At 40.2% G+C, this 48,571-nt stretch carries 49 protein-coding genes, 10 tRNA genes and 11 pseudogenes; 55 read left to right on the top strand and 15 right to left on the bottom strand.

What is annotated here, in order from left to right; translation table 11 throughout:
• Positions 1-66: 66 nt before the first annotated feature.
• Positions 67-932, bottom strand: a pseudogene (locus JCM19043_RS11740) (NAD(P)-dependent oxidoreductase).
• Between the two features lie 90 nt (positions 933-1,022).
• Here JCM19043_RS11740 and JCM19043_RS11735 point away from each other — a divergent pair.
• Both JCM19043_RS11735 and JCM19043_RS11730 read left to right on the top strand, forming a co-directional pair.
• A complete protein-coding gene (locus tag JCM19043_RS11735) occupies positions 1,023-1,487 on the top strand; it encodes a GNAT family N-acetyltransferase (protein WP_062322720.1) in 465 nt (154 codons plus the stop codon).
• On the top strand, positions 1,465-1,863 hold the full coding sequence (locus JCM19043_RS11730) for a GNAT family N-acetyltransferase (protein WP_369813854.1): 399 nt from the start codon (positions 1,465-1,467) through the stop codon (positions 1,861-1,863). Before JCM19043_RS11735 ends, JCM19043_RS11730 begins: the two co-directional genes overlap by 23 nt.
• A gap of 213 nt (positions 1,864-2,076) precedes the next feature.
• Here JCM19043_RS11730 and JCM19043_RS11725 read toward each other — a convergent pair whose 3' ends face one another.
• Entirely contained in the window at positions 2,077-3,375 is a 1,299-nt protein-coding gene (locus JCM19043_RS11725) for a S1C family serine protease (RefSeq protein ID WP_062322718.1), read from the bottom strand.
• 270 nt (positions 3,376-3,645) lie between these two features.
• Between JCM19043_RS11725 and JCM19043_RS11720 the strand changes: the two are divergent.
• From JCM19043_RS11720 to JCM19043_RS11690, 8 genes and pseudogenes are all read left to right on the top strand, one after another.
• Positions 3,646-4,330, top strand: a pseudogene (locus tag JCM19043_RS11720) (response regulator transcription factor).
• Positions 4,327-5,646, top strand: a complete 1,320-nt coding sequence (locus JCM19043_RS11715) for a cell wall metabolism sensor histidine kinase WalK (protein ID WP_062322716.1) — start codon at positions 4,327-4,329, stop codon at positions 5,644-5,646. Before JCM19043_RS11720 ends, JCM19043_RS11715 begins: the two are co-directional and overlap by 4 nt.
• 180 nt (positions 5,647-5,826) lie before the next feature.
• A pseudogene (gene typA, locus JCM19043_RS11710) lies at positions 5,827-7,645 on the top strand (translational GTPase TypA).
• Positions 7,646-7,918: 273 nt separating this feature from the next.
• A complete protein-coding gene (gene glgP / locus JCM19043_RS18245; RefSeq protein WP_255349965.1) occupies positions 7,919-8,806 on the top strand; it encodes an alpha-glucan family phosphorylase in 888 nt (295 codons plus the stop codon).
• Positions 8,722-9,531, top strand: coding sequence for an alpha-glucan family phosphorylase (gene glgP / locus JCM19043_RS18240; RefSeq protein ID WP_255349964.1), 810 nt, complete (start codon positions 8,722-8,724; stop codon positions 9,529-9,531). The genes glgP (JCM19043_RS18245) and glgP (JCM19043_RS18240) overlap by 85 nt, the downstream gene beginning before the upstream one ends.
• A gap of 122 nt (positions 9,532-9,653) precedes the next feature.
• Positions 9,654-10,043: a GntR family transcriptional regulator gene (locus JCM19043_RS11700; RefSeq protein ID WP_062322726.1), complete on the top strand. Its 390-nt coding sequence runs from the start codon at positions 9,654-9,656 to the stop codon at positions 10,041-10,043.
• Complete coding sequence (locus tag JCM19043_RS11695) at positions 10,043-10,912, top strand: ABC transporter ATP-binding protein (RefSeq protein WP_062322714.1); 870 nt, start codon at positions 10,043-10,045, stop codon at positions 10,910-10,912. The genes JCM19043_RS11700 and JCM19043_RS11695 overlap by 1 nt, the downstream gene beginning before the upstream one ends.
• A complete protein-coding gene (locus JCM19043_RS11690; RefSeq protein ID WP_062322712.1) occupies positions 10,909-11,532 on the top strand; it encodes an ABC-2 transporter permease in 624 nt (207 codons plus the stop codon). Before JCM19043_RS11695 ends, JCM19043_RS11690 begins: the two co-directional genes overlap by 4 nt.
• 41 nt (positions 11,533-11,573) lie before the next feature.
• Here the strand turns inward: JCM19043_RS11690 and JCM19043_RS11685 are convergent, their stop codons facing one another.
• The 10 genes and pseudogenes from JCM19043_RS11685 to JCM19043_RS11640 form a co-directional block, all read right to left on the bottom strand.
• Positions 11,574-12,020 (bottom strand): DUF4825 domain-containing protein, encoded by a 447-nt coding sequence (locus JCM19043_RS11685; RefSeq protein WP_062322710.1) that lies wholly within the window; start codon positions 12,018-12,020, stop codon positions 11,574-11,576.
• Positions 12,021-12,074: 54 nt separating this feature from the next.
• Positions 12,075-13,406: an FtsX-like permease family protein gene (locus JCM19043_RS11680; protein ID WP_062322708.1), complete on the bottom strand. Its 1,332-nt coding sequence runs from the start codon at positions 13,404-13,406 to the stop codon at positions 12,075-12,077.
• Positions 13,406-14,092, bottom strand: a pseudogene (locus JCM19043_RS11675) (ABC transporter ATP-binding protein). The gene JCM19043_RS11680 and the pseudogene JCM19043_RS11675 overlap by 1 nt, the downstream one beginning before the upstream one ends.
• A gap of 175 nt (positions 14,093-14,267) precedes the next feature.
• A pseudogene (gene ehuA / locus JCM19043_RS11670) lies at positions 14,268-15,037 on the bottom strand (ectoine/hydroxyectoine ABC transporter ATP-binding protein EhuA).
• 27 nt (positions 15,038-15,064) lie between these two features.
• Positions 15,065-15,763: an ectoine/hydroxyectoine ABC transporter permease subunit EhuD gene (ehuD, locus tag JCM19043_RS11665; protein ID WP_062322706.1), complete on the bottom strand. Its 699-nt coding sequence runs from the start codon at positions 15,761-15,763 to the stop codon at positions 15,065-15,067.
• A pseudogene (ehuC, locus tag JCM19043_RS11660) lies at positions 15,763-16,421 on the bottom strand (ectoine/hydroxyectoine ABC transporter permease subunit EhuC). The gene ehuD and the pseudogene ehuC overlap by 1 nt, the downstream one beginning before the upstream one ends.
• An 83-nt stretch (positions 16,422-16,504) precedes the next feature.
• Positions 16,505-17,377 (bottom strand): ectoine/hydroxyectoine ABC transporter substrate-binding protein EhuB, encoded by an 873-nt coding sequence (gene ehuB / locus JCM19043_RS11655; RefSeq protein ID WP_062322705.1) that lies wholly within the window; start codon positions 17,375-17,377, stop codon positions 16,505-16,507.
• Positions 17,378-17,748: 371 nt separating this feature from the next.
• Positions 17,749-17,973, bottom strand: a complete 225-nt coding sequence (locus JCM19043_RS11650) for a hypothetical protein (RefSeq protein ID WP_062322702.1) — start codon at positions 17,971-17,973, stop codon at positions 17,749-17,751.
• Between the two features lie 92 nt (positions 17,974-18,065).
• Positions 18,066-18,326, bottom strand: a complete 261-nt coding sequence (locus JCM19043_RS11645) for a hypothetical protein (RefSeq protein ID WP_062322700.1) — start codon at positions 18,324-18,326, stop codon at positions 18,066-18,068.
• A 59-nt stretch (positions 18,327-18,385) separates the two neighbouring features.
• The gene (locus tag JCM19043_RS11640; RefSeq protein ID WP_231631531.1) at positions 18,386-18,946 is read right to left on the bottom strand and encodes an HD domain-containing protein; all 561 of its coding nucleotides are present in this window, start codon (positions 18,944-18,946) and stop codon (positions 18,386-18,388) included.
• Positions 18,947-19,363: 417 nt separating this feature from the next.
• On the opposite strand from JCM19043_RS11640, the gene JCM19043_RS18935 reads away from it, so the two are divergent.
• From JCM19043_RS18935 to JCM19043_RS11580, 13 genes are all read left to right on the top strand, one after another.
• Positions 19,364-19,630 carry a CapA family protein gene (locus tag JCM19043_RS18935; protein WP_197274802.1) on the top strand — a complete coding sequence of 89 codons (267 nt, stop codon included), beginning with the start codon at positions 19,364-19,366 and terminating at the stop codon, positions 19,628-19,630.
• Positions 19,627-20,328 carry a CapA family protein gene (locus JCM19043_RS11630; protein ID WP_062322696.1) on the top strand — a complete coding sequence of 234 codons (702 nt, stop codon included), beginning with the start codon at positions 19,627-19,629 and terminating at the stop codon, positions 20,326-20,328. The genes JCM19043_RS18935 and JCM19043_RS11630 overlap by 4 nt, the downstream gene beginning before the upstream one ends.
• 391 nt (positions 20,329-20,719) lie before the next feature.
• Positions 20,720-21,361 carry a hypothetical protein gene (locus JCM19043_RS11625; protein WP_062322694.1) on the top strand — a complete coding sequence of 214 codons (642 nt, stop codon included), beginning with the start codon at positions 20,720-20,722 and terminating at the stop codon, positions 21,359-21,361.
• 231 nt (positions 21,362-21,592) lie between these two features.
• Positions 21,593-21,715 carry a hypothetical protein gene (locus JCM19043_RS18235; protein ID WP_255349963.1) on the top strand — a complete coding sequence of 41 codons (123 nt, stop codon included), beginning with the start codon at positions 21,593-21,595 and terminating at the stop codon, positions 21,713-21,715.
• Positions 21,716-21,913: 198 nt separating this feature from the next.
• Entirely contained in the window at positions 21,914-22,744 is an 831-nt protein-coding gene (locus JCM19043_RS11615) for a DUF368 domain-containing protein (protein WP_062322690.1), read from the top strand.
• A gap of 170 nt (positions 22,745-22,914) precedes the next feature.
• Positions 22,915-24,093: a dicarboxylate/amino acid:cation symporter gene (locus JCM19043_RS11610; RefSeq protein WP_231631530.1), complete on the top strand. Its 1,179-nt coding sequence runs from the start codon at positions 22,915-22,917 to the stop codon at positions 24,091-24,093.
• A gap of 81 nt (positions 24,094-24,174) precedes the next feature.
• Positions 24,175-24,585: a hypothetical protein gene (locus tag JCM19043_RS11605; RefSeq protein ID WP_062322689.1), complete on the top strand. Its 411-nt coding sequence runs from the start codon at positions 24,175-24,177 to the stop codon at positions 24,583-24,585.
• Positions 24,507-24,668 (top strand): hypothetical protein, encoded by a 162-nt coding sequence (locus JCM19043_RS18930; RefSeq protein ID WP_369813853.1) that lies wholly within the window; start codon positions 24,507-24,509, stop codon positions 24,666-24,668. The genes JCM19043_RS11605 and JCM19043_RS18930 overlap by 79 nt, the downstream gene beginning before the upstream one ends.
• An 85-nt stretch (positions 24,669-24,753) precedes the next feature.
• On the top strand, positions 24,754-25,383 hold the full coding sequence (locus tag JCM19043_RS11600; protein ID WP_062322687.1) for an ABC transporter ATP-binding protein: 630 nt from the start codon (positions 24,754-24,756) through the stop codon (positions 25,381-25,383).
• A 52-nt stretch (positions 25,384-25,435) separates the two neighbouring features.
• Complete coding sequence (locus tag JCM19043_RS11595) at positions 25,436-26,869, top strand: hypothetical protein (protein ID WP_062322685.1); 1,434 nt, start codon at positions 25,436-25,438, stop codon at positions 26,867-26,869.
• Complete coding sequence (locus JCM19043_RS11590) at positions 26,856-27,335, top strand: MarR family winged helix-turn-helix transcriptional regulator (protein WP_062322683.1); 480 nt, start codon at positions 26,856-26,858, stop codon at positions 27,333-27,335. The genes JCM19043_RS11595 and JCM19043_RS11590 overlap by 14 nt, the downstream gene beginning before the upstream one ends.
• Positions 27,336-27,512: 177 nt before the next feature.
• The gene (locus JCM19043_RS11585; RefSeq protein WP_062322681.1) at positions 27,513-27,752 is read left to right on the top strand and encodes a glutaredoxin family protein; all 240 of its coding nucleotides are present in this window, start codon (positions 27,513-27,515) and stop codon (positions 27,750-27,752) included.
• A 76-nt stretch (positions 27,753-27,828) separates the two neighbouring features.
• Positions 27,829-28,551: a carboxylesterase gene (locus JCM19043_RS11580; protein WP_062322679.1), complete on the top strand. Its 723-nt coding sequence runs from the start codon at positions 27,829-27,831 to the stop codon at positions 28,549-28,551.
• A 90-nt stretch (positions 28,552-28,641) separates the two neighbouring features.
• On the opposite strand, the gene JCM19043_RS11575 is transcribed toward JCM19043_RS11580, so the two are convergent.
• A complete protein-coding gene (locus tag JCM19043_RS11575; RefSeq protein WP_255349962.1) occupies positions 28,642-29,223 on the bottom strand; it encodes a DegV family protein in 582 nt (193 codons plus the stop codon).
• Positions 29,198-29,512, bottom strand: a complete 315-nt coding sequence (locus JCM19043_RS18230; protein ID WP_062322675.1) for a DegV family protein — start codon at positions 29,510-29,512, stop codon at positions 29,198-29,200. Before JCM19043_RS18230 ends, JCM19043_RS11575 begins: the two co-directional genes overlap by 26 nt.
• 475 nt (positions 29,513-29,987) lie before the next feature.
• Between JCM19043_RS18230 and JCM19043_RS11565 the strand changes: the two are divergent.
• The 4 genes and pseudogenes from JCM19043_RS11565 to JCM19043_RS18925 all read left to right on the top strand — a co-directional run bounded on the left by JCM19043_RS11565 (position 29,988) and on the right by JCM19043_RS18925 (position 33,172).
• Positions 29,988-31,458: pseudogene (locus JCM19043_RS11565) on the top strand (DEAD/DEAH box helicase).
• Between the two features lie 402 nt (positions 31,459-31,860).
• Positions 31,861-32,283, top strand: coding sequence for a cytidine deaminase (locus JCM19043_RS11560; protein WP_369676416.1), 423 nt, complete (start codon positions 31,861-31,863; stop codon positions 32,281-32,283).
• A 346-nt stretch (positions 32,284-32,629) separates the two neighbouring features.
• Positions 32,630-32,812 (top strand): annotated as a pseudogene (locus tag JCM19043_RS18225) (Rpn family recombination-promoting nuclease/putative transposase); the annotation flags it as partial.
• Entirely contained in the window at positions 32,795-33,172 is a 378-nt protein-coding gene (locus JCM19043_RS18925) for a DUF4351 domain-containing protein (protein ID WP_307725277.1), read from the top strand. The pseudogene JCM19043_RS18225 and the gene JCM19043_RS18925, both read left to right, overlap by 18 nt.
• A gap of 214 nt (positions 33,173-33,386) precedes the next feature.
• Here the strand turns inward: JCM19043_RS18925 and JCM19043_RS11550 are convergent, their stop codons facing one another.
• Positions 33,387-34,172, bottom strand: a complete 786-nt coding sequence (locus JCM19043_RS11550) for a rhomboid family intramembrane serine protease (RefSeq protein ID WP_062322669.1) — start codon at positions 34,170-34,172, stop codon at positions 33,387-33,389.
• A gap of 134 nt (positions 34,173-34,306) precedes the next feature.
• Between JCM19043_RS11550 and acpS the strand changes: the two genes are divergently transcribed.
• The 28 genes and pseudogenes from acpS to JCM19043_RS11415 all read left to right on the top strand — a co-directional run bounded on the left by acpS (position 34,307) and on the right by JCM19043_RS11415 (position 48,479).
• A complete protein-coding gene (gene acpS, locus JCM19043_RS11545; RefSeq protein ID WP_062322667.1) occupies positions 34,307-34,663 on the top strand; it encodes a holo-ACP synthase in 357 nt (118 codons plus the stop codon).
• 46 nt (positions 34,664-34,709) lie between these two features.
• Positions 34,710-36,200, top strand: coding sequence for a bifunctional ADP-dependent NAD(P)H-hydrate dehydratase/NAD(P)H-hydrate epimerase (locus JCM19043_RS11540; protein WP_062322665.1), 1,491 nt, complete (start codon positions 34,710-34,712; stop codon positions 36,198-36,200).
• 20 nt (positions 36,201-36,220) lie between these two features.
• Positions 36,221-36,676: a hypothetical protein gene (locus JCM19043_RS11535; RefSeq protein ID WP_156321405.1), complete on the top strand. Its 456-nt coding sequence runs from the start codon at positions 36,221-36,223 to the stop codon at positions 36,674-36,676.
• The gene (locus JCM19043_RS11530; RefSeq protein ID WP_062322662.1) at positions 36,652-37,221 is read left to right on the top strand and encodes a hypothetical protein; all 570 of its coding nucleotides are present in this window, start codon (positions 36,652-36,654) and stop codon (positions 37,219-37,221) included. Before JCM19043_RS11535 ends, JCM19043_RS11530 begins: the two co-directional genes overlap by 25 nt.
• Positions 37,222-37,284: 63 nt before the next feature.
• Complete coding sequence (gene alr / locus JCM19043_RS17750; protein ID WP_231631529.1) at positions 37,285-38,001, top strand: alanine racemase; 717 nt, start codon at positions 37,285-37,287, stop codon at positions 37,999-38,001.
• Positions 37,998-38,390: an alanine racemase gene (locus JCM19043_RS17745; RefSeq protein ID WP_231631528.1), complete on the top strand. Its 393-nt coding sequence runs from the start codon at positions 37,998-38,000 to the stop codon at positions 38,388-38,390. Before alr ends, JCM19043_RS17745 begins: the two co-directional genes overlap by 4 nt.
• Before the next feature lie 178 nt (positions 38,391-38,568).
• Positions 38,569-38,826 carry a hypothetical protein gene (locus JCM19043_RS11520; protein WP_062322724.1) on the top strand — a complete coding sequence of 86 codons (258 nt, stop codon included), beginning with the start codon at positions 38,569-38,571 and terminating at the stop codon, positions 38,824-38,826.
• 11 nt (positions 38,827-38,837) lie between these two features.
• A complete protein-coding gene (locus tag JCM19043_RS11515) occupies positions 38,838-39,188 on the top strand; it encodes a type II toxin-antitoxin system PemK/MazF family toxin (RefSeq protein WP_062322722.1) in 351 nt (116 codons plus the stop codon).
• 283 nt (positions 39,189-39,471) lie between these two features.
• Complete coding sequence (locus JCM19043_RS11510; protein ID WP_062322660.1) at positions 39,472-40,344, top strand: RsbT co-antagonist protein RsbRA; 873 nt, start codon at positions 39,472-39,474, stop codon at positions 40,342-40,344.
• A 4-nt stretch (positions 40,345-40,348) separates the two neighbouring features.
• Positions 40,349-40,705 (top strand): STAS domain-containing protein, encoded by a 357-nt coding sequence (locus JCM19043_RS11505; RefSeq protein ID WP_062322658.1) that lies wholly within the window; start codon positions 40,349-40,351, stop codon positions 40,703-40,705.
• Between the two features lie 2 nt (positions 40,706-40,707).
• On the top strand, positions 40,708-41,109 hold the full coding sequence (locus JCM19043_RS11500) for an anti-sigma regulatory factor (RefSeq protein ID WP_062322656.1): 402 nt from the start codon (positions 40,708-40,710) through the stop codon (positions 41,107-41,109).
• Between the two features lie 20 nt (positions 41,110-41,129).
• On the top strand, positions 41,130-42,140 hold the full coding sequence (locus tag JCM19043_RS11495; protein WP_062322655.1) for a PP2C family protein-serine/threonine phosphatase: 1,011 nt from the start codon (positions 41,130-41,132) through the stop codon (positions 42,138-42,140).
• A 48-nt stretch (positions 42,141-42,188) separates the two neighbouring features.
• Positions 42,189-42,544 (top strand): annotated as a pseudogene (locus JCM19043_RS11490) (STAS domain-containing protein).
• A gap of 1 nt (position 42,545) precedes the next feature.
• A complete protein-coding gene (gene rsbW, locus JCM19043_RS11485; RefSeq protein ID WP_062322653.1) occupies positions 42,546-43,022 on the top strand; it encodes an anti-sigma B factor RsbW in 477 nt (158 codons plus the stop codon).
• A pseudogene (sigB, locus tag JCM19043_RS11480) lies at positions 42,994-43,784 on the top strand (RNA polymerase sigma factor SigB). Before rsbW ends, sigB begins: the two are co-directional and overlap by 29 nt.
• Positions 43,784-44,392 (top strand): SpoIIE family protein phosphatase, encoded by a 609-nt coding sequence (locus JCM19043_RS11475; RefSeq protein WP_062322652.1) that lies wholly within the window; start codon positions 43,784-43,786, stop codon positions 44,390-44,392. The pseudogene sigB and the gene JCM19043_RS11475 overlap by 1 nt, the downstream one beginning before the upstream one ends.
• Positions 44,393-44,490: 98 nt before the next feature.
• Positions 44,491-46,674, top strand: a complete 2,184-nt coding sequence (locus JCM19043_RS11470; RefSeq protein WP_062322650.1) for a Tex family protein — start codon at positions 44,491-44,493, stop codon at positions 46,672-46,674.
• 101 nt (positions 46,675-46,775) lie between these two features.
• A pseudogene (locus JCM19043_RS11465) lies at positions 46,776-47,248 on the top strand (SprT family protein).
• Between the two features lie 208 nt (positions 47,249-47,456).
• Positions 47,457-47,531, top strand: a tRNA-Asn gene (locus JCM19043_RS11460).
• A 4-nt stretch (positions 47,532-47,535) separates the two neighbouring features.
• Positions 47,536-47,626: transfer RNA gene (locus JCM19043_RS11455), tRNA-Ser, on the top strand.
• A 19-nt stretch (positions 47,627-47,645) separates the two neighbouring features.
• Positions 47,646-47,720 (top strand) — tRNA-Glu (locus JCM19043_RS11450).
• 14 nt (positions 47,721-47,734) lie between these two features.
• Positions 47,735-47,811 (top strand) — tRNA-Asp (locus tag JCM19043_RS11445).
• A gap of 7 nt (positions 47,812-47,818) precedes the next feature.
• Positions 47,819-47,893, top strand: a tRNA-Gln gene (locus JCM19043_RS11440).
• Positions 47,894-47,991: 98 nt separating this feature from the next.
• Positions 47,992-48,064 (top strand) — tRNA-Lys (locus JCM19043_RS11435).
• A 28-nt stretch (positions 48,065-48,092) separates the two neighbouring features.
• A tRNA-Leu gene (locus tag JCM19043_RS11430) sits at positions 48,093-48,179 on the top strand.
• Positions 48,180-48,236: 57 nt separating this feature from the next.
• Positions 48,237-48,313: transfer RNA gene (locus tag JCM19043_RS11425), tRNA-Arg, on the top strand.
• A gap of 12 nt (positions 48,314-48,325) precedes the next feature.
• Positions 48,326-48,398: transfer RNA gene (locus JCM19043_RS11420), tRNA-Gly, on the top strand.
• Between the two features lie 4 nt (positions 48,399-48,402).
• Positions 48,403-48,479, top strand: a tRNA-Ile gene (locus JCM19043_RS11415).
• Positions 48,480-48,571: the final 92 nt, after the last annotated feature.

Below are 48,571 nucleotides of genomic sequence, written 5' to 3'. Positions count from 1 at the left end.
AGCATCGAGCTTTGCGCTTGTGTTGTAATGATTACTGTTAGAATATTAATATTCATGATGTTTGGGTTAGGCTTTGTTGTAGAGTAAGTAAAGCGCTTGTGTGCCTAAGTCCTCGAGTCCTTCATCCGCTAATTGTTGATACATCGATAAGGCAAGACTCAAACCAGGTGCATGAAGCCCCATCTCGTCGGCTGCGTTCTTTGCGATGGTCATGTCTTTAATAAAATGTTTAATATAAAAACCAGGGGCGGTATCTTGTTTAATCATTCTAGGCGCAAGGTTATCAAGTGACCAGCTGCCAGCGGCCCCTTGTGAGATGCTGTCTAATACACGGTAGGGTCGAGTCCTGCCTTTTTAGCGTAAAGCATCGCTTCTGTTACCCCAATCATATTTGATGCGATCGTGATTTGGTTACACATTTTTGTATGTTGACCGGCCCCACTTGGTCCTTGTAGGATAATGTTTTTACCGAGCAGTTCAAGAAGTGGCTTGGCACGAGTAAAGGCCGTTTCTTCGCCGCCGACCATAATTGTTAGAGCTTTGTTTTTAGCGCCAACATCACCACCCGATACAGGGGCATCAAGTGATTGCAACCCATGCTTATGAGCAGCTTGTTCAATTTTTTTACTCAAGGCTGGCTTTGATGTTGTAAAGTCAATCAGGAGACTGCCTTTTTTCGCATGTTCAATAATACCATCTACACCGAAATATATTGCTTCAACGTCTGATGGATAACCGACCATTGTCATTACGCAGTCACTCACGGCACTCACAGATTTGACATCGTCATGCCAATGCGCCCCTCGCTCGATCAAATCAATTGCTTTACTTTTCGTGCGATTATAAATATGTACCTCATAGCCTGCCTCAATTAAATGATCAGCCATACTTTTTCCCATCACACCGGTACCGATAAATCCGATTGTTTTCATGACTACCCCTCCAATAAAAGTTTTGTTATGATTATTCTAGCTGAAAAGAAAGAAAAATGCGATAAATGAGAATTTTAGGGGGGGTTTTTGGTGAGTTGGCACGTGAAAACATTTCAAGACCTATCACCACATAAGTGGTACGAGATTGCTAAGCTACGTTCTGATGTCTTTATTGTGGAACAAACGAGTGCGTATCATGAATTTGATGATTTAGATCAACAGAGTCTGCATCTCTATTATGAAGATGAAGGAAAAGTCGTGAGCTACTGTCGCATCATCCCAGAAGGGTATGTCTATAGTGAGGCGACCATTAGTCGCGTCATTGTAAAGAAGAGTCATCGCAAAACAGGCTTAGGTAAACAGCTGCTTAAGCGAGCGGTTGAGGTCGCTTCGGAGGCTGATACAAAATCAATCCAAATTCAGGCTGAACAATATTTAACCGAATTTTATCAGGGTTTTGGTTTTGAGGTTATATCAGAACCTTATTTGGATTGCGATATTTACCATGTTGATATGATCAGGAGGAGAAAAGATGTTTCAAGTCAAACAATTTGATGACTTAACGACTGATACACTGTATCAATTATTAAAACTAAGAGTCGACGTTTTTGTCGTCGAACAAAATTGTCCTTATCCAGAAGTAGACGGTATCGATCAAGATTGTCTGCATCTCTTCACTGAAGAAGAAGGGGTGATCACGAGCTATTGTCGGCTTATTCCACCCGGTGTGATGTATCATGAACCGTCGATTGGTCGGATATTAGTCCATCCAGACTATCGTAAGAAAGTGTTAGGACGACAGCTTGTCAGTGAAGCGATCAGAGTGATAAAAGATGAATTTAACCCGAGCGATATAAAGATTCATGCGCAAGTGTATTTATATGATTTTTATTCCTCTTTTGGATTCGAACCTGTGAGTGAAGATATTTAGAAGACGGGATTTTACATGTGGATATGATATTATCAAATCGAGATAGTAAGAGATAAGAAAAAGTGTAAGATAGATAAAGAAAAGAGCCGCGCCCATTGGGCGTGGCTCTTCTAGTAGATTGACACATAAGGGTTGAGTTTCACGTTAAAGATAAGGGAGAGTGCCAACCTATTTATATATATGAAACAAGTGAAAATCACTTGTCAATTTGACTTACTCACCTTGTAAAGTAATATCAATGGTTGACTGAGTCCCATCACGGTAGAATGTGACAGTAATGGTGTCACCGATATTTGTCTCTTGATAGAGGTATTGACGTAAATCCATCATATTTGTGATCGCTGTACCATCAATATCAGTAATCACATCATATGTTTCAAGTCCAGCTTCTGCGGCTGATGAATTTGGATGAACTTCGGCAATCACAATACCACTTGTCACTTCATTCGGATCAAGATTTAATGTGCGTGTCACGTGCTCTGTTGGTACAGTTGAGAAGTCTACTGCACTGATACCGATAAAGGGACGGTTCACTTCCCCTTCGGTTTCAAGTTGTTCAATGATGGGTTGAGCTTCATCAATCGGAATCGCAAAGCCAATCCCTTCGACAGATTCTAAAGCAATTTTCATCGAATTAATTCCAATGACTTCTCCTTGACTATTGATTAAAGCTCCACCACTGTTACCAGGGTTAATGGCGGCATCTGTTTGTAAAACATCCACAGTCCAATCAGCTTGACCATCTTGGTTACTATCGACGGTAAGCGAACGATTGACCCCGCTAATAATGCCTTTAGTAACAGTGCCGGCAAATTCCTCTCCGAGAGGATTACCAATCGCAATCGCAGTTTCACCCACAACTAAATCTTCAGATGAACCGAACGTGGCGACCGTTGACACGTGCGCTTTATCAATGGAAAGAACGGCTAAATCCGTTAACTCGTCAGATCCGTGTAACTGCGCTTCTACACGTTCGCCATCAGCTAAAATAACTTCAATACTGTTGGCGCCATCAATCACATGGTGATTCGTTACGATAAAAGCTCGCTCATCTTCAATTTTATAGACAACCCCTGAACCAGAACCAGCATCACTTGATTCTGACCACAAACTTTGATCTTGGATATTGGCAACGCCGACAACAGCTTCGCCGACATTGGATAACATGTCAGTTGAAACGTCATCTTCTGATGTACCTGTTTGAATCAGTGATGACGTTGGTTCTGATGTGTCATTATTTGATATGGCTTCGTTTTGAAATGGAATGACCCCATTAAATAGTAATAAAAAACCAATCACTGCGACAGTCAAACCACCAACAAGACCACTGAGCCAAAGACTGAGGACACTCTGTTTTTTAACTATAGTCTTTTCTGGTTTTTCTTTTTCGACAAACGGTACGGGTTCATCCGTAATTGATGCTTCCGTATAACCTTGATTAACCTCGTTCATTTTCTCTTCGTTTGTTTCTTTTTCTTTACTCGCGTTGTTTATATTGTTGAATTCATCCATTCGGAAGACTCCTTTCATAATGTAAAAGTGAATAATGACTTGATACTTATTAGTATAGGTTAGAGTTTAGGCATGAATACGGTAAAGTTATGAAAAAAGTATGGAAAGACACATCGGTTAAAATATGAGAAAATATAAAAGGACGTCTATTTATATGCGGGGTAAAAAGGGAAAAGAATGATTATTGAAGCATGTTATAATAAGAACGATAGCTATAAACATTGAACGACTTATGAATGAGAACGAAGATAGATAAAAGGAGGAAGCACGATGCATGAACATGTGTTTATCGTTGAAGACGATCCTAATATTAGAGATATTGTGAAAGCCTATTTAGTGAAAGAAGGGTATGAGGTGTCTGTTGTTGGTGATGCTGAAAGTGCTTGGAGCTACGCTTTGAACCAACAACCGGATATGTGGATATTAGATATTATGTTGCCAGGTATGGATGGCTATGAATTATGTAAGCGAATCAGACAAATAAGTGAGGTGCCGATTATTATTATTTCGGCAAAAGATGAAGAAGTCGATAAGATTCTTGGTCTAGAACTTGGTAGTGATGACTATTTAACGAAGCCTTTTAGTCCAAGAGAGTTGGTCGCCAGAGTCAAGCGTTTATTTAAACGAACGCAGCCGAAAGAAATCGTGACGTTAACAAGTGAGACGTTAGCAGTTGGTGACTTGTCAATCAACCATAATGAACGCCGGGTGTTTTGGCATGATGAAGAGGTTGACGTCACCTCAAAGGAATATGATTTACTTTACCATCTTGTGAAAAATCAAAACCGTGCCTTTTCCCGAGAAGAGTTGCTTACCTTGTGTGGGGGATGATTATTTCGGGAGTGACCGTGCGGTCGATGATTTAGTGAAACGGTTAAGAAAAAAGATGGACGGTGTCCCACTTGAAACGGTCTGGGGTTATGGTTATCGTCTTCGCCAGGATGAAGCCGAATGAAACTTCAAACACAACTGACCGTTGCCTTTACAACGTTACTCGTTGTAACGATGTTATTTGTCACGATTGCGATTCATTCCTTGTTGCTCGATGTATTAATTCAAAATGAAAAAGATCAACTGGCAGAAAAAGGGGAACTATTGGCGCAGTTTTTATACAGTGAGGTAGCGCCAAGAAACTTTTCTGATTGGCTAAATGATGAAGAAGTCTATTTGTTTATATATAACCGGGCCAATGAACAAGTGATGCTATACTCTTCTTCGCTGGAAGTATCGACGATTGAAACGTGGGTGAATCGTTATGACTTAACGAACAATAATCAACCGCTTTGGAGTGATGGTGAGACCGAGTATGTCGTCTCAATCTTACCGATTTATCCAGAGTTACTCAATCAAGAGCTCGTCCTTATTACACCACTGGGAGACTTACAAGCCGTCCAAAGTGTATTTTTTAACCGGCTCGTGATTGTGTTTATGTTTGGCGTTATTGTCATTGCTATTCTGTCGCATTATTTAACGATGCGTTTAGTCACACCACTCACACAGTTAAAGCATCAATTAAAGAAAGTAGAAAAACGCCAATTCGATGCATTAGAAAGAATCAAAGCGACCGGTGAAATCAAGGAAGTAGAAGAAAGTATGGTCGATATGGCGAGGGCACTGGAACGCTATATGAAGTCCCAGCAACAATTTTTCCAAAATGCGAGTCATGAGTTAAAAACACCTCTCATGACGATTCAAGGCTATGCCGAAGGAATCAAAGACGGTGTATTTACTGGTGAGGAAGAGGCCCGTGGTCTAGAAGTCATGACACAAGAAATTGGTCGTTTGAAAAAGATTATTAATGAAATGATTCTTCTCGCTAAGTTAGATAGTGATGAAACAATCTATCATGATGAAACTATCTACATTTCACATCTGATTCAACAAGCCATTGACCGAGCGATTCCACTTGCCACTGATCAACAAATTGCGTTAAATCACAAGGTCATTGATGATTTAACCGTCGTCGTTGATGAAGAGAAGGTGTTGCGCGCCTTAATGAATGTGATGACGAATGCCATTCGCCATGCGAAAACGCAGGTGTTAGTGGAAGCCCGTCACGAACAAGGACGGCTCTATATCACTGTAGATGATGACGGTGACGGCATTGATGAAGCGCTGATGCCACAATTATTTGACCGGTTTATTAAAGGCAAAGGTGGCGAGACAGGACTTGGTTTGGCTATTTCTCGGGCGATCATTGAACGTTCTAATGGCACAATCGAAGTAGCTCATTCACCATCAGGTGGTGCCAGGTTCACCATCATTTTATAAGAAAGAAATATCTATCTTAGTTGGAAAAAACAATGTGAAAAACCGCGAAATAGTTGAAAGATCAGCGATTTTTTTCATTTTTTTGGCGAAAAGGCTGTACGATAAGGTTTCTTTTATGCTATACTTACTCAGTTAAACTGTCAGTCGAGGTTTTTTTACACAAAGAGGAGATGTTTAGGGATGCAATTAAGAGAAGATATTCGTAACATAGCAATTATTGCCCACGTTGACCACGGAAAAACAACGTTAGTCGATCAATTGTTGCGTTATTCAGGCACGTTTCGCGAGAATGAACAAACCGATGATCGGATGATGGATTCAAACGATATCGAACGTGAACGTGGCATTACCATTTTAGCGAAAAATACCGCGATCAATTACAATGATACGCGTATTAATATTTTAGATACACCTGGTCACGCCGACTTTGGTGGTGAAGTAGAACGGATTTTACGTATGGTTGACGGCGTTTTACTTGTCGTTGATGCTTATGAAGCTGTATGCCACAAACACGTTTCGTGTTGAAAAAGGCATTGGAACAAAAACTTAGACCGGTTGTCGTATTAAATAAAATTGACCGTCCGAACGCACGTCCAGAGCACGTCGTTGATGAGGTGTTGGATCTCTTTATCGAACTAGGTGCAGATGATGAGCAGTTAGAATTCCCTGTTGTTTACGCATCAGCCTTAAACGGTACATCAGGTGAAGAACCTGAAGCTCAAGAGGAATCAATGGAAGCGGTCTTTAAGACGATTATGACAAATATCCCAGCGCCAATCGATAATTCAAGTGACCCACTTCAATTCCAAGTAACCTTACTTGATTACAATGACTATTTAGGTCGTATTGGTATTGGTCGTGTTGTGCGTGGATCGCTTAAAGTTGGCGAGCAAGTGACGTTAATCAAAAAAGACGGTTCAACGAAAAGCTTCCGTGTCTCTAAAATCTTCGGCTTCTTAGGACTGAAACGGATTGAAATTAATGAAGCACGTAGTGGTGACATTATTGCCTTAGCTGGTCTGGAAGATATTAACGTAGGTGAGACAGTTTGTCCGAGTAATCACTTAGACGCCTACCAATCTTACACATTGATGAACCAACGCTACAAATGACCTTTGTGACGAACAATAGTCCATTTGCGGGTCGTGAAGGGAAATATATTACCTCACGTAAAATTGAAGAACGTTTGATGCTTCAATTAGAAACAGATGTAAGTTTACGTGTCGATCCAACTGATTCACCAGATGCATGGATTGTGTCGGGTCGTGGGGAATTACACTTATCGATTCTTGTTGAAAACATGCGTCGTGAAGGTTTTGAGATACAGCTATCAAAGCCACAGGTTATCATTAAAGACGTTGACGGTGTGAAATGTGAGCCAGTTGAACACGTTCAAGTTGATGTGCCAGAAGAACATACGGGAGCTGTCATGGAATCACTCGGTTCACGTAAAGGTGAAATGGTTGATATGGTTAACCAAGGAAATGGTCAAGTAAGACTTGAATTTAAGATACCTTCACGTGGTCTCATCGGATATTCTACTGAATTCTTAACTCAAACACGTGGTTACGGTATTATCAATCATACGTTTGATAGCTACCAGCCGGTTGTTAAAGGTAAAGTCGGAGGACGTCGTCAAGGTGTGCTTGTGGCTTTAGAAAATGGTAAAGCATCGACTTATGGTATCATGAACTTAGAAGACCGTGGGATTATCTTCGTTGAACCTGGTACAGAAGTGTATGCAGGAATGATTGTTGGTGAACATAACCGTGATAATGATTTAACCGTTAATATCACGAAAGAGAAACACTTAACTAACGTGCGTTCAGCAAATAAAGATCAAACCTCAACCATTCGAAAAACGCGTCAGTTAAGCTTAGAAGAAGCAATTGAATATTTAGATGATGATGAGTATTGTGAAGTTACTCCAGAATCGATTCGTTTACGTAAAAAGATTTTAAATAAAAACGAACGTGAAAAAGCAACGAAAAAGAAATAAGTGAACACAAACAGGGCAGCGATGTCCTGTTTTTTGTTTTGTGCTAATTTTTTCAGGGTATAAAGAGTAAAGTAATAAGAAGAAGGGGGTTTAAAAGAAACCGCATGGATTGGCTGTTTAATTATAAGACAATTTAAAATAATGCAACCGATTTCTCAAAAGCACTAGGCAAAAGTAAAAAATTAGTGTAGGATAGAACATGTAGAGTGATTGCGCTTTCAAAACGCAAACTTAAGCATCATATCAAGCTAATCATACGAAGGAGGAATTGTAATGACAAATAAAGATTCACGTGTAGCATACTTCTGTATGGAGTATGGATTGGACACAAGTATGAAAACGTATGCAGGTGGTTTAGGTATTCTCGCAGGGGATTACTTAAAAGGTGCCAAAGATCATGATTACCCAATGGTAGGAATCGGTATTAAGTGGAAACAAGGTTATACAGATCAACGCATTGATGAACATGGTAAGCCATATGATAGTTATCACAATTATGAGTATGATTTCTTAGAAGATACAGGTGTGACCGTTGATGTGACGATTAGAAAGCAAAACATTACGTGTAAAGTATGGAAAGTTGAACAATTCGGTAATGTCCCGTTATACTTATTAGATACAGATGTTCCAGGTAACCCAGAAGCCTGGATTACAGGACAACTATACGGTTGGTTCGGTGAAGAACGGATTGCCCAAGAGATGGTGTTAGGGATTGCTGGGGTACGTGCCTTACGTAAACTCGGTCATGACATTGATGTCTATCACTTTAATGAAGGTCACGCATTATTTGCGGGCTTTGAATTAATGCGTGAAAAGATGGAAGAAGGCGCCGACTTTTATGAGGCGTGGAAACAAACACGTGATGAAACAGTCTTCACAACCCATACGCCAATTGTTGAGGGAAATGAATCACATCCAATTGAAAAATTATTATACATGGGCGCAGCTAATGGCTTAACCGTGGAACAACTCGTTGAAATCGGTGGCGCACCGTTCAACATGACAGTTGGGGCACTGAGACTGTCCCGTATGTCCAACGCTGTTGCCGAATTACACGGTGAGACGGCAAATAAAATGTGGGCACATGTGATAATCGTTCAGAAATTATTCCAATTACGAACTGTATTCACCGTCCAACATGGGTCGATGAACAAATGTTAGACTTACAAGCAAATGGCGGGGACTTATGGTCACGTCACTTAGAAAATAAACGCGCGTTAATTGATTTTATTGAAGAACGTAACGGCGTTCGCCTTAAAGAAGATAAACTGATCATCGGTTTCTCTCGTCGGGCTGCACCTTATAAGCGCAGTGACTTTATCTTTACGGATGAAGCGATCATCGGCCCATTACTTGAATCTGGTGATGTACAGATTGTCTTCTCAGGTAAAGCGCACCCACTCGATGATACTGGTAAAGGCATTGTGTCGTCACTTGTGAAGATGGCGAAGAAATACCCACATGCCGTTGTCTTCTTAGAAAACTATGATATGACCATTGGGGCAATGTTAACCCGCGGGTCTGATGTATGGCTTAATAACCCACGTCGTCCGAAAGAAGCAAGTGGAACGTCAGGTATGAAAGCGGCGATGAACGGTGTCTTAAACTTAAGCACATTAGACGGCTGGTGGCCAGAAGCATGTGAACATGGTGAAAACGGCTGGCAGTTTGGTGATGGCTTCGAATCTGATGACGTTCAGGCATTAGATAAGCATGATTTAGATGCGCTTTATCGTGTATTGCGTGAAGAAGTGTTACCAACCTTCTATCAAAACCACGATAAGTGGGTACAAATGATGGCACGTAGTATCGAATCCACACGCGATCGTTACGCGGTCAAGCGTATGCTTGAAGATTACTATGACAAGCTGTATGCGAAAAACTAATAGAATATAAATAATAATTAAGCGTCTCCTTTAACGAGGAGGCGCTTTTCCATTTGGAAAAAACAGTAGACATATCTGTTCATTTTGTGTATAGTGTATATATACAGAAAGTTGGTGAAACGATGCGCTTAGTGATTCATAATCAATCAGATGCGCCCATTTTTAAACAAATCTATGACCAAATTAAAGCGCAAATTATTGCAGGCGAGTTAAAACAAGATGACGCCTTACCTTCAATCAGGCAACTGGCAAAAGACTTAAAAGTCAGTGTTATTACAACAAAACGCGCCTATGAAGAGTTAGAGCATGACGGGTTTATATACACGATGGCTAAGCGTGGGTCTTATGTAAAAGGCATGAATCCGTCGCTTATTAAAGAGGAGTATTTAAAACAAATCGAAACGCATCTACAAGACGCGCTTGATTTGGCCGACATTGTCGGTATATCAATAGCTGAACTAAAAGCGTTACTGGATGTATTAAAGAGTGAAACAGAAGGAGGACGAAAGTGATGCATGCGATTGAATTAACGAATGTGAGTAAGCAGTTTAAAAACTTTAGGATAGATAACCTTCATTTAACGATCCCGACGGGATCGATTGTTGGACTGGTCGGTGAGAACGGCGCAGGTAAAAGTACGACGTTACATATGATCATGCAGGCAATAAAAAAAGATAGTGGGACGATTCATGTCCTTGGTGTGAATAATGAGACGGATGGATTTTTAGCAGTAAAACAGAAGGTTGGAGTCGTTTTAGATGAAGCGTATTATCCTGAGACGCTGACAGCGAAACGGATTCGGATCATGTTGAAAGATATTTATGATGCATGGGATGATGACGTTTTTGATCACTACATGGAACAGTTTAAGTTGCCATACAACCAAGTGTTTAAAGACTTTTCACGTGGGATGAAAATGAAATTACAATTAGCTGTTGCCTTGTCGCATCACGCAGAATTATTGATTTTAGATGAAGCAACAAGTGGGTTAGACCCGATGGTGCGAGAAGAAATTTTGGATATTATTAATGAGTTTACCCGTGATGAGCGTCACACGGTACTGTTGTCGTCACATATCGTCAGTGACTTAGAGAAAAGTTGTGACTATATTGCTTTCTTACACGAAGGGCGCCTTAAGTTCATGGAAGAAAAAGATGGGTTATTGGAACGATATCGGATACTAAAAGTAGCGCCGGAAGAGATCAATGCCTTAACCATTAATCAAGCCGCGATTAAAGGTCAGCGGACCAGTCGTTATGCGGTCGAGTTGTTGGTGGATAAAGAGGCACTCTCCTCGTCTGACACAGTCTTTGGTGATTTAGAAAAAGCGACATTAGAAGATGTGATGATTTTGATGACGAAAGGAGTGAAGCAATCGTGAAAGGATTACTTCTAAAAGATATTTTCACGTTAGAAAAACAGATGCGGGTGCTTCTCATTGTCATTGTTGGTTTTGCGCTTATTCCAGCATCGAATATGATCAGTTTTACCATGATGTACGCACTTATCATTCCAATCTCTTCATTCGGTTATGATGAACGCGCAAAATGGGACCGGTTGATGCGGATGATGCCGATACCAGAAAAGTCAATTATCTTAAGTAAATATGTGCTGGGTTATGGTTTTGTTGGAATGGTCAGTGTCATTATGTTGATGGCGCAATTTGGTTATCACGTCTTTGGCTATCAAGATTTAACGTTAGCGTCATACCCAGCCTTTCTAGTGAATGTGATCTTCATGGTTTTAACAGCTTTAATCGCTTATGCCGTATTGATGCCGTTTATCTTTAAACTCGGCATGGAAAAAGGACGGCTTGTGTTTGGTGCCGTTTTTGCGGTACTAATTTCCTTAACTATCCCGTTCTCTTTTATTCAAATTGTTTCTAATGGACTCTTTATATCTCCTTGGTTTATCTGGATGCTTTTATTGCTCGCCATCGTTGTTAATATTGGCTCAATAAAACTAAGTCAAAGATTTTACAGTCAAAATACCAATAGTTAAAACAAGCGCCTGACTCAAGGAAGAGTCAGGCGCTTGTTTCATTAAGGTGCATATGTTTCATATAAATAGTTATTTACTTTTTGTTCATTGATATTTTCAATCTTATTGAGTGCTTTTAAGTCAACCGTATACATGTCGCGTTCCGTATGAATGGTTTGGTTATTGAAGATAAAACTAATGTAGTCCACATTGTCAATCAAGTAATAGAGATAAACAGATTGTTGATGGACTTCTTTATCTATTACATTAAAGGCATAGGGCTCATCACTTTTATAATAAAGCTCAATCCCGTAAGGTTCTTTATCTGTTTGAAGTTTAAAGTTATCAACGGTCTCCATTGTTGTGACCATCCGACTTATACTCGTGACAGCACTGTTGTCGCCAATAAGAGAGCCTTTGTATTGGAAGACAGATGCGTCTGATTCTGTTTGTCCGCAAGCGGTGAGGACTATGAGACAAATCATAACGATTATTCGCCAATGTTTCATAGGATGCTCCTTTCAAATGACTTGGTTGGTCATCGATTATCTCTGATTGTTAAACTATAATTCGCGTCTTAACGCACTTAAGACATCAATTTTTGTTGCTTTTTTAGCTGGTCGTGAGCCAGAAATAAGTGTGACTAAAAGACAAATGACATAGGCAATCAACACAAGCGTCCACGGGATACTTGAGAACTGGAACCCTTCCGGGAGTTGATCTTCAAAGGTGGCTTCTAAAATCATTGGTAAGCCGATATTAACTAAGAAACTGATGAGGTAGCTCACCAAGGTCCCAATCGTTGCGCCCATAATGCCGATGATACTACTTTCTAGTAAGAAAATCTGTTTAATTGTCTTAGGACTAGCACCAATCGCTTTCATAATCCCAATGTCTGGTGCCCGCTCAGTGACCGCCATCGTCATCGTATTAAAGATCCCAATAGAAGCAATAATAACGGCAATGGCCCCAATGAAAATTAAACCAGCTTTTGCGATGGTAAATAGCATATTGATTTGTTTAAGTTCTGACGCAACTGAGTAGCCGTAATAACCTTGATCATTAATGGTATCAGTTAAAGCTTGAACATTTTCTAAATTGTTTGATTGAATCGTCACTTCATCATAATAGAAGGTCAGATCCATCGGTTCTTCTTGGAAATACATTTCCCCACCAGGAGTCCCGGTATATTCACTGATCGACTGATAAAAGTCAAAGGTCGTATAAAGACTTTGGTCTTGTTGCCATTCGTTTGCTGGTTCAGCTGTCACACCAACAATGGTGAGTTGATACGTTTTTTCTTCTGTGTCCGTCTCATCGATTAATCGTGACACGGTAAGGTCGATTGTTTCACCAATAAGCTCACCTTGATACAAGGTGTCTTCGGTTCGCTCGCCATTTTCATCATACATATCTTCAGGATCAGTATCTTTTTCTAGAAGTTGTTCGTAAAAGTGATACCCAACAACAACTTCATCACTTGATGTGGCGTATCGTCCATCTTCAAGTGGTGTACCACCTGTTTCTAATGCGCCCATATCAACCGCGACGGTGTGTGGACTCGTTTCATAACCATTAAGTGAGACAAGTGGAGACTGGCGAAGGTAACTTTGTTTTCTAACCGCACGGACATGCTCAAGCGACTGGAAATAGTCAATGTCCTTGTCAGTAATCCCTTGACTGTTTGGATCGTCTTTTCCGTAGATTTGGACTTGATTCACCGTTTCTTGTTCGAGCACGTCTTTAATTAAGGTGTCATGTAAACCGAAGGCAACAGATGCCAATACAATTAAAAAGGCTGTCCCCATCGCCGTCGCGAGCACGGTCATAAAAATCCGCATTTTATTCTTTTTCATATTTTCTCTGACGAAGTAAAGCTGATCTTTAAATAACATTACTTCACCTCCTGATCGATAAGGGCGCCGTCATGCATCATCAGTGAACGGTGACCAATTTTTGCGACTTCCTCATCATGCGTGATAATGAGGAAGGTGATATCAAGGGATTCATTTAGCTCTTTAATGAGGTGAAGCAGGTCTTCTTCTGTTTCAGAGTCTAAGCTCCCTGTCGGTTCATCTGCTAGAATAATGAGTGGATTTAAGACAAGCACGTGCGACGCTGACCCGTTGCTGTTGACCACCGGAAAGCTCACTCGGATAATGATGTTCAAACCCTTTGAGACCGACTTTTTCTAATGTTTCTAATGCTTGAATTTTACGGGCGGTTTCACTCACGCCTTGTAAAATGAGTGGTAATTCAACATTTTGATAAGCAGTCATTGATTGGATCAATTGAAAGTTCTGAAAGATAAAACCAATCGTACCAAGGCGGAATTCGGCAAATTGTGCTTCTGTAAAGTCGCTCACATCCGTTCCGTTAATCGTGATGGCCCCGCTTTGCTTGGTAAAAAACCTCCAATTAAATGTAGCAACGTTGATTTACCAGAACCACTCCGACCAACTAACGTCACAATTTCACCTTTAGTTACTGAAAAACTCACGTCTTGTAAGACAGGAATGACGGTTTTCTTATCTTTTTTCCCAAGTTCAAACTGATGGGACAGTTGTTTTACTTCAATCATATTTATTCCCTCCATTTACTGTTCACTGTCTGTGACGAGCCTGATGGAAAAAAAGATGCATAAAATTATTCATAAAAAGAATCACGACACGGCAAAGGATTGACACGTCGTGATTCGAAAGGGTATTTAGTTAATTTTTCTTGATAATTTTGTAGTTATTTTTCTGTTTCCAGACCTAGCCACGGAAACGACTTAAGAACTCTTGCACCCGTGGGTTTTCTGAATGTTCAATGACATCACTCGCCGAACCTTGTTCAGCGATGACACCGTCATCTAAGAATAGGACTTTATCAGCAACATCAAGCGCAAAGTCCATCTCGTGTGTGACAAGGACCATGGCCATGTCGTCGTTTTTGGCAATGTCACGAATAACTTCAAGTACTTCCCCGACAAGCTCAGGGTCTAAGGCTGAGGTGACTCATCAAACAGCATAATTTTCGGACGCATAACGAGCGCACGTGCCATCGCCACGCGTTGTTTTTGTCCACCTGAGAGTTGTGATGGATAGTTATTAATTTTATCACCAAGGCCAACACGTTCCAACATATCGATGGAACGCTGTTTGACTTCTTTTTTCTTTTCGCCTTTGACATGAATAGGGGCGGTCATACAGTTTTCTAAGATGGTCATGTGAGGGAACAGGTTAAAGTGCTGGAATACCATCCCGATGTCTCCGCGAATCTCGCGTAAGTGCTTTTCATCAGCTTCAACCATCTTTCCGTTCTTGTTCATTTTCCATAGGTTTTTACCGTCGACGATAATGTCACCATCTGTTGGTTCTTCTAGCGTCATCAACATCCGGATAATCGTTGTTTTACCTGACCCACTTGGGCCAATAACGGCGATTTTTTCGGCTGGGAAAATATCTAAATCAATCCCTTTTAATACTTCCACATCGCCAAATGATTTGTGTACGTCTTTATATTCAACAATAGGTTTTGTCATAACGTTCGTCACTCCTTTAAGTTGTCATTATTCTACTGGATCAATGACTTGATTTTTATCAAAACGGGTATTGAGTTTTACTTCTAACTTCTTAATGAGTCGTGCCGATGGGTAACTTAACACAAGGAAAATAATCCCGACAATCGTCAGTGCTTCAATTAAGTTAAAGTGCTCGGAACCGAAACTATTGGCCATGTGCAAGATCCCGGTAAGCCCAATCGTTGACGCGAGTGGTACTTCTTTAAACATAATGATAAAGTAGTTCCCAAGCATCGGTACGGTTGGTGGGAAAGCTTGTGGTAAAATAATTAACCGCCATTTATCGAGTAGTGAGAAGTTCAAAGCTGTCGCAGCTTCCCATTGACCGTTATCCACACTTTCGATACCAGACCGGTAAATCTCACCGATATACGTACTAAAGTGAATACCAAAACCAACAACCGCACTCGCAAATGGACTGAGTGTCACGCCTACAACAGGAATCTCGGGCCAAGCATAGTAAATAAAGAACAGTTGTACAAGCGGTGGTGTTGAACGAATAAATTCCATCACCCAGGTGACGACCCAGTTGATATGACGTTCTGGGATGCGGCGTAAGAAGGTCCAGACGAACCCGAAAATAAGAGCGAAAAGAAACGCACTAATCGTAACCCCAACGGTAATATGGAGACCTTTTAATATATAAGGCCAAGCTTCAAAGAAACGTTCAAAACTCCAATAATTCATTAATTAGCCACCCCTTTCTTAGAAACTTCTTCTGCTTTACGGGTAAGGAAAATAAGTGGTAAAGCGAGGACGAAATAAAAGATTAAAATGACTAAATAAATCAGGGGTGCTTGTGATAGATTAGAACTACGGAGAATGTTTCCGTAATATAAAATATCATTCAAACTAATTAAGGACACAAGAGCGGTCCCTTTTAACATTTGGATCGTATAGTTACCAAACTCCGGTAACATCATCCGTACCGCTTGTGGTAAGATAATGTAGCGCATTTTTTGAAAACTCGATAGATTAAGGGCAATCGCTGCTTCTGTTTGTCCCTCATCAACGGCCTCAACAGACCCGCGGACGACTTCTGACAGGTAAGCCCCGTAATTTAGTCCAATCGCGATGACACCAATAATCCAGTTCGATCCTAAATTAATACCAAACAACATCGGAATGGCATAATAGAGCCAGAATAACTGGACGATAAGTGAGGTGCCGCGGAATAATTCAATATAAAGCCCGGTCAATTTTCGAATAATCGTATGTTTAGATAGCGCAGTAAGCCAGAAACAAAGCCCATAAAATAGGCGAATAAACTCGAGGCAATTAAGATACTAATCGTGACGAATAAGCCACGTGATAGCTCTTGTGAAATCGAGAGAATATCTTGCATATCGTTTACACATCCTTTTTCGTTTAATAAAAGAAGATCCAGTTCCTAGATCAGGAACTGGATCATAAAACTAAGACGGTTCCTTAGTAGTTATCGCCGTTCACAATACTTTCTGTCGTAATATCAGCACTTGGGAAGTTTGATTCTGGGTGGAAGCCATTCTTCTCAAGCAGTTCTTGGACGGTCCCATCGTCTTTTAATGTTTGAAGGGCTTCGTTATAAGCCTCGCGTAACGCTTCGTTTTCTAAACTAAAGGCCGCGGCACCATAACTTGGCACACCCTCAACATCGGGTTGTTCAAATGATTCAACAAATTCTAAGTCTTCTGTGTTAGCTGACTCGAATGCCATACGCATGGTCATTTCCGTTCCTGTTGTTGCGTCCGCTCGACCTGATTGAACCGCCGCGAATGTATCAGGAATATTGGCTGCATACGTAATTTGGTCATCACTTACACCAGACTGACGAAGAAATTCGACTCCTGTCGCTCCTTCCATCACGATGACAGTAATATCTTCGTTACTCGCGATATCTTCAAAACTTTGAATGTCATGTGGATTACCAGCTTCTACGACCAAACCTTCACCATAAGTCATTTCCGGTTCACCAAACAAGACGTTTTCAGCACGTTCAGGTGTAATCGCCATTCCAGCTGTAATCGCATCAAATTGACCTGCTTGCACGCCTGGTACTAACTGACCCCAGTCTTGAAGAGAACCACGTACTTCTTCAATACCGAGTTCATTAAAGACAGCTGCGGCAATATCATAAGCGGCCCCTTTTAATTCACCATCTTCTTCATACGCGTAAGGTGCTTCGTTAGCAAAACCAACGGTGACATAACCTTGTTCTTTTAATGCATCAAGTGATGAACCTGCTTCTTCATCTTCGCCACCACACGCGGTGACAAATACTAGTATACTGAGTAAAACCAACCCTTTAATTATCTTTTTCATTATGATTGTACCTCCCTGTATTTTTGTGTCTACAAGATATAGTTATTTCTCTTTAGCCATTGTCAATATCTTGTCGTCGACACTCACGTTAATTATGTTAACGTATATGATGATGATTATTCAAAGTGGATAAAATCCCCTATTTTAGGATATAACCGACTCAGCTTGTCTCTCACCGGTATAGCTCGTGTATCGTTAAATATAGATGGATTTCTTCGTAAATACGGGGGGATACCATAAAAACAGCTAAAAAATGTAAAAAGAGAGATGAATTAATCACCAACTGCTAACATATTAATCAAAAAAAGAGATGACACGATTGTCATCTCTTCGATAAGTATATTAATATCATCTTTAAAAAGTACCCATGCTTACTTTTTTGTGTAGCGCGGTCCAATGATGTTGTAGCGTTCATGATGAATATGTTCCCACGCTGTTTTTCGGTATGTAATACGCTTTGAACTTTCGTTGATACCATCCATATCAAGTGGTTTAAAGCCGTTCTTTTTCGCAAAGGCCAGGGCTTGTTCATGTTCTGGGTCTGAGGGATTGGAATACGAATCTAAGAAACGATAAAAACCGTCGACACCGGCCACTTCTTCTCTCGCGGTGTATGGTTTAGGCGATCTTCAAACCATTGCTTGTTTTTTAAAATTAAGGCTTTTACAAGCCTCCACTTCAAAACTCGTTAGAGTTTAAGTGGAGGGTAATTGACGTAATCTTTGTGATCTAAATAGCGTTCCTCATCATTGGTCACGACTTGATTTTCTTCTGATAAATCAAATGAGTGAAAGTGACGGTAAGGATAAGGGTAGCCACTTAAAAAATTCGTTACTGTTTGAATTGTATCGTGAAGTCGGTTAAAGGTTGTCCGCTCCGGTAAAATAATTTGGCGATAAACGAGTGGGTCTGTGTCATTTATAGATAGAGAAACAATAAAGCCTCGCATTGAATCGACTCTTTTTAAAAATGTCAATAATGTGACAGATTAGTCACATTATTCATGAGTTAGGTCACCTTCAGCAAATTTTTCGAGTAGTGCCTGAAACAAATAAAAGAGTGGGTGCCACTCATCATCTGCCAAGTTCTCTGTGATTGATGAGAAAATCTCGCTGTAATACCAGACTTGTTCTTCTCTTGAGCCGACAAAGTTGTGCACATGGCCTCACCGTGGACCATCTCTTGGTCAATCATGGATTGTAAGTTATCGATTTTATCAGCGGCAATGAGTAGCTTCACATCATACGGAACAGATTTAAAGGCTTCAATACTATGTTCTTTTCGTTCTTTCCACGGGACGTGTTTATCAAGTTCCGTGACATAATCAACGTAAGTCTTTACGCCCCCACCGAATAAGTGTTCAATTTCTTCAAACGTACAGTCAGTGTCTTCAACTGTATCGTGTAGTAGGGCAGCAATCACAATCTCAGCGTCGCAATCATGTTCTTGTAGCAACATCGCCACCCGGTATGGATGAGCGATAAATGGGGTTTTATCTACTTTTCTTACTTGGTCTCTATGTTTATTGGCCGCGTAGGTAATGGCTCGCATTAAGTTATTTCTGATCATGGTTTGTCCCCCTCTAGGCTAGCTGGTGCATTGTACATTTATGAGTATGAGTTAGTGGTGATACTTTTTTCTTTGTCTTATCAAGTAGGTATCAGATACGTTAAAATGTCTCATTTACTTTTTGCGCTTATATGATAAGCTCTACACATCTATTATAACTTTTATTGCATGAAGTGAAAAGAAAAAGGGAAAGAAACAGAAGAGGGGCAACGAATTTAGTGAAATGAGGCCACAACAATGAAAAAAATAATTCAGATCATAAGCTTATTCATACTTGTCATGACTTTAACCGCTTGTTCTGAGAGTTTTAGCGGAACGGCAAAGAATTCAAGTGGTGAGATTGAGTTTGTAAGCAAAGAAAAACCCCTGCCTAATTTTCTTGTAACAAGGTCAGTTCGTATAGGTGCGTTTGGTGATATGCTCATTCACAGTCGCGTCTATAATGATGCCAAAGTTGAAGGTGGTTATGATTTCACCCCGATGGTTGAAGGCGTGATGCCGTACCTCGATCGCTATGATTTACTAACAGCCAATCAAGAAACGATGATTGGTGGGGAGAGTCATGGTTTATCGACTTACCCTCAGTTTAATAGCCCGAAAGAAGTAGGTGATCTCCTCAAAGTGATGGCGTCGACCTCGTTAATCTTGCCAATAATCATACGCTTGACCGTGGTGAAGGTGTGATTCAGTCGGCTTTAGCATACTGGGATCAGTTAGCTATTCCTTATGTAGGTAGTTATAAAGACGAAGCGGATGAAGATAGGTTACGGGTCGTTGAAAAGAATGACATTACCTTCGCATTCTTAGGCTATACTTACGGCACAAATGGTATTCCGGTCCCAAGCGGGAAATCACATCTCGTTTCATTGATCGATGAAGGACGCATGTTAATAGATGTTGAAGTGGCGAAAGAAGAAGCTGATGTTGTCGTGATGCACCTTCATTTCGGACAAGAGTATCAGCGCACCCCAAACGACGAACAACAGCAATTGGCTAAGCAAATGATAGAGCACGGTGTTGATATTATTTTTGGCCATCACCCGCACGTCTTACAGCCAGCAGAATGGATTGAACGAGAAGACGGGACAAGGGGCTTTGTGATTTATTCGCTCGGAAACTTCTTATCTGGTCAAGACGAACTGTATCGTCAAATCGGAGGGATTGTCAATGTGACGGTTGAAAAAACGGGCGACAATATTCAGCTAAAAGAACCGGAAATGTTGTTGACCTATGTTCACTTTAATCAAAAAGTGCCGAGACAGTACCGCGTTCATCCACTAGCGGATGTGACAGATGATATGCTTTTAAATCATGAAGCGATTGAACAAGAACTGAAACAACATTATACGGAGTGGATGCCAGAGATGACGTTTATTGAATAATTTGAGGGAATAAGTCGTTATCCGGTAATATAGGAAGCAACGATGACCAAATGGAAAAGAGAGCTAAAGGGCTCTCTTTTTTCGTTATAGAAAAAATGGAAATCTTATATATGCCAAGATGTGAATAGACCTTGGAAAGTTAAAAGATGATTGTCAGTTATGAAAGCGGTGAAAGAGATTATATATGATTATCTAATCAATTTTAATACACCCTCACGGATTTTTAATGTCGGGATGACCAGGAATATATTTAAATTTTGTAAACAAAAAGGAAAAAATATGTTAAAATACGTATGAATGAAAGTTGATCATTTAGAGCGAGAAGACGCCTTCCTCAAGGGTTCGTTAGAATATTAGATGGGGGTAGTTCAATTAGGAGGATGAGGTACTAATGAGACGGTCTGTATGTATTTTTCTTGGTATGCTTATGTTAGTTTTGGTAGGTTGTAGTAACGAGGCTCTAGTAGAAGAACAAAAAAGTACGTTAGAAGCGCAAAGAAGTATGCTAAAACAATTAGATCAACAAATTGTTGAACTAGAAGAAACGATTAAGGAAAAGCAAAAGATAATCGAGCAACATGAAGATGAATTTTCTTATTTGAACACCCTCTCCCAATCAGAATTAGAAGCATATAAATTATTCGCAGAAGAAAAGAAAATAGAACATTTATCACAATTTTCACCTGAGAACATCTTATTGGTTTACTATCATTCTGTCGTCATTGGTGATATAGATGCGATCTACACACTCACATATAATGATGGGACATTACCTGACCTTGTTACATTTCAACAAACATATACTAAAGAAGGTTTGCTTATGAAGGACCTAAACAGTGCGGCAACGTTCAGATACTATCATACAATCGAAGTTAGGGAAGAAAATCAAACAGATAAAGACGCATTCGTAGAATTGAGGATCAGTTACGGGAAGTTTAATAAATCGATTATTTATGGATTGAAGAAAGAATCAGGCATTTGGAAAATGGATATGCTACCCTATTTTAGGGACTTAGAAGAAAAAAGTCAGTAAAAATTCTCTCATTCTGTTTAAAAAAGCGTTAGCTGATGGATGATGCTCTCTGCCTAGGTCGTTTCAAATCAAACGAATAAAATGGCCGCAACAGTCGCAACATGAATTGAAAAAAGAAGCAGGGCTTCCTCAACTAGAGATAGATATTGTTCAATTGGAGGGATGATGTTGGATAGATTCTTGTTTGTTTTTGGTCTTGTCGTTTTTCTTATTTGTGTTATATTTTTTGTGATGAATGTTTTCACGCAATATTATGGATTATCGTTTATTTTATCCGTGTTTGGCATGCTAAATGCCAGTATTGCTATCGGTGTTTCTGAAATATTAAGAGCGTTACAATTAAAGAACAAATAATACATGAATAGCATATTTAATACTTAACATGTGTATTTTAATTGGTAATCAGTCAATCAAAGCGTTGTTAGAGTTAATCACAGTAGATACTGGGGGCATTCGGCCCTCTTTTTTGTTTCTAGTATCACTTGAATGAGATATTTGTTATAATAAGGAACAGTTTTAAAATACTATTTATGTATAAAGGGAAGTGTATGTATGGAGTGGAGAAATATATACCGCGGTATGATGATGGGCGCAAGTGATGTGGTCCCCGGTGTCAGCGGTGGCACGATAGCTTTAGTGTTAGGTATTTACGATCAACTGATTTTATCGATTAACGGACTGTTTAGTAAGGAGTGGAAGAAACATTTAGGCTTTCTTATTCCTTTAGGTATTGGTGTATTAACCGCGATTCTCGTGTTAGCGCAGGCAATCGAGTGGTTATTTGAACACCACCCAAGACCAACCCAATTTGCTTTTCTCGGGTTAATTTTAGGTGTCTTACCTTACCTATTTAAAAAAGCAGATAGTAAACATCAATTTAAAACGTATCACTATGTGTTACTCTTTATTGGTGTTGGGTTAGCGGCAATGATGGGCTTTTTAAAAGGCGATGAAGCTTTTGTTATTGAGACGATTACTCCAAGTGTTTACGGGTATTTAATGCTGGCGGGCTTTATCGCGAGTACGGCGATGATTTTACCGGGGATTAGTGGTTCACTTATTTTAGTCGTTATTGGGGCTTACGGTACCATTATTAATGCGGTCAATGAGATGAAACTAGATATCTTAATCGTTACCGCGATTGGGATTGGCTTTGGTATTATTACGATGAGCAAAGTGATTAAGTTTTTCTTAACGAATTATACGTATGCGACCTATGCGGTCGTCATCGGACTAGTGATCGGATCGATTTATGTCATTTTCCCAGGGCTTCCTGTTGGGACGCTTGATTGGTTACTCAGTGTCGTGGCGTTTGGTTTTGGTTTAAGTCTCGCTTACATGTTAGGGCAGATGGAATATCAAGAGGTCTTAGAGACCGAATAAATAATAAGGTATAGTCAATGGACTATGCCTTTTTTGTCTACATGGTTAAGGCGCACGTTCATGGATGTTTCGGGCTTAAATAGGATTCTATATAAAGACGTATCACTTGGTACATCTAAGTTTTCCGCATATAATGAATGAACAAAATAAAACATAGGAGTGACAATCATATGAGATTATGGAATAGATACAAAAATACCTCTTTAATCGCAAAAATGACAGTAGGTTTCGTATTAGGTATACTTGTTGGCGTCATAGTGGGGCCTCAAGCGGAGATCATTAAACCACTTGGTACTGTATTAATCAATCTATTAAGCATGATTGCGACACCGGTCGTCTTTTTGACGGTTGTACTCGCCGTAAACAAAATGAACCCTAAAGAATTAGGCAGAACGGGTGGGAAGTTGATTTTATATTATGGCACAACAACGGCTGCTGCGGTTTTAATCGGACTCGGCTTAGCGCTTTGGATTAACCCGGGCGAATCTTTATCTTTGCCGAATGTTTCAGTAGATAATCCGACCAACCCAAGTCTGTCGCAAGTTCTTTTAAATATCGTTCCGAGTAATATCTTTACTGCTTTTAGTGAAGGCAACTTAATGGCGATTCTTTTTCTTGCGGTCATTGTTGGCTTTACTATGTCGCATATGATGTTTTCACATGATGAAAAGATGAAAAAGTACGGTCACTATTTACAAGATTTTTTTGAAGTGGCGAATACATTATTTTTCAACATTTTAAAAGGTATTCTACTTTATGCCCCAATCGGTATCTTTGCGATTGCCGCATCGACCTTTGGAACACAGGGCTGGGATACCTTTACTTCATTACTTAAATTCACGGGTGTTTTCTATCTTGGGCTTGTGTTACTTTGGGTATTCATATATACAGGTATCCTTTGGATGTTCAAGATACCGATTCGACATTTTTATACACAAACAAGAGAAGCTTTTACCACTGCCTTTTTCACATCGAGCAGTATTGCCACTTTACCAATTGCGATGGAAAGTGCTAAAAAGGCAGGTATATCAGACAAGATTGTTAATTTCAGTTTACCATTAGGAGCTGTGTTTAATTCTGATGGAGGTGCCCTTCGAATGGGGGCGTCGATTGTATTCGCTGCAAATGTGACCGGTGCCAACTTTTCTTTAGTCGACCTTGTTACTATTGTTATTATCGGAACGCTTCTTTCAATTGGCACAGCCGGTATCCCGGCAGCAGGGCTTGTGACCTTAGCCGCTGTATTAACCCTTTTTGATTTACCGTTAGAAGTTGTGTCACTCATCGCTGGTGTTGATGCTCTTATAGGAATGGGGGGACAGCATCAAACGTTGTCGGAGATATCATAGGAGCGGCAGTCGTGGATAAATCAGAAAATAAGGCAGCAAACAGCCGTTAATGCGTTGTTGTAGCCAAAAGGAGTGGGGAAAATGATTCGCTTAGCAACACATTCAGACCTTGATCGTATTATGGTTATTGTGAATGAAGTTATTAAGGAGATGCATGTGCGCGGAAGTCAACAGTGGTCAACAGACTATCCTAAACGTGCGGATTTTATACAAGATATCAACAAGCGTGAACTGTATGTTTATGAACAAGCAGGTGAAGTCGCGGGTATGTGTGCCTTTAGCGAAACAGGTCACGCGGAATATTCACTGATTCCTTTTTCAACGACTAACGCCTTAACAATTAAACGACTGGCGATTAGCCTCGGTACAGAAATAAAGGCATTAGTCATCAATTTATTGAGGCAATCAAACGAGTGGCGGACGAAAAGAACAAACAGGCCATTAATGGGGATACCTTTAAAAACAATCCTGACGCTCAAGCATTTTTCTTAAAACATGACTTTTGTTTTATCGCAGAACGTCCAGATGATGAAGGAGATGTCCCTCTCTATTATTATGAGTTGACATTGAAGTAAGTACGACGAAGAAAGATGCGAAACGATCCATCATGCTTATACCGAGATAGAGATAAGATAATGAACAAAGAAGGTGAGAGGTTATATGGCGATATTAACAGTGGAAGATTTAACGGTCAAACAAGGCGAGACACTAGCCTTAAATGGGATGAATTTATCTGTTGAAACAGGTGAAGTTGTTGCGTTAATCGGTCATAATGGAGCAGGGAAATCAACCTTTTTTAAAACCGTCATGGGCATGATTGACCTAAGAGACGGAAGTATTGAAATAGATGGTTTCACGAAGGATAGCCTAGCTTATAAACAACGCGTCGTATACATACCGGAACAACCTTTCCTGTTGCCAGAACTCACAGTGTTTCAACATTTTCAACTATATCTTGAAAGTTATCAACAACATTCAGATGAGAAAGTAAACAAGATTCATGAATTAACTAGGCGATTTGAAATTGCGGATCAACTGGATCAATTCCCGCTCCAACTATCAAAAGGAATGAAACAAAAAGTTCAATTGATTGCGGGATTGATTATTGACGCACCGGTGTTATTGATTGATGAACCGTTTGTCGGACTGGATATCTATGCCCAACAAGAACTCACCTCAATCTTAATAGAAAAGAAACAAAAAGATCAAGCGGTTATTTTAACGACCCATCAATTCGATCAATTAGAAGGGTTATGGACCGTTATGTCATGTTACACCAAGGTAAGGTGATAAAAGAAGGCGACCGGACCGATTTAGGTGAACTAAAAAGGCGGTTTGATTAATGCGAAAAGAAACTATTAAGCAGTTCAGTCGCATTCATTGGCAACGGACAAAAAAACGTCACCACACGAATCGGGATATTATCACCATGGTCATTGATCCTGTCACTGCCTTTTACCTTATTCCGTTTGTCATAATCGGTGGCCTAATCATACGTGATGCGTTAATGACCTATCAACCGTTATTACAGACGGTGAGTGACACGATTTTTAACCGTGACATACTGATTTTTGGGTTAGTCGTGGGGCAGATTGGCTTATTTAAAAAAACGCCAATTTTACCTTATAGTTCGAGTGAACGGTTGATGGAATATGTAAGTCATAGGCGGCGTGATATGTTTATATTACTCTGGTTAAAGCGTGTCGCGTTTTATCTAGGACTAGATATTTTTATTGCCAGTGTCTTATTGTTGGTATTTCCTCTATATTCGGAGCAAATCGTGGGCCTTATACTCGTTGTGATCATCACACAGATCAGTCTGATTATCCCACGCGTCTATTTATCGACGATGATTGGTTGGCGTGGTTTTTTAGAACGATTGCTTATTCAACTGGCTGTTTTATCTACTATTGTCTCCTTAGCTGTTTCAACAGGTGAGAAGAGACTGGGTATTATCGTCTTTTTAATCCTCATACTATTTATCGCGCAAGTACTCGGCTTCACTTATATCGAAGAAGTAAACGATTTAGATTACATTATGAGTGTCAGTGATTATATGAGTTACCGGACGGTTTTAAGCAAGGTGTTTTTCTCGAAAACAGCGGTGAAAGATGTGCCAATCAAAAGCCATAAATGGTATGAAAAGAGGCGGTATCAAAAGCGATTGACGAAGCAGACCATGTGGAAATTATATGCGCGGCTTATTTGGCAACACCTGTCAGAGAATATGACGACAATTTTTCAAATGGTGATACAACTGGTGGTCATTGTCGCGCTGCTCTCTCTACAAGGACCGATGTTTTTACGTGTGGGGATCGTGCTAGTGGTGTTGTTGTTTAGTCGGATGTATCATGTGATATTTCAAGCTATCTTTGACCGTCCATTGTTAAAAACCTTACCGCTTAGACAGGGTCCGTGGTCACGGTACTATGGTCTTTTCTCAACCTTTTCGCTCATAGTATGGGTGTTAGGTCTGATTGGTTATTCTCATTTATTCTATCCTGAGGCATTTACAACACTGGAATCCTTTACATTTCTTTTAATCACGGTTATATTAAATCGTGAGTGGTTAAACCGAGTAATAAAGAAATTTTCAACGAAAAGGCCTAAAGAGACTATGGTCTTTCGTTTATGTTTTATCTATATGGTCGGGTATGGTGTCACGTTTGTCACCTACGCCCCCATTGTATATGGGCTGGCATCTGTGATTACTGGTTTAACAATATTAGAGCTGATATCTAAGAGGTTTAGGAGCGAAAAACATGACACAAGATAAACATGAATATGAGAAGAAAAAACAAGACCCGTCACTGAAACTGTTTGTTGTCTTATCAAAAGCTTATCGTGCCGTGAGTGATCAAGTTGCCGATGATATTAGGAGTAAAGGTCTCAATACGACAGATTTCGGCGTATTAGAACTGTTGTATCATTCAGGTGATCAACCGCTACAAAAAATCGGGGATAAAATACTGCTTGCGAGCGGCAGTATTACCTATGTCGTAGATAAATTGGAAAAGAAGGGGCTAGTAAAACGGACCCAATCAGAGAAGGATCGCCGGGTCACCTATGCCTCGATTACAGACGCAGGTGTAGCATTACTTAATGATATCTTTCCGGATCACTGGAAACAAATTGAGCACATTACAGATGGACTAACAGAAGAAGAAAAACGACAAGCGATCACATTGCTTAAAAAATTAGGCGCGTTTGCTGATCAGTTAAAAAAAGAGAGCGAATCTTAAATAGATGAGATTCGTTCTCTTTTTATGTTTAAAACCAGGTCGATATGGCTATATAACTAATAGCTTAATTAATCAATGCATTCATGTTTAAATAATACGGAAAATACACATACTAGGGAAAAGTTTGATGTGAGAGAGACATCATGAACTTGCACCATGGTTCGGAGGGGAATAGAAATGGAAAAAGAAGTGCTTGTCTACGTCAGTGATGATTGTGATGAATGCGACCGGATGGTAGCATTACTTGATCAAGAAGATGTGACTTATGAGTTGAAAAATATATCTGATGATAAAAAGCATTTACATGAGTTGCAAAAACACCATGTGTATGCGACACCTGCCCTCATTGTGAAAGGAAAGAAAGTACTCGGTTTTCAAGAACAACGCATTAAACAATTGTTAAACCGGTTATTATAATGAATACCGTCCATAACGTGGACGGTATTTTTGTAGACAGTCAGTTAACAACAGACAATTGAAAGAAGGTCAAGAAATGATTGGTGTTCTCCTTATACATGGATTTACTGGCGGGCCACATGAACTCGCACCCTTAATCGAAAGGTTAAAAGAAACAACCGACTGGTTAATAGAAGTGCCTACTTTACCAGGACACGGATTAGATTTAGATTTGTTACCGTACACACATGAAGAGTGGATTAAGACAGTAGAGACAGCTTACCAAAAATTAAACCAAGAGGTGGATCGCTTATATATCGTTGGTTTCTCCATGGGTGGCATGCTTGCTGGGTATTTGGCTGGTAAATATGGGGCGGATAAATTAGTGATGTTGTCCCCTTCTCGTAAATATCTCAATCTGATAAAACTGACAAAAGAAGTGACACAACTCGTAAAAGATCGAGTGGTAGGTGAACTAGAAGAGAACTTCACCTATAAACATTATCATCATAAACAAGGTAAAATTCCGCTTAAAGCTTATTTAGAGTTTGTCAAATGTGTAAAAGTGACAGAACCATACTTAAAAGAGATTAAAAATCCAACCCTCGTATTACAAGGAATGGAGGATGGTCTTGTCCCTTACCAAACAACCCATGCGTTAGACAAAGAAATCCCTATCGATATTGACGTTATTTACTATTTAGACTCTAAACATATGATTTGTTTAGGGGATGACCAAGAAGTGGTCGTTGGAAGTGTGCTTGACTACTTGTTGAAAGCGCCGCATGAAAGAAAAGAGAAAGAAGCTAATACCACTTAAAGTTAGAGGAACTTATCTGGTGCAGGTACTGATCATCTAGTGAAAATAACCCCCTGATAAAAGTCATCAGGGGGTTAAGGTTTTATCTTGTTAATGTTTTTCTTGGTGTGTTAAATCACTAAAGAATGACATCACGAGGGCACCTTTACCTGCGTGTGCAGCAATCACTGGGCCGGTTTCTGCTTGGTATACGTCTTTAAAAGCGTAACGTTCTCTGACTTTGTCTAAGACGTCATCGCATTTTTCTTTCGCATAGCCATGTGTCATCACAAAAACTTTTTCGGCTGGGTCTTTAATATACTCACCAATAAGGTCATGGAAACGACGATGCGCTTTCTTTGCTCCACGAACTTTTTCAAGAACATCGATTTTTCCTTCTTCACTTGCGTGAAGAATGAGTTTCACATTTAATGTTTTCGCAATGGCGCCCTTCGCACGACTCAAACGGCCACCGCGAATAAGGTTGTCAATCGTTTCAAGCAAGAAAACAGTTCGTAAGTATGGGACACGTCTTTCTAGATGAAGGGCAATGTCTTCTGCTGACATGTTTTGCTCAATCATTTGAATCGCATCATCCAACATTAAGATCATCCCGCTTGAGGCGGATTTTGTATCGATTAAATAAATGTCTCGGTTCGGTTCTTCTTCAAGTAATTGCGTTTTTGCCATCACCGCATGATTGTAAGACGCGCTCACGCCGCTTGATAAACTTATATGAATGATTGCTTCGCCGGATCAATCGCTTTAAAAGTATCATAATAGTCTTGTGGAGAAGGCGCAGCGACTGTGGGAAGACTTTCCCTGTTGATACTCGTTCTAAAAAGTCTTTCGTTGTAATATCTTCTGATTTATATTGTTCCTCACCGAAACGTACAAATAAGGATACGACTTTAATGTCCCACGCTTCTTGTAAATGCTTTGGTACATCGGCACCACTATCGGTTGTCAATTGAATAGTCATCTCATCACCTAGCTCTCATATATTGTTGAATCGTAAAAAAAATATTCTGACTATAATAATATTAGAGAATGCGATAAATTGCAAGGATTTGCGCTAACAGTGAGTTGTAAGCTGTTACATTTTTATTGATTGGAATGAAAGAAATATGAAAACGTGATAAATCAAAGGTTAACTCGAGTTTTCGTGCTAGAATTTATCAAGTATGTGTGGTAAGATAGCAATATCCATTGAATGCTCGTAACCAAGCCGCTTCTGTTTTAAGGGTCGGCTTTTTTTCACGTTAATATAACGCTGGTCTTCACCGATACTTATTAGTTTACCACTGTTCTTTTAGTAGTAAATATGATTAATAAGGGTAAGCTAGTACATGAAGATAAACATTTAACATCAGCTACGCCGTTTTCATTTGAACGTGTAAATAGTGTTAACGTGTCGTAACGATTCCGATGAGATATAAACAAAAAGGAGAATGACTTTGGCAACATTTCAATCACTAGGTATTTCAGACGTAATTATGAAGGCTCTCGACAAGATGGGCTTTGAGGAAGCAACACCCATCCAGGAACAAACAATCCCGCTCGGACTTGCAGGGAAAGATGTTATTGGACAAGCACAAACAGGAACAGGTAAAACAGCCGCTTTTGGTATTCCAATGCTTGACAAAATCGATAAGAACCAACGCAAAATCCAAGGACTTATCGTTGCGCCAACGCGTGAACTTGCGATTCAAGTATCAGAAGAAATTCACCGTTTAGGTAAATTTAAAGGTATCCGCACGTTACCGATCTTTGGTGGTCAACCAATGGACCGACAAATCCGTGGTTTAAAAGATGGCCCACACGTGTAGTAGCGACACCAGGACGTTACTAGACCATATCCGTCGTAAAACAATTGATACCCGTTTCGTGCACACCGCAGTATTAGATGAGGCAGACGAGATGTTAAACATGGGCTTTATCGAAGATATTCGTGATATCTTAAAGCAAATCCCTGAAGACCGTCAAACTCTCCTCTTCTCTGCAACGATGCCGAAAGAGATTCGTCAGATTGCGCAAACATTGATGCGTGACCCTGAAGAAGTCAAAGTAAGAGCTAAAGAAATGACTGTTGAAAATATCGAACAACATTACATTGAAGCGCATGAAAAACAAAAATTTGATGCGTTAACGAACTTACTTGATATTCAAACACCATCACTTGCGATTATCTTTGGTCGTACAAAGAAACGTGTAGATGAAGTGACAGAAGGCTTACAAGCCCGTGGCTTTAAAGCTGAAGGCATTCACGGTGATTTAACACAAGGTAAGCGTATGAGTGTGTTAAGTAAATTTAAAAGTGGCCGTGTAGAGATTCTTGTTGCAACTGACGTTGCTGCTCGTGGTTTAGATATCTCGAACGTGACCCACGTATATAACTTTGATATTCCACAAGATCCTGAAAGTTATGTTCACCGTATCGGACGTACAGGCCGTGCTGGTAAAACAGGTGTTGCAGTGTCATTTATTACACCAAGAGAAATGTCACACCTTCACTTAATTGAGAAGACAACAAATTCTAAAATGCACCGTATGCAATTACCAAGCTATGATGAAGCTAGACGTGGTCAACAACAGCTAGCAGTTAATAAGCTTGTGCGTGCAATCGAAAAACAAGGGTTAGACGAATACCGTGAAACAGCAAGTGAATTACTAGATGAATATGATTCAGTGACACTTGTAGCGGCAGCACTTAAGATTATGTCAAAATCACGTCGTCAAACACCGGTGACTTTATCATCTGTTACACCACTTAGCGTGAAGCGCGGTGGAGGTAAAGGTAAAGGTAATTATCGCGGTAAAGGTGGCAGTGATAAAGGCCATAACTTTAACCGCAACAAAGGTAAAGGCCGTAACCGTAAGTTTAACAACAAACGCGGTTCAAATAATTCAAATAAACAAAATTCATAATAAACAAGCGCAAGGATCTGATCTAAAACAGGTCCTTGCGTTTTTCTTTGTTTTTAGGTCGATGACGTCATTCGAGATGAGAGATATAAAGATGATTCTTCAGACAGACGGTTACATCATCTTTTTAAAACAAAAAATGATCCACCGAAAAAGGTATGAAAATTAATAGAAGGAGAGTTTTTTCATGAAAAGATTAAAAACCTGTGAGGGGAAAGTGAAAATCGACAAAAAGAGATGATCTTGCTGTTGCTTGTAGAAAGTTAAAGCGCGTTATATGATAATGATCTGTTGTAAAATTGTATACTCTATTACATCTGTTGTGTTGACAAAGACCTTGTTCATATATATAATTAGAAATCTTGTCAACAAACTGTTGACGTTAAGGGAACTTTTAAAAAGTTCATTCTTAGAAAAAGGGTGAAAAATATGAATAAAGAGCTATTAATGGAAAGTGCACGTAAGATGAAAGTAACGGCATACGTACCTTATTCCAAGTTCCCAGTTGGAGTAGCATTATTACTAAAAGATGGTACTGTAATTAATGGAGTAAACGTAGAAAATGTTTCACTAGGTGCAACTAATTGTGCTGAAAGAACAGCTATTTTTACCGCTATATCGAATGGTTATAATAAGGGTGAATTCCAGGCTATAGCTGTTGCAGGTGATACGGTAGATTTTCTTCCTCCTTGTAGTATTTGCAGACAAGTTTTAGCGGAATTTTGCTCACCTGAAATGCCAGTTTATTTAACTAATGAAAATAAAGATATATTAGAATTGACACTAAAGGATTTGCTCCCTTACGCATTCACAGATTTAGAAATGTGAAAAAGATTGAACGTTTATTATAAAGATTGATAAAAATCACCTCTTCAGTTACCCTATGAGGTGATTTTTTTGCTTTTGACCTCGGGGGAAGCTGTCACCATAGAGTGACAGACCCCTGATTTTAGCCCCAGGCAAGGGATGTAAAGTATAGTGAATATTGCGGACAAAAAGAGCCACTTGAGCGGAGTTTAGAGCCACTGAATGCATGAAATAGGCCCACCGAGGGCGGAGAGTGCGCCAGTCGGTGGCTAGCGTCACGTTTTAACCTTACGGTTAAAGGCTTTATTTACTTCTCTTAAATCCGTGTCTTTCACGCACAGATGAAGGGTTTGATTTCCTTCCGGAAGAGTTAAAACAAGTCGTCCCAAATTTTCATTATATCTTGTACGATTTGTCGACCTACTCCGATCAAGACATAAAAGGCGTCGCCCAGTTACAAATATTATTTAGCCTACTTAGAGATATCTATACAAAAAATCCCGAAGAATTAAAACAAACAATTTTTAAGGCGATGGAGGCGTTACGCGCACTAGAGAAAGAAGAGACCGCGATAGCGTATGTCGAAACGCTGTTGCGCTATGTTTTTAGTGCCAGTGATGCATTCACAAAACACGATATCCGTGATATAGTCAAGACATTAGAAAAGACTTATCCGAAAGGAAGTGAACGCATGAAGACGATTGCTGATGTACTTAAAGAAGAAGGTAGAGAAGAAGGCAGAGGAGAAGGCATGGTGAACATGTTGTTGACAATCCTAAGTGAAAAATTCACTCATATACCCGAAAGTTTACAAGAAAAAATAAAAATGTCAGATGAACAAACGCTCCAGACAATTGCGGTGAATTTGGATGACATCCAAACGGCAAAAGACTTGAATAAATACTTATAACAAAACCATACGATGTGTATGAATTGGTTAATATATCCTGAAGGTTTAAGTGTTCGATTATCAATCTGATAGGAGATAAATAGCCCTCTGTACCAAGTAGAAACTTGATATAGAGGGCTATTTTTCTGTCTAAAGATACGTCGTCATGATGGCGCTAATTTTTTTCTTTTTACATATCGATTGGGATTAGAAAGGCGTTTTATCCCTTGTGTCGTTATCTTAACAACGGTAAAATAACAGGTCCTAATAAACCAACAACGGCTAAAATAAGCAACACCCACCAGAGGATAGCTGAGACGTTGCCATTCATTTTAAACCGGCGACGTCTTTGCCAGCGGTTAGGATCGAAGTTAACCCCACTTGCATGTGTGCGTCTAGGACGTGGTCTAGGTCGACGGTAGGGGTTGACGTTATTCACTAGAAGTGGTCCGAAACTAAAACCACCGACTAAGCCAAACACGTGACCGGGAATGCTGACATTTTGCTGAATGAAGGTCATGACTAAACCAATCATCACATAAGTTAAGACTAATTGTCTGCTGGCGGGGTCGATAAGTCCAGGTGTGAAGAAAATCATGTAGACAATCAGACCAAGCATTCCGTAAATAGCCCCACTAGCTCCGAGTGAGAGAGTCGTCGAATCCATGGCGATTAAATAATCGAACACATTCGCGAAAATACCCGCACCTAAATAGAGTACGACGAATTTCACTTTACCTAACATCTGTTCAAGAGCTGGGCCAAATAAGACAAGAGCAAAGGAATTGAAGAGAATATGGGTAATACCTTGCCAGTCATGAAGGAAAATTGGGGTGACTAAACGCCAATATTCGCCTTGCCCAACGAGCGCATTCATTCCAATCCCTTCATTTAAAATGATAAAACCAAGAGATGTTTCAAAATACATAAGTAACCAAATAACGACTTGAATAATGATAATGCCGGAAACGACCGGGTAATATCTGAAAAAATCACGTAACGATTCAGTTCTAAAAAACATAATAGGCTCCTTTTCTTCTTCAAAATCAATTGTTAACCTATAAAGAAGTATACCGAAATAAACGCTCAACTTGCAAATCTGATATACTATAAGTGTGAAAAAATTTATACTTTATAGAAGAATAGGTGACAAAAATGATTAGAGGCATTGGCATAGATATCGTTGAAATAGCCCGAATAAAAATATTGATCAAACGTAATCCCCGGTTTATTGAAAAAGTACTCTCAGTGAAGGAACAAGAAAAATACTGGACATTAACATCAGACAATCGGCGTGCGGAATTTGTGGCCGGCCGTTTTGCGGCCAAAGAGGCACTTGGAAAGGCATTAGGGACAGGGCTAGGGAAACTAAGTTTTAGTGACATTTCAATCTTAAATGACGCTCTTGGTAAACCTGCCCTGCACTTTATCGGTGATGATTTGTACAAGGTACATGTTTCTATCTCCCATAGTCATACGTCAGCTGTCGCAAATGTTGTCTTAGAATCATAATACAGGTCGTTAGGACATAAATTACAGTAAAGGCAGGAGGAAGCGAATGAAGTGTTTGACGAGTGAAGAGATGCGACAAGTGGATATGTTGGCGTTTAATGCTTATCATATGCCAGGAGAAGTTTTAATGGAAAATGCCGGGCGCGCGATTGTTGAGGCAATGGTTCAAGATCTCATAAAAAGTGATCGTATTGTTGTCGTTGTTGGGCCAGGCAATAATGGCGGCGATGGTTTTGTTGTGGCGCGCGAGCTAAAGAATAGGGGTTATATGGTAACGGTTATTCAGACGGTCACAAATGATAAAATTTCAGGAGAAGCGAATGTGCATTTAAACGTCATGCAGCGGTTTAATGTTGACATCATTTATGATTTTCCTGATGCCGTACAATATATACATGAAGCAACAGTCATTATTGATGCGTTATTTGGTACAGGGTATACTGGACCGATGCGCGAACCGATGCACGGATATGTCGCTCTGATGAATGATGCGAGGGCCCCTATTTATAGTATTGACGTTCCAAGTGGTGTCAGTGAAACAATCGGATCAATGAGTGCTGTCGTAAAAGCTACTAAAACAGTGACGATTGAAGCGCCTAAAGTGACCGCGTATATCGAGCAAACCGCCCCCTATTATGGTGAGTTAACCATTGTTTCTATCGGCTTACCTACACGTGAATTAGATAAAATTAGCCGAACGATTTGGCAGGTGTGTCACGTTAAACAAACGTTAAAAAAGCGGGAGCGGTTTGGACACAAAGGCACCTATGGTCACGTCTTACTTATTGGCGGTAGTGTCGATATGCCAGGGGCGATTCAGTTAAGTGCACGTGGCGCGTTAAAATCTGGTGCTGGGCTCGTGTCGGTTATGACAGAACAAGCAGCGCGTCCTTTCTTGCAGTTACCACATGAAGTGATGTACCGCTCACATGATGAACTTACGCCACAGTTATTATCTAACTACCAAGCCATTGCTGTTGGTATGGGGTTTGGATTAACTGATGAAAAACTAGCCCTGTTTTACCAAATATTAAAAACAGAGGTCCCACTCCTTATTGATGCAGATGGATTAACGTTGTTAGCGCGTGACATCAGTCGTCTAAAAGAACGGCAGGGACCGACGATACTAACGCCTCATCCTAAGGAATTCGCCAGACTTACAGGGTTCTCAGTAGATGTGATTAAAAACGATCCTTTTACATTGACAAAAGCTTTTGCACAAGAACACGGGGTGTATCTTGTGTTAAAAGGCACCCATACGATTATCTCATCACCGAGGGGTGAACAAGTTATTAATACAACGGGGAATTCAGCACTAAGTAAAGGTGGCAGTGGAGACATTTTAAGTGGCATAGCGTGTGTGCGTATAATGCAAGATGAGACGGTGTTGGCAGGTCTTTGTAATGCTGTATACTTACACGGATATGCGAGTGACATTGCTGTAAGAGAAGATTTTACCGCTTTTGATATAACCCCAACAGATGTAGTAGATAGCCTAAGCAAGGCTTATCGAACCTTTATCGAAAATCCTGCCTAAGTGATTAATAGGTAAAGGACGTGGACATCATAGAACGACGACGGATTATGTTATTAAGTAGTTTTATATTTATGTTGTTGTTGGTTGGTTGTAAGTCTCTGGATGCCGAGGATGTGTTTGAAGAAATCATTGAAGTAGGTGAGAACTTAACGACTTATCAAGCGGAAGCCGATATGCAAGTGCTCACCGCAAGTGGAGAAGAGCATGTGTTACTTCGTGTCAGTCGATCGGATGATTTTTATCATGTCGATTTAACTGATGAAGCGAGAGGGTTAAAACAAACGTTAGTCCGTAATGCGGATGGGGTATACTTATTAACAGAAAATGAAACACCAGAACCGTTTCGAATGGATTGGCCTCATGACCGGCCCCAACTTTACTTGTTGTCTTCTGTAATAGACACATTAAAAGCTATCCAGAAGCGCAATTTGAAGAAAATGATGACACATATATGTATACGATTCAGGCACCGCTAAAGGAAGACCCAGATCTAACGATACAAACATTAACGTTTGATAAAGAGACATATTTACCGGTGGAAGTATTCGTAACAAATGAAGCTGAAACAAAACACGTGTCAGTAAAATTTCAGTCGATTACGGTCACACCTGACTTTGAAACAGATTTGTTTGACGTTGTGCTGGAAGAAGAAAGTCCGCGTGATGACGAAGTAGAGACCGAAGAACAACAGGAAGACGAAACCTCTGGTTGGTATTACCCGACAGAAACCTTTAATCAAGCGTTAGATGAGACAGAGGAACGGTTGGTAAATGGCAAAAGCGTTGTTATGATGAGCTATACGGGAGATCAACCCTTTACGCTTATTCAAGTGAACAAAAGTCAGACAAGTAGTGTTGCAGATGTCTTATCAGTCATTAAAGATGGCGCGTCGTTTATGAGTGATGATGCTGGCTTTGTATGGGCGAATGAAACGACTGAGTTTTATATTGCCTCAGACAGCCTAACGCCAGAAGAAAAAGAGGCCATCGCGACATCTGTTGAATGGGTAGAAAATAAATAATAAAATTAAATGCAGGAGTCAATCTTTAGAAATTGAAGTAATAGTGAGAAAGGAAGTCAAACAATGCAGTACCGAAATGCACAAGTCATCGTTGATTTACATGCCATTAAAGAGAATATTCAGTTGTTAAAGAGCCAGTTACCAAGAAAGACCGAGATTTTTGCCGTTGTTAAAGCGGATGGCTATGGTCACGGCAGTGTTGAAGTAGCGCAAGCAGCTTTAGCCGCGGGTGCATCTGCTTTATGTGTTGCGATATTAGAAGAAGCTATCATATTAAGAGAAGCGGGGATCGATGCGCCTATTCTCGTCATGGGATATACCGATCCAGCTTTTAGTGGTGAGGCAGAAAAGTTAGACATTCAACTAACAGCTTTTCAACTTGATTGGTTAGAAGAGGCGAAGCGACATATCACCCAGCAACTAAGTCTGCATATGAAGTTAGATACCGGTATGGGGCGTCTCGGTTTAAGGACTGTTGAAGATGTGTCCGTCTTTTTAGATGCGGTTGATGATCCGTTATTTAACGTTGCCGGTGTCTTTACCCACTTTGCTCAAGCGGATGCAGCTGATGATGCTTACTACCGTTATCAAGAGGCGCATTACCGTGAGCTCATTCAACCGATTAAACAGCGGTATCAACAGTCGATTATTTATCATACTGGCAATAGTGCCGCTAGTATGCAGTTTCCGTCAGACATGTATGATGCAGTAAGATTTGGCATTGGGATGTATGGTTTGTATCCGTCAATCTATTTAAGAGATCATCCCCCTTTGAATTGAAACCGGCACTGTCTTTAACGACCCAATTAGTTCATGTAAAACAACTCCCGCAAGGAGAGATGATTAGTTATGGACTGACGTATGAAACAAAGGCCGATGAATGGATTGGCACCATCCCCATCGGTTATGGAGATGGAATTCAACGAAGGTTTCAAAATTTCGATGTCTTAATTGATGGGAAACGGATGCCGATTGTCGGTAGGGTGTGTATGGATCAATGCATGGTAAAATTAGATAGAGCTTATCCTGTTGGGACGAAAGTGACTTTTATTGGATTGGATAAGGAAGATAGGATTACCTTAGAAGAAGTGGCTGAACATTTAGGCACAATTAATTATGAAGTCAGTTGTTTACTTACTGCACGATTACCGCGACGGTACCATAACTAAAGTAGGTACGGATGCTCAGAAAAGGGCAAAACCTCTTGAAATCAAGGTTTTATCTATGTTTTTCCACGAATAAATTTTAAATATCTGTCAATTACACCTTTAATTCTAGGCGCTTAGATGATATGATAAAAGGGATCATAATTGAACAGGAATCGTGTTGGAGGTGTTGGTTTTGTCAATGGACATGCAGGAAGTTGTTGTCAAATTACCTGACTATTTAATGGATGAAGTCAAGGGTGTAATGACAGAAGAACAGTGTAACTTTGAAGATTTAATATTTAAAGCAACAAAGTGCTACCTCGAAGAACGAAGAGAAAGACAGATCCGTGAGGATATGAGACAAGGCTATTTAGAGATGGCCAAAATTAATTTAACCATCGCTTCAGAAGCCTTTTTAGTTGAACAGGAGGCAGAGCGCCTAGTGAGTGGGGTGTAAAGCGATTGACTTTGATTGTAAAGCGCGGTGATGTATATTTTGCAGACCTTTCACCGGTCGTTGGTTCAGAACAAGGAGGGACCAGACCGGTGTTAATTATACAAAATAATATTGGCAATCGATTTAGTCCAACGGTGATTGTCGCAGCTATTACCGCCCAAATTCAAAAAGCTAAATTACCGACCCATGTTGAAATTGATGCGGAAAAATACGGTTTCGAAAGAGACTCTGTGATTCTTTTAGAACAAATTCGCACCATTGACAAACAACGCTTAACAGATAAAATCACCCATCTCGATCAACCGATGATGGATAAAATTGATCGAGCGTTAGAGATTAGTGTCGGTCTAGCAAATATTTAAGGAAAGGAAGTACTTGTCTCTTAACTTAGAAGTTGGCAAGTGCTTTTTTTTAATTGATCAAAAGGTGGTGTATCCTTCAACTATTAATAAGTAGAAGGTGCCAAACAGAATGAAAACATGCTAATGACTATTAAAATAACTGAAAGTTTAGTAAAATAGAGGATAAGAGGTTTAATTTGGATGTTTTGTTTTTTTGACTCAATTAATGGTAAAGTAGAGATACGGAAGAAATTTTAATGTATTTTGCAACATACATATATTATATGAAAAGGTGGTAATAGATGTGCCGAAACGCGTGGATAGAATCGTGTTGGATAATAGCGATATTATTATAAAAAATTGGCTAAAAATCGTATCAGAAAATCGTCAAAATGATTATACATCATCGATTTCTGATGAGTTATTTCAAAGTACGAATCGAGAATTTGTGAATGTCATTTTTGATAGTCTAGGAAATGGCGGAGGCTTGACGACTGAATTAGAATCATTTTCAGAACGATTAGTGAACTTAGGTTGGCCACTTAGTTACTTAACGGACGGTTTGCAAACGTTCCGTCGAGTGACCATTGATTTTGTCTTGAGTCAACATGATCAAATTGATACCGATTTCTTTTCGATTATCTTAGATCGAGTGGATACTTGGGTGGATCCGATCATTAATAAATTAGTGAATGAATACTCCGGCAGTTGGGAGCATACCGTATCACTTCAGCGAGTTGCACTTCAAGAGTTATCCGCGCCACTCATTCCGGTCATGCGAAATATTACCATTATGCCGCTCATCGGGACGATTGATACCGAACGAGCGAAACAGATTATGGAAAATCTATTAGATGGTGTGATTAAACATAATGCTGAAGTTGTGTTGATTGATATTACTGGCGTACCGGTTGTTGATACGATGGTCGCCCATCACATTATTCAAGCAGCAGAGGCGGTACGTTTGATTGGTTCAACGTGTATTCTTGTCGGTATTCGACCGGAAATTGCACAAACCATTGTTAATCTCGGTATTGATTTAGGGAAATTCCCAACCAAATCATCGTTGCGTAAAGGATTTGAAACCGCATTAGAATTAACAGGACGAACGATTCATCGCGAAAAGAAACAAGAAACCATTGTAGAAGACATTATGAATCAACTATCAAAGGGGTGAACACATGCGAATTCCAATTTTGAAACTGCATAACTATTTACTTATTTCTATTCAGATTGATTTAGATGACCAGTCAGCGATTCAATTTCAAGAAGACTTACTGAACAAGATTCATAAAAGCGGTGCAACAGGTGTCGTCATTGATTTAACTAGTGTCGATATCATCGATTCATTTATTGCCAAAGTACTTGGTGACGTGGTGACTATGTCTGATTTGATGGGAGCGAAAGTAGTTCTAACCGGTATTCAACCTGCGGTCGCTATGACGTTAATTGAACTTGGCATCCATATGCAAGATGTTCAAACGGCCTTAGATTTAGAACAAGGGTTGATAAAACTTCGCCAGGAACTGGAGGGGTAATGATGGAATTGAAGCCCTGTGTAAATATACGACAAGAGTGGGACATCGTTGGTGCGAGACAATTAGGGCGTGAAAAAGCAAAGGAACTCGGCTTTGGGACCGTTGACCAAGCACGAATTGCGACAGCTATTTCTGAGTTAGCCCGTAACATTTATCTGTATGCTGGCACCGGTAAAGTTTACTTTGAGACGATTGATCACTTAGATAAAAAAGGTTTAAAAATCGTCGCGGTTGATGAAGGACCAGGGATTCGTGACTTAAGTCAAGTCATGCAAGATGGCTATTCAACTTCGGGTGGATTAGGTGCGGGCTTACCTGGTGTCAAGCGCCTTATGGATACATTTGAAATCAACTCCGAGTGGGGTGAAGGAACAGAAATTACTGCGGTTAAATGGGTAAGATAAGTTAATAGGGGGGTGATCAGGTGAAAAAAGAACGATTAGATTTAGATGATTATCGAAAATTGTTGAAACAATACTTATTGACGCATGATGAAACAGCACTCTATCAAGCGGAACAACTCAGTAAGCTATCCGTTCAACATAATGTTTCACCTGAAGAAATTATTCATGTACACATTGAGGCGCTAAAAGAACTGTATCCAGAGTTACAACAAGAGGTAAGTGATTCGCTCAATTTCCTCTTGGAGGCGATGATTTCGTATGGACTAGCCTTGCAAGAATACCAGTCATTACGTGAAAAACAATCAGCGCTAGAATCTGAAATATCAGTTGCGGCGAATATGCAGAAAACCCTCCTTCAGACGAAGAAACCGACCATCTCTGGTTTAGATATCGGGGCCATTAGTGTCCCTGCCAATCAAATGAATGGCGATTATTATCACTTTATTGAAGGGTCTGATGGGACGCTCGGCATCGCTTTAGCTGATGTGATTGGAAAAGGTGTGCCAGCGGCGCTTGCGATGTCAATGATTAAGTATTCCATGGATAGTTTTCCTGAACAATTAAGACAACCCGCCCAAATATTAGAAAGTCTTAATCGGGTCGTTGAGCGTAATGTAGATACGAGTATGTTTATTACGATGTTTTATGGTTTGTATAATACGAACAATCATACGTTTAGTTTTAGTTCGGCGGGACATGAGCCAGGTTTTTTCTATTTTAATAAGACAGAATCATTCAGTGAAATTAAGGCGAGAGGGCTTGTGCTTGGGGCGACCTCGGATGCGCGTTATAATGAAGAAGCTGTCACTATTCATGATGGAGATGCGATTATTCTGCTTACCGATGGGGTGACAGAATGTCATTTAGGCGACCGCTTTATTGAACGAGATGAAGTATTAGAAGTCATTGAACATTACTTACACCTTCCGGCTCAAGAAGCGGTAGAGAAGGTGTATAAACATTTTGAACGCCTACAAGATTTTCATTTACGAGACGATTTCACGTTGATTATTCTAAAAAAAGAAACGTGAAGTGTGTTTACTCTTTAACGAATTAGGGTAATACATAAAGCAATTGACATGGCGGAAGGAAGGTACAGAATGAATATTAATTTATCAATTGATGTCGTAGAAACAGACAATCAAACAGTATTAACCGTAAAGGGAGAAATTGATGCGTACACGGCTCCTTTATTAAAAGAAAAACTTTTACCAGCAACAGCCAAGGAAACGGAAAAAATCATTGTTGATTTAAATGATGTGACTTACATGGACTCAACCGGTTAGGTGTCTTTATTAGTGCATTAAAATCAGCAAAAGAACATGGCTCAACATTAACACTCGTGAATCTACAAGAACGGGTACACCGCTTATTTAAAATAACGAGTTTAGACTCAATTATTGAGATTGACACAACAATACGGGGTGGAGAATAGAATGGAACATTTTGATTTTATTGAGATGAAGTTACCGGCCAAACCAGAATATGTTGGGGTGATTCGTCTAAGTGTTTCTGGAATTGCTAACCGCATGGGATTTACCTATGAGGATATTGAAGATCTAAAAGTAGCTATTTCTGAAGCCATGACGAACGCCACCACACATGCGTATGAAGAGAATGAAGGCGGAGAAGTAACGGTAGGTTTTGGTTTATATCGTGACCGTTTAGAAGTCATGGTGGCAGACCATGGTGGGAGTTTTAATTTAAGCGAAGTGAAACAGCAAACTGGACCGTATCGACAATCAGAACCGATTGAAAATTTACGTGAAGGTGGATTTGGACTATTTCTTATTGATGCATTAATGGACAAAGTAGAAATTAAAAGTGACTATGGCGTCATTGTGTTAATGACGAAAAATCTTCCTACAAATGAGGTGGGCATTGATGACGACCAAATCTCAACCAGTCAATAAGCGTGGAGATGAGGTTTACCAATGGATTGCACACCTACAAAAGAATCCCAGAGATGAAGAAATTCAAGAAAAAATCGTCTTAACCTATCAAGATCTTATTCGTTCGATTGCACGAAAATATGCGAAAAACAATTCCATTCATGAAGATCTTGTGCAAGTAGGGATGCTTGGGTTACTAGCGGCGATTCGTCGTTATGACCCGACATTAGGTAAAACCTTTGAATCTTTCGCGATCCCTACAATTATTGGGGAAATCAAGCGATTTATTCGTGATAAGACATGGAGTGTTCACGTTCCACGTCGTATTAAAGAACTTGGACCGAAAATTAAAAAAGCAACAGAAGAATTGACGACAATCAATCAACGCTCACCGTCGGTTAAAGACATTGCGACTATCTCGAAGTAACAGAAGAAGAAGTGTTGGAAACGATGGAAATGGGTCAAAGTTATAAAGCACTTTCTGTTGATAAAAAGATTGAAGCAGATTCAGATGGTTCAACGGTATCGATTCTTGACTTAATTGGTCAACAAGATGAGGCATTTGATCAAACGGACTTACGCATGTTGTTAGAGAAAGTCTTGCCAATCTTAACCGAGCGTGAACAGAAAATTTTACAATACACCTACTTTGAAAATAAGAGCCAAAAAGAAACGGGTGATTTACTCGATATTTCTCAGATGCACGTATCGCGGATTCAACGACGTGCCCTGTTAAAGCTGCGTGAAGCACTGCAAGCGGATGGGATTGGGGTTAATGACTAATGACAGTTTTTGACCACGTTCATATTTCGGTGTACCAGAAAGCGAAAGTAGGGAATTATTATTGTGGCGATAGCTATTACTATACCGAAACAAACGAGGGATTTCTTTGTGTCGTCGCGGATGGCTTAGGTTCGGGGGAAGTCGCAAAGGAATCGTCACAAGCCGTGATTGATACAATAAAGGAACATCCTAACGCCACAGGTGACGCTCTCGTGAAGTTACTTAATCACGCGCTTATTGGTAAACGTGGCGTCGTCTTAGGGATATTGCGCCTTGATTATCATGAACAGGTGTATTCCTATACATCTATCGGTAATATCGGACTTATGACGATTGATCAAGCGACACTAAAAAAGCGAAACATACCAATCTCAGGATATCTCGGTGTGTACCCGCGCAAGATGAAAGAAGTACGTGATCGGCTTGAGGCAGGAACGTTATTCGCCGTCTTCTCTGATGGTGTACATGCGAAAGAACTGTCACATGTGTTATTTCAATTAGATGATGTACATGACGTGACCGATCAGTTTCATGACAGGATGGCTCATAAACGCGATGATGATACAACGTTAGTTGTTCTGAAGTACTTACCGAATCAAGGGCAATAATAGAACGCATTTATTAAGGAGTGAAGGGAGACCTTTGCTCCTTTTGTGTTTTTTAAAAAGTTTGGTAAAATAAAGAGTGAGAACTGGAGGAATGTCAAATGACAGTAGAATTAGCTAGCCATTTATTAGATATGGTCGCAAAAGATGTGAAAATTAATCAAGCGACAGTAAAAGAAGTCATTGGGTTATTAACAGAAGGGAATACCGTTCCGTTTATCGCACGGTATCGTAAAGAACAAACCGGTGGTTTAGATGAAGTTGAAATAAAAGCGATTGAAGATAGGTATCAATACATAACGCAACTAGAAGAGCGGAAAGAAGAAGTACTGCGCCTCATCGATGAACAGGATAAGTTAACCAAAGAATTGGCAGACGAAATTAAGCGGGCAACACAGCTACAACGTCTTGAAGATTTATATCGCCCTTATAAACAAAAACGTCGGACGAAAGCGACAGTCGCAAAAGAAAAAGGCTTGGAGCCACTTGCTGAGGCGATATTAAATCAAACATTGTCTGATTTAAATCAAGCGGCACATGCCTATATCAATGAGGAACATGAACTATTAACGGTAGAGGATTGTTTGGCTGGAGCGAATGATATTATTGCTGAGTGGATCAGTGATGAAGCGAGTTACCGTGAACGCATTCGTAAGCTGACGTTAACAGACGGTAAGATTGAAACGGCAATAAAAGATGAGACGATTGATGAGAAAAAAGTTTATGAAATGTATTATGCGTTTGAAGAAAAGATTAAAACATTAGTGAGTCACCGGGTACTAGCATTTAACCGTGCAGAAAAAGAAGGCGTTATTAGAGTAAGTGTGAGTGCGCCTGTCGATCGAATTGAAACAGATCTTAAGCGTCAGGTCATTCAACGAAAAACAACGCCGGATGTGGCGTTTTTCTTAGAAACAGCCATTAGTGATAGCTACAAGCGTTTAATGGCCCCGTCGATTGAACGTGAGATTCGCTCAATATTAACAGAAGAAGCAGAAGAGCAAGCGATTGATATCTTCGGTAAAAACTTAAATAATCTGTTACTTCAACCGCCATTAAAAGGCCGAACAATTCTTGGGGTCGATCCAGCTTTTCGAACGGGTTGTAAGCTAGCGGTCATCGATGAAACGGGTAAAATGTTAAAAGTAGGGGTTATCTATCCAACGGCTCCTCGTAAAGATGTGTCGGGTGCAACGAAAACGGTGCTAGACTATATTAAGCAGTTTGATGTTGATTTAGTCGCCATCGGTAACGGAACGGCGTCACGAGAAACGGAACAATTTATCGCTAATGTGATCAATGATAGTGAATTAGACTTGCCTTACCTTATTGTGAACGAAGCGGGGGCAAGTGTGTATTCAGCATCAAAACTGGCAAGAGAAGAGTTTCCTGACCTCCAAGTCGAAGAGCGAAGTGCGGTCTCCATTGCGAGACGTGTCAGTGATCCGCTTGCTGAGTTAGTCAAGATTGATCCAAAATCGATTGGTGTTGGTCAATACCAACATGATGTCAGTCAAAAACGTTTGAATGAAGCTTTAACTTTTGTTGTTGAGACGGCGGTTAATAAAGTCGGTGTGAATGTTAACACCGCGTCTGAATCTTTACTACAGTATGTGTCGGGATTAAGTAAGACTGTGGCTAAAAATATTGTGAATTACCGGAATGAAGTAGGAAAGTTCAACTCGCGCACGGAATTAAAGAAGATTCCGCGTCTCGGACAGAAAACATACGAGCAAAGTATTGGCTTCTTAAGGATATTAGATGGCAAAGAGCCATTAGACCGGACGCCGATTCACCCGGAAAGTTATAAGGAAACAAAAGCATTACTGAAACAAATGGGGTATACGACCAAAGATTTAGCGAAAGATACACTCATTAAAGACCTTGATGTACTTGATATTAAACAAACGGCTGAAACATTATCGATAGGTGAATTGACGCTACAAGATATCATCAAAGCATTAAAGAGCCCAGAACGCGATCCACGTGATGCTTTTCCGCAGCCACTATTGAAGAAGAGTATTCTATCGATGGAAGATTTAACACCAGGGCTAGAGTTAGAAGGCACGGTAAGGAACGTGATTGACTTTGGTGTGTTTGTTGATATTGGCGTGAAACAAGATGGGTTAGTTCACATTTCAAAAATGGCCAATCGCTTTGTGAAGCATCCAATGGATATTTGTTCTGTCGGGGATGTTGTCACTGTATGGGTCGATAGTGTAGATACGCAAAAAGGGCGTATTGCGTTAACGATGATTCAACCAGATCAACAAGTGAAAGAATGAGTACTGAAAATAAGTAGCGGAGATAAACTATAGAAGAGACGTATAATAAGCATGCGGATTATTTAATCCGTGTGCTGATTATAATGAAATAGGTGAGATGAATGACGAATGAAGAATTGCAACAACTTGTAGAAGAACTGTCGCGTGCATATTTCAATAAACCGTTCCGTCATCAGGCGATGTTTAACTCGCGACTTAAAACAACGGGTGGACGGTATTTACTGAGAACGCATCATATTGAAATTAATCCTAAGTATCTGTTAGAGTGTGGGTTAGACGAATTAAAAGGTATTGTGAAACATGAACTATGTCATTACCACCTACATCTAGAGAATAAAGGCTATCAACACCGAGATCGGGACTTTAAAATGTTAATGAAACAAACCGGCGCACCCCGCACTGTCAAATGTTGCCTTCATTAGTAGGTAAACAACGTGTGCGCTCACATAAGCGTTATTTGTATACATGTCTGTCATGTGGGCAAAACTATGAAAGACGAAAGCGAATGAATCCTGACCGCTATCGTTGTGGTCGGTGTGAAGGGCGCTTAACAGAACAAGTCCTTCAACGTTAAATGAATGAGGGAAGTAAAAAAGAATAAGTTTTTATAAAAAACCTATTGACGAATACGAGCTAAATATGGTAATTTTATTTAGGTCGCAAGCGCGATGGTTCAAATAGAGTTAAGTGATAAAGAAAAACAATTTTCAACAAAGTTGTTGACAACTTACTTCATATATAGTATATTATTAAACGTCGCTGATGCGGCAAATTAATATTGTTCCACAGTAGCTCAGTGGTAGAGCAATCGGCTGTTAACCGATCGGTCGTAAGTTCGAATCTTACCTGTGGAGCCATTTCGGAGAAGTACTCAAGTGGCTGAAGAGGCGCCCCTGCTAAGGGTGTAGGTCGTGTAAGCGGCGCGAGGGTTCAAATCCCTCCTTCTCCGCCATTGATTTTTTGAGATTAATGGCCCGTTGGTCAAGCGGTTAAGACACCGCCCTTTCACGGCGGTAACACGGGTTCGAATCCCGTACGGGTCACCATCTAATTTTATATTGGTCCGGTAGTTCAGTTGGTTAGAATGCCTGCCTGTCACGCAGGAGGTCGCGGGTTCGAGTCCCGTCCGGACCGCCATTTTTATTGGGCTATAGCCAAGCGGTAAGGCAACGGTTTTTGGTTCCGTCATGCGTTGGTTCGAATCCAGCTAGCCCAGCCATTTTATTTTTTGAGTAATTAAGATAGAATGCTGATCCCTTTAAAACATCATGTTTTGAAGGTTTTCTATTTCTTACCCATGTTTCTCAGAGAAATAATGAGCCATTAGCTCAGTTGGTAGAGCATCTGACTTTTAATCAGAGGGTCGAAGGTTCGAATCCTTCATGGCTCACTTTTTTATTCTTGACCTTGCTTATTAAGCGGTCGTGGCGGAATGGCAGACGCGCTAGGTTGAGGGCCTAGTGGGTGAATAACCCGTGGAGGTTCAAGTCCTCTCGACCGCACCAAAAAAGTTCTTGACTTTCGGTGCTAAACATAATATAATAGTTAACGTCGCAAATTTAGCGCCCGTAGCTCAATTGGATAGAGCGTTTGACTACGGATCAAGAGGTTAGGGGTTCGACTCCTCTCGGGCGCGCCATAATAGATTGATGCGGGTGTAGTTTAGTGGTAAAACCTCAGCCTTCCAAGCTGATGATGAGGTTCGATTCCCTTCACCCGCTCCATTATGGGCCTATAGCTCAGCTGGTTAGAGCGCACGCCTGATAAGCGTGAGGTCGGTGGTTCGAGTCCACTTAGGCCCACCATTTATTTGACCATTGAAAACTGAATAACACACACAGTAATGTTAAGAAATAAAGTAAGACAAGCTAGTGCTTGAAACCAGAGTAAAGTATTG

Source organism: Halolactibacillus sp. JCM 19043 (assembly GCF_001310395.1).
GTDB lineage: Bacteria > Bacillota > Bacilli > Bacillales > Amphibacillaceae > Halolactibacillus > Halolactibacillus miurensis.
The sequence above is the reverse complement of the archived record's forward strand: the minus strand, read 5'-3'. Positions and strand labels throughout refer to the sequence as shown.

Excerpts from the sequence above, each read along its gene's own strand:
- JCM19043_RS11610 (WP_231631530.1), top strand. The coding sequence starts at position 22,915 with ATGAGATTATGGAATAGATACAAAAATACCTCTTTAATCGCAAAAATG.
- JCM19043_RS18925 (WP_307725277.1), top strand. The coding sequence starts at position 32,795 with ATGGAGGCGTTACGCGCACTAGAGAAAGAAGAGACCGCGATAGCGTAT.
- JCM19043_RS11625 (WP_062322694.1), top strand. The coding sequence starts at position 20,720 with ATGAGACGGTCTGTATGTATTTTTCTTGGTATGCTTATGTTAGTTTTG.
- JCM19043_RS11580 (WP_062322679.1), top strand. The coding sequence starts at position 27,829 with ATGATTGGTGTTCTCCTTATACATGGATTTACTGGCGGGCCACATGAA.
- JCM19043_RS11725 (WP_062322718.1), bottom strand. The coding sequence starts at position 3,375 with ATGGATGAATTCAACAATATAAACAACGCGAGTAAAGAAAAAGAAACA.
- JCM19043_RS11475 (WP_062322652.1), top strand. The coding sequence starts at position 43,784 with ATGACAGTTTTTGACCACGTTCATATTTCGGTGTACCAGAAAGCGAAA.
- JCM19043_RS11715 (WP_062322716.1), top strand. The coding sequence starts at position 4,327 with ATGAAACTTCAAACACAACTGACCGTTGCCTTTACAACGTTACTCGTT.
- JCM19043_RS11470 (WP_062322650.1), top strand. The coding sequence starts at position 44,491 with ATGACAGTAGAATTAGCTAGCCATTTATTAGATATGGTCGCAAAAGAT.
- JCM19043_RS11550 (WP_062322669.1), bottom strand. The coding sequence starts at position 34,172 with ATGTTTTTTAGAACTGAATCGTTACGTGATTTTTTCAGATATTACCCG.
- JCM19043_RS11730 (WP_369813854.1), top strand. The coding sequence starts at position 1,465 with ATGTTTCAAGTCAAACAATTTGATGACTTAACGACTGATACACTGTAT.
- ehuD (WP_062322706.1), bottom strand. The coding sequence starts at position 15,763 with ATGAATTATTGGAGTTTTGAACGTTTCTTTGAAGCTTGGCCTTATATA.
- JCM19043_RS11500 (WP_062322656.1), top strand. The coding sequence starts at position 40,708 with ATGGAATTGAAGCCCTGTGTAAATATACGACAAGAGTGGGACATCGTT.
- glgP (WP_255349965.1), top strand. The coding sequence starts at position 7,919 with ATGACAAATAAAGATTCACGTGTAGCATACTTCTGTATGGAGTATGGA.
- JCM19043_RS11600 (WP_062322687.1), top strand. The coding sequence starts at position 24,754 with ATGGCGATATTAACAGTGGAAGATTTAACGGTCAAACAAGGCGAGACA.
- rsbW (WP_062322653.1), top strand. The coding sequence starts at position 42,546 with ATGGAACATTTTGATTTTATTGAGATGAAGTTACCGGCCAAACCAGAA.
- alr (WP_231631529.1), top strand. The coding sequence starts at position 37,285 with ATGCAGTACCGAAATGCACAAGTCATCGTTGATTTACATGCCATTAAA.
- JCM19043_RS11505 (WP_062322658.1), top strand. The coding sequence starts at position 40,349 with ATGCGAATTCCAATTTTGAAACTGCATAACTATTTACTTATTTCTATT.
- JCM19043_RS11685 (WP_062322710.1), bottom strand. The coding sequence starts at position 12,020 with ATGAAACATTGGCGAATAATCGTTATGATTTGTCTCATAGTCCTCACC.
- JCM19043_RS11700 (WP_062322726.1), top strand. The coding sequence starts at position 9,654 with ATGCGCTTAGTGATTCATAATCAATCAGATGCGCCCATTTTTAAACAA.
- JCM19043_RS11530 (WP_062322662.1), top strand. The coding sequence starts at position 36,652 with ATGTATACGATTCAGGCACCGCTAAAGGAAGACCCAGATCTAACGATA.
- JCM19043_RS11595 (WP_062322685.1), top strand. The coding sequence starts at position 25,436 with ATGCGAAAAGAAACTATTAAGCAGTTCAGTCGCATTCATTGGCAACGG.
- JCM19043_RS11520 (WP_062322724.1), top strand. The coding sequence starts at position 38,569 with ATGGACATGCAGGAAGTTGTTGTCAAATTACCTGACTATTTAATGGAT.
- acpS (WP_062322667.1), top strand. The coding sequence starts at position 34,307 with ATGATTAGAGGCATTGGCATAGATATCGTTGAAATAGCCCGAATAAAA.
- ehuB (WP_062322705.1), bottom strand. The coding sequence starts at position 17,377 with ATGAAAAAGATAATTAAAGGGTTGGTTTTACTCAGTATACTAGTATTT.
- JCM19043_RS18230 (WP_062322675.1), bottom strand. The coding sequence starts at position 29,512 with ATGACTATTCAATTGACAACCGATAGTGGTGCCGATGTACCAAAGCAT.
- JCM19043_RS11585 (WP_062322681.1), top strand. The coding sequence starts at position 27,513 with ATGGAAAAAGAAGTGCTTGTCTACGTCAGTGATGATTGTGATGAATGC.
- JCM19043_RS11695 (WP_062322714.1), top strand. The coding sequence starts at position 10,043 with ATGCATGCGATTGAATTAACGAATGTGAGTAAGCAGTTTAAAAACTTT.
- JCM19043_RS18935 (WP_197274802.1), top strand. The coding sequence starts at position 19,364 with ATGCTCATTCACAGTCGCGTCTATAATGATGCCAAAGTTGAAGGTGGT.
- JCM19043_RS11680 (WP_062322708.1), bottom strand. The coding sequence starts at position 13,406 with ATGTTATTTAAAGATCAGCTTTACTTCGTCAGAGAAAATATGAAAAAG.
- JCM19043_RS11540 (WP_062322665.1), top strand. The coding sequence starts at position 34,710 with ATGAAGTGTTTGACGAGTGAAGAGATGCGACAAGTGGATATGTTGGCG.
- JCM19043_RS11640 (WP_231631531.1), bottom strand. The coding sequence starts at position 18,946 with ATGATCAGAAATAACTTAATGCGAGCCATTACCTACGCGGCCAATAAA.
- JCM19043_RS18235 (WP_255349963.1), top strand. The coding sequence starts at position 21,593 with ATGAATGTTTTCACGCAATATTATGGATTATCGTTTATTTTATCCGTG.
- JCM19043_RS11615 (WP_062322690.1), top strand. The coding sequence starts at position 21,914 with ATGGAGTGGAGAAATATATACCGCGGTATGATGATGGGCGCAAGTGAT.
- JCM19043_RS11645 (WP_062322700.1), bottom strand. The coding sequence starts at position 18,326 with ATGCGAGGCTTTATTGTTTCTCTATCTATAAATGACACAGACCCACTC.
- JCM19043_RS11590 (WP_062322683.1), top strand. The coding sequence starts at position 26,856 with ATGACACAAGATAAACATGAATATGAGAAGAAAAAACAAGACCCGTCA.
- JCM19043_RS11605 (WP_062322689.1), top strand. The coding sequence starts at position 24,175 with ATGATTCGCTTAGCAACACATTCAGACCTTGATCGTATTATGGTTATT.